Source organism: Paraburkholderia sartisoli (assembly GCF_900107685.1).
GTDB lineage: Bacteria > Pseudomonadota > Gammaproteobacteria > Burkholderiales > Burkholderiaceae > Paraburkholderia > Paraburkholderia sartisoli.
This window is the reverse complement of the sequence record NZ_FNRQ01000001.1, coordinates 1,376,197-1,433,867: the sequence shown is the minus strand read 5'-3', so window position 1 is coordinate 1,433,867 and position 57,671 is coordinate 1,376,197. Positions and strand designations below refer to the sequence as shown.

Annotated in this window: 54 protein-coding genes (2 of these 54 only partly in view); 15 read left to right on the top strand and 39 right to left on the bottom strand. The window is 63.8% G+C overall.

Annotation, left to right across the window (positions count from 1 at the left end; all coding sequences use genetic code 11):
• The 4 genes from tilS to cysS form a co-directional block, all read right to left on the bottom strand.
• Positions 1–597, bottom strand: partial view of a tRNA lysidine(34) synthetase TilS gene (gene tilS, locus BLV45_RS06500; RefSeq protein ID WP_090530529.1) — the start only. The gene continues 831 nt to the left of window position 1, outside the view; the window shows 597 of its 1,428 coding nt (coding positions 1–597); its start codon is at positions 595–597; its stop codon lies beyond the left edge, outside the window.
• 40 nt (positions 598–637) lie between these two features.
• Complete coding sequence (locus BLV45_RS06495; protein WP_090530526.1) at positions 638–1,609, bottom strand: acetyl-CoA carboxylase carboxyltransferase subunit alpha; 972 nt, start codon at positions 1,607–1,609, stop codon at positions 638–640.
• A 111-nt stretch (positions 1,610–1,720) separates the two neighbouring features.
• Entirely contained in the window at positions 1,721–2,746 is a 1,026-nt protein-coding gene (locus BLV45_RS06490) for an endonuclease III domain-containing protein (RefSeq protein WP_090530523.1), read from the bottom strand.
• A 47-nt stretch (positions 2,747–2,793) separates the two neighbouring features.
• A complete protein-coding gene (gene cysS / locus BLV45_RS06485) occupies positions 2,794–4,191 on the bottom strand; it encodes a cysteine--tRNA ligase (RefSeq protein ID WP_090530520.1) in 1,398 nt (465 codons plus the stop codon).
• Positions 4,192–4,451: 260 nt separating this feature from the next.
• Between cysS and BLV45_RS06480 the strand changes: the two genes are divergently transcribed.
• From BLV45_RS06480 to BLV45_RS06465, 4 genes are all read left to right on the top strand, one after another.
• Positions 4,452–5,195, top strand: a complete 744-nt coding sequence (locus tag BLV45_RS06480) for a tetratricopeptide repeat protein (RefSeq protein WP_176954077.1) — start codon at positions 4,452–4,454, stop codon at positions 5,193–5,195.
• Between the two features lie 43 nt (positions 5,196–5,238).
• Positions 5,239–5,826, top strand: coding sequence for a peptidylprolyl isomerase (locus tag BLV45_RS06475; RefSeq protein WP_090530514.1), 588 nt, complete (start codon positions 5,239–5,241; stop codon positions 5,824–5,826).
• Between the two features lie 113 nt (positions 5,827–5,939).
• On the top strand, positions 5,940–6,434 hold the full coding sequence (locus tag BLV45_RS06470; RefSeq protein ID WP_090530511.1) for a peptidylprolyl isomerase: 495 nt from the start codon (positions 5,940–5,942) through the stop codon (positions 6,432–6,434).
• An 81-nt stretch (positions 6,435–6,515) separates the two neighbouring features.
• Positions 6,516–7,325 (top strand): UDP-2,3-diacylglucosamine diphosphatase, encoded by an 810-nt coding sequence (locus BLV45_RS06465; protein WP_090530508.1) that lies wholly within the window; start codon positions 6,516–6,518, stop codon positions 7,323–7,325.
• A 70-nt stretch (positions 7,326–7,395) separates the two neighbouring features.
• Here BLV45_RS06465 and cysE read toward each other — a convergent pair whose 3' ends face one another.
• Positions 7,396–8,187, bottom strand: coding sequence for a serine O-acetyltransferase (gene cysE / locus BLV45_RS06460; RefSeq protein WP_090530505.1), 792 nt, complete (start codon positions 8,185–8,187; stop codon positions 7,396–7,398).
• 259 nt (positions 8,188–8,446) lie between these two features.
• A complete protein-coding gene (locus tag BLV45_RS06455) occupies positions 8,447–9,295 on the bottom strand; it encodes an RNA methyltransferase (RefSeq protein ID WP_090530502.1) in 849 nt (282 codons plus the stop codon).
• Positions 9,296–9,581: 286 nt separating this feature from the next.
• On the opposite strand from BLV45_RS06455, the gene BLV45_RS06450 reads away from it, so the two are divergent.
• The 4 genes from BLV45_RS06450 (at position 9,582) to BLV45_RS06435 (ending at position 15,865) form a co-directional block, all read left to right on the top strand.
• Entirely contained in the window at positions 9,582–10,385 is an 804-nt protein-coding gene (locus BLV45_RS06450; protein WP_090530500.1) for an inositol monophosphatase family protein, read from the top strand.
• A 112-nt stretch (positions 10,386–10,497) separates the two neighbouring features.
• Positions 10,498–11,796: a lysophospholipid transporter LplT gene (gene lplT / locus BLV45_RS06445; protein ID WP_090530497.1), complete on the top strand. Its 1,299-nt coding sequence runs from the start codon at positions 10,498–10,500 to the stop codon at positions 11,794–11,796.
• Positions 11,797–11,919: 123 nt separating this feature from the next.
• Positions 11,920–14,589, top strand: a complete 2,670-nt coding sequence (gene mutS / locus BLV45_RS06440) for a DNA mismatch repair protein MutS (RefSeq protein ID WP_090531227.1) — start codon at positions 11,920–11,922, stop codon at positions 14,587–14,589.
• On the top strand, positions 14,576–15,865 hold the full coding sequence (locus tag BLV45_RS06435) for a hypothetical protein (RefSeq protein WP_245753126.1): 1,290 nt from the start codon (positions 14,576–14,578) through the stop codon (positions 15,863–15,865). The genes mutS and BLV45_RS06435 overlap by 14 nt, the downstream gene beginning before the upstream one ends.
• On the opposite strand, the gene BLV45_RS06430 is transcribed toward BLV45_RS06435, so the two are convergent.
• Positions 15,845–16,390: an FKBP-type peptidyl-prolyl cis-trans isomerase gene (locus BLV45_RS06430; protein WP_090530494.1), complete on the bottom strand. Its 546-nt coding sequence runs from the start codon at positions 16,388–16,390 to the stop codon at positions 15,845–15,847. The genes BLV45_RS06435 and BLV45_RS06430 overlap by 21 nt on opposite strands.
• Positions 16,391–16,422: 32 nt before the next feature.
• Here BLV45_RS06430 and BLV45_RS06425 point away from each other — a divergent pair, with 32 nt between their 5' ends.
• A complete protein-coding gene (locus tag BLV45_RS06425; RefSeq protein WP_090530491.1) occupies positions 16,423–17,652 on the top strand; it encodes a cupin domain-containing protein in 1,230 nt (409 codons plus the stop codon).
• Positions 17,653–17,881: 229 nt separating this feature from the next.
• Positions 17,882–18,151 (top strand): hypothetical protein, encoded by a 270-nt coding sequence (locus BLV45_RS28190; RefSeq protein ID WP_090530488.1) that lies wholly within the window; start codon positions 17,882–17,884, stop codon positions 18,149–18,151.
• A gap of 199 nt (positions 18,152–18,350) precedes the next feature.
• On the opposite strand, the gene BLV45_RS06410 is transcribed toward BLV45_RS28190, so the two are convergent.
• From BLV45_RS06410 to BLV45_RS06400, 3 genes are all read right to left on the bottom strand, one after another.
• Complete coding sequence (locus BLV45_RS06410) at positions 18,351–20,615, bottom strand: ATP-dependent DNA helicase (RefSeq protein ID WP_090530485.1); 2,265 nt, start codon at positions 20,613–20,615, stop codon at positions 18,351–18,353.
• A gap of 63 nt (positions 20,616–20,678) precedes the next feature.
• Complete coding sequence (locus BLV45_RS06405) at positions 20,679–20,897, bottom strand: DUF465 domain-containing protein (RefSeq protein WP_090530482.1); 219 nt, start codon at positions 20,895–20,897, stop codon at positions 20,679–20,681.
• An 80-nt stretch (positions 20,898–20,977) separates the two neighbouring features.
• Positions 20,978–21,871, bottom strand: a complete 894-nt coding sequence (locus tag BLV45_RS06400) for a hypothetical protein (protein ID WP_090530479.1) — start codon at positions 21,869–21,871, stop codon at positions 20,978–20,980.
• Positions 21,872–22,150: 279 nt separating this feature from the next.
• Here BLV45_RS06400 and BLV45_RS06395 point away from each other — a divergent pair, with 279 nt between their 5' ends.
• On the top strand, positions 22,151–24,499 hold the full coding sequence (locus BLV45_RS06395; RefSeq protein WP_090530477.1) for a Tex family protein: 2,349 nt from the start codon (positions 22,151–22,153) through the stop codon (positions 24,497–24,499).
• Positions 24,500–24,623: 124 nt separating this feature from the next.
• Here BLV45_RS06395 and BLV45_RS06390 read toward each other — a convergent pair whose 3' ends face one another.
• From BLV45_RS06390 to ndk, 17 genes are all read right to left on the bottom strand, one after another.
• A complete protein-coding gene (locus BLV45_RS06390; protein ID WP_090530476.1) occupies positions 24,624–26,510 on the bottom strand; it encodes a potassium transporter Kup in 1,887 nt (628 codons plus the stop codon).
• Between the two features lie 299 nt (positions 26,511–26,809).
• Positions 26,810–27,397 (bottom strand): phosphoribosyltransferase, encoded by a 588-nt coding sequence (locus BLV45_RS06385; RefSeq protein ID WP_090530473.1) that lies wholly within the window; start codon positions 27,395–27,397, stop codon positions 26,810–26,812.
• A 3-nt stretch (positions 27,398–27,400) separates the two neighbouring features.
• Positions 27,401–28,747, bottom strand: coding sequence for an adenylosuccinate synthase (locus BLV45_RS06380; RefSeq protein ID WP_090530470.1), 1,347 nt, complete (start codon positions 28,745–28,747; stop codon positions 27,401–27,403).
• 146 nt (positions 28,748–28,893) lie between these two features.
• Positions 28,894–30,045, bottom strand: coding sequence for an ATP phosphoribosyltransferase regulatory subunit (locus BLV45_RS06375; RefSeq protein ID WP_090530467.1), 1,152 nt, complete (start codon positions 30,043–30,045; stop codon positions 28,894–28,896).
• A 204-nt stretch (positions 30,046–30,249) separates the two neighbouring features.
• Positions 30,250–30,441: a DUF2065 domain-containing protein gene (locus BLV45_RS06370; protein ID WP_090531217.1), complete on the bottom strand. Its 192-nt coding sequence runs from the start codon at positions 30,439–30,441 to the stop codon at positions 30,250–30,252.
• Positions 30,442–30,487: 46 nt separating this feature from the next.
• Positions 30,488–31,396: a protease modulator HflC gene (hflC, locus tag BLV45_RS06365; protein ID WP_090530465.1), complete on the bottom strand. Its 909-nt coding sequence runs from the start codon at positions 31,394–31,396 to the stop codon at positions 30,488–30,490.
• 11 nt (positions 31,397–31,407) lie between these two features.
• Complete coding sequence (gene hflK / locus BLV45_RS06360) at positions 31,408–32,811, bottom strand: FtsH protease activity modulator HflK (protein ID WP_090530462.1); 1,404 nt, start codon at positions 32,809–32,811, stop codon at positions 31,408–31,410.
• A 49-nt stretch (positions 32,812–32,860) separates the two neighbouring features.
• Complete coding sequence (gene hflX / locus BLV45_RS06355) at positions 32,861–34,048, bottom strand: GTPase HflX (protein ID WP_090530459.1); 1,188 nt, start codon at positions 34,046–34,048, stop codon at positions 32,861–32,863.
• Positions 34,049–34,106: 58 nt separating this feature from the next.
• Positions 34,107–34,343: an RNA chaperone Hfq gene (gene hfq, locus BLV45_RS06350; RefSeq protein ID WP_006051315.1), complete on the bottom strand. Its 237-nt coding sequence runs from the start codon at positions 34,341–34,343 to the stop codon at positions 34,107–34,109.
• A gap of 150 nt (positions 34,344–34,493) precedes the next feature.
• The gene (gene der, locus BLV45_RS06345) at positions 34,494–35,831 is read right to left on the bottom strand and encodes a ribosome biogenesis GTPase Der (RefSeq protein WP_090530456.1); all 1,338 of its coding nucleotides are present in this window, start codon (positions 35,829–35,831) and stop codon (positions 34,494–34,496) included.
• Positions 35,832–36,300: 469 nt separating this feature from the next.
• Complete coding sequence (bamB, locus tag BLV45_RS06340; RefSeq protein WP_090530451.1) at positions 36,301–37,446, bottom strand: outer membrane protein assembly factor BamB; 1,146 nt, start codon at positions 37,444–37,446, stop codon at positions 36,301–36,303.
• Between the two features lie 63 nt (positions 37,447–37,509).
• On the bottom strand, positions 37,510–38,139 hold the full coding sequence (locus tag BLV45_RS06335; RefSeq protein ID WP_090530449.1) for a tetratricopeptide repeat protein: 630 nt from the start codon (positions 38,137–38,139) through the stop codon (positions 37,510–37,512).
• A 72-nt stretch (positions 38,140–38,211) separates the two neighbouring features.
• Entirely contained in the window at positions 38,212–39,561 is a 1,350-nt protein-coding gene (gene hisS, locus BLV45_RS06330) for a histidine--tRNA ligase (RefSeq protein WP_090530446.1), read from the bottom strand.
• A gap of 33 nt (positions 39,562–39,594) precedes the next feature.
• Positions 39,595–40,911, bottom strand: a complete 1,317-nt coding sequence (gene ispG, locus BLV45_RS06325) for a flavodoxin-dependent (E)-4-hydroxy-3-methylbut-2-enyl-diphosphate synthase (protein WP_090530443.1) — start codon at positions 40,909–40,911, stop codon at positions 39,595–39,597.
• 83 nt (positions 40,912–40,994) lie between these two features.
• Positions 40,995–42,065: a helix-turn-helix domain-containing protein gene (locus BLV45_RS06320; RefSeq protein ID WP_090530440.1), complete on the bottom strand. Its 1,071-nt coding sequence runs from the start codon at positions 42,063–42,065 to the stop codon at positions 40,995–40,997.
• Positions 42,066–42,249: 184 nt separating this feature from the next.
• Positions 42,250–43,401 (bottom strand): 23S rRNA (adenine(2503)-C(2))-methyltransferase RlmN, encoded by a 1,152-nt coding sequence (rlmN, locus tag BLV45_RS06315; RefSeq protein WP_090530438.1) that lies wholly within the window; start codon positions 43,399–43,401, stop codon positions 42,250–42,252.
• 120 nt (positions 43,402–43,521) lie between these two features.
• Positions 43,522–43,947, bottom strand: a complete 426-nt coding sequence (ndk, locus tag BLV45_RS06310) for a nucleoside-diphosphate kinase (protein ID WP_090530435.1) — start codon at positions 43,945–43,947, stop codon at positions 43,522–43,524.
• 265 nt (positions 43,948–44,212) lie between these two features.
• Here ndk and BLV45_RS06305 point away from each other — a divergent pair, with 265 nt between their 5' ends.
• On the top strand, positions 44,213–44,908 hold the full coding sequence (locus BLV45_RS06305; protein WP_090530432.1) for a Bax inhibitor-1/YccA family protein: 696 nt from the start codon (positions 44,213–44,215) through the stop codon (positions 44,906–44,908).
• 183 nt (positions 44,909–45,091) lie between these two features.
• On the opposite strand, the gene BLV45_RS06300 is transcribed toward BLV45_RS06305, so the two are convergent.
• The 10 genes from BLV45_RS06300 to BLV45_RS06255 form a co-directional block, all read right to left on the bottom strand.
• The gene (locus BLV45_RS06300) at positions 45,092–45,865 is read right to left on the bottom strand and encodes an MBL fold metallo-hydrolase (RefSeq protein WP_090530429.1); all 774 of its coding nucleotides are present in this window, start codon (positions 45,863–45,865) and stop codon (positions 45,092–45,094) included.
• 7 nt (positions 45,866–45,872) lie between these two features.
• On the bottom strand, positions 45,873–47,012 hold the full coding sequence (gene bamC / locus BLV45_RS06295) for an outer membrane protein assembly factor BamC (RefSeq protein WP_090530426.1): 1,140 nt from the start codon (positions 47,010–47,012) through the stop codon (positions 45,873–45,875).
• A gap of 100 nt (positions 47,013–47,112) precedes the next feature.
• Positions 47,113–48,018 (bottom strand): 4-hydroxy-tetrahydrodipicolinate synthase, encoded by a 906-nt coding sequence (gene dapA / locus BLV45_RS06290; RefSeq protein ID WP_090530423.1) that lies wholly within the window; start codon positions 48,016–48,018, stop codon positions 47,113–47,115.
• A gap of 42 nt (positions 48,019–48,060) precedes the next feature.
• Positions 48,061–48,672, bottom strand: coding sequence for a class I SAM-dependent methyltransferase (locus tag BLV45_RS06285; protein ID WP_090530418.1), 612 nt, complete (start codon positions 48,670–48,672; stop codon positions 48,061–48,063).
• 21 nt (positions 48,673–48,693) lie between these two features.
• The gene (locus BLV45_RS06280; RefSeq protein WP_090530414.1) at positions 48,694–49,896 is read right to left on the bottom strand and encodes a tryptophan--tRNA ligase; all 1,203 of its coding nucleotides are present in this window, start codon (positions 49,894–49,896) and stop codon (positions 48,694–48,696) included.
• A gap of 7 nt (positions 49,897–49,903) precedes the next feature.
• Positions 49,904–50,566 (bottom strand): site-2 protease family protein, encoded by a 663-nt coding sequence (locus BLV45_RS06275; RefSeq protein WP_090530411.1) that lies wholly within the window; start codon positions 50,564–50,566, stop codon positions 49,904–49,906.
• A 53-nt stretch (positions 50,567–50,619) separates the two neighbouring features.
• Positions 50,620–51,255 (bottom strand): L-threonylcarbamoyladenylate synthase, encoded by a 636-nt coding sequence (locus tag BLV45_RS06270; protein ID WP_090530408.1) that lies wholly within the window; start codon positions 51,253–51,255, stop codon positions 50,620–50,622.
• 80 nt (positions 51,256–51,335) lie between these two features.
• Entirely contained in the window at positions 51,336–52,166 is an 831-nt protein-coding gene (locus tag BLV45_RS06265; protein ID WP_090531215.1) for a 3',5'-nucleoside bisphosphate phosphatase, read from the bottom strand.
• A 90-nt stretch (positions 52,167–52,256) separates the two neighbouring features.
• Positions 52,257–53,141 carry an alpha/beta fold hydrolase gene (locus BLV45_RS06260; protein WP_090530405.1) on the bottom strand — a complete coding sequence of 295 codons (885 nt, stop codon included), beginning with the start codon at positions 53,139–53,141 and terminating at the stop codon, positions 52,257–52,259.
• Between the two features lie 214 nt (positions 53,142–53,355).
• Entirely contained in the window at positions 53,356–54,291 is a 936-nt protein-coding gene (locus tag BLV45_RS06255) for a ferritin-like domain-containing protein (RefSeq protein WP_090530403.1), read from the bottom strand.
• 210 nt (positions 54,292–54,501) lie between these two features.
• Between BLV45_RS06255 and BLV45_RS06250 the strand changes: the two genes are divergently transcribed.
• From BLV45_RS06250 to BLV45_RS06240, 3 genes are all read left to right on the top strand, one after another.
• Positions 54,502–55,026: a gamma carbonic anhydrase family protein gene (locus BLV45_RS06250; RefSeq protein ID WP_090530400.1), complete on the top strand. Its 525-nt coding sequence runs from the start codon at positions 54,502–54,504 to the stop codon at positions 55,024–55,026.
• Positions 55,027–55,090: 64 nt separating this feature from the next.
• Complete coding sequence (gene hslO / locus BLV45_RS06245) at positions 55,091–56,041, top strand: Hsp33 family molecular chaperone HslO (protein WP_090530397.1); 951 nt, start codon at positions 55,091–55,093, stop codon at positions 56,039–56,041.
• 167 nt (positions 56,042–56,208) lie between these two features.
• Positions 56,209–56,577 carry a hypothetical protein gene (locus BLV45_RS06240; RefSeq protein WP_090530394.1) on the top strand — a complete coding sequence of 123 codons (369 nt, stop codon included), beginning with the start codon at positions 56,209–56,211 and terminating at the stop codon, positions 56,575–56,577.
• 170 nt (positions 56,578–56,747) lie between these two features.
• Here the strand turns inward: BLV45_RS06240 and ftsB are convergent, their stop codons facing one another.
• Positions 56,748–57,191, bottom strand: coding sequence for a cell division protein FtsB (ftsB, locus tag BLV45_RS06235; RefSeq protein ID WP_090530391.1), 444 nt, complete (start codon positions 57,189–57,191; stop codon positions 56,748–56,750).
• A 120-nt stretch (positions 57,192–57,311) separates the two neighbouring features.
• Positions 57,312–57,671: the end of a phosphopyruvate hydratase gene (gene eno / locus BLV45_RS06230; protein WP_090530388.1), read on the bottom strand. 924 nt of this gene lie beyond the right edge of the window; the window shows 360 of its 1,284 coding nt (coding positions 925–1,284); its start codon lies off the right edge, out of view; it ends in the stop codon at positions 57,312–57,314.

Sequence of the window (57,671 nt, the reverse complement as noted above, 5' to 3'; positions counted from 1 at the left end):
GTCCGCGTTCGATTCGTCGTCGATCCAGCTCAGGTCGCGCGCATGCGCATACTGTTCCAGTTGCGCGCGCAGCACGTGCAGCAAAGGCCTCATCCGCACGATCCGCGCGCCCGGCGCGAGCCGCCCGGGCGCCATCGCGGCGAGGCCGGCAAGCCCTGCCCCGCGCAGCAATTGCAGCAGCACCGTTTCGGCCTGATCGTCCGCATGCTGCGCGAGCCACATCGCCGATACACCGTGCCCCGCGCACATCGCGTCGAGCGCGCGGTAGCGCGCGTCGCGCGCCGCGGCCTCGATGCTCACGCCGGTTTCGCGCGGCACGTCGACATGCCGCGCCTCGAACGTCACGCCCCGTTCGCGCGCGAACGCGTCGCAATGCGCGAGCCATTCGTCGGCGTGCGGGCTCAGGCCATGATGGATATGCAACGCCACGCAACGCGCCGCGCCGCCGGTGCGCACCGCCGCGTCGAGCAGCGACGTCGAGTCGAGCCCGCCGCTAAACGCGATGGCGACGCGCGCGCCGGCAGGCAGCGCGGCAAACGCCGCGCCGACCGCATCGAGAACGAGGCGGTCGGCGGGATTTTCAGTGGGAGGAGTCACGGCGAAAAGGCGCGATGCGCCCTCGAGAACGGACGCCGGCTTATGCGCCCGGCGTCGTTTCCTTGAACTTGCCGTATGCCATCAGGCGTTCGAAACGGCGTTGCTTCAGGTCCTGAATGCTCATGCCCTGGAACTGGCGCAGCGAATCGGCCAGCGCACGGCGCAGCATGGCTGCCATGCCCTTCGGATCGCGATGCGCGCCGCCGAGCGGCTCGTTGACGATCTTGTCGATGAGGCCCAGCGCCTTCAGACGATGCGCGGTCAGGCCGAGTGCCTCGGCGGCTTCCGGTGCCTTCGCGGCGCTCTTCCACAGAATCGACGCACAACCTTCGGGCGAGATCACCGAATAGGTCGAGAACTGCAGCATCAGCACGCTGTCACCGACGGCGATCGCGAGCGCGCCGCCCGAACCGCCCTCGCCGATGATCGTCGCGATGATCGGCGTCTTCAGCTCGGCCATCACGTACAGGTTGCGGCCGATCGCTTCCGACTGGCCGCGCTCTTCCGCGCCGATGCCCGGGTAGGCGCCCGGTGTGTCGATGAACGTGAAAATGGGCAGGCCGAATTTCTCGGCGAGGCGCATGAAACGCTCGGCCTTGCGATAGCCTTCCGGGCGCGGCATGCCGAAGTTGCGCAGCGCGCGCTCCTTCGTGTCGCGGCCCTTCTGGTGGCCGATCACCATGCACGGCTGGCCGTTGAAACGCGCGAGGCCGCCGACGATCGACAGGTCGTCCGCATAGTTGCGGTCGCCATGAAGCTCGTGGAAATCGGTGAACAGTTCGCTCACGTAGTCGAACGTATACGGACGCTGCGGATGACGCGCGATCTGCGAAACCTGCCACGGACTCAGGTTCGCGTAGAGGTCTTTGGTGAGTTGCTGGCTCTTCTTCGACAGCCGCTCGATCTCTTCCGAAATATCGACGGCCGAATCGTCCTGCACGAAGCGCAATTCTTCGATCTTCGCTTCGAGTTCAGCGATCGGCTGTTCGAAATCCAGAAACGTGGTCTTCATTGGTTGTAATCCTTGGACTTACCGGCAGCGCGTATTCTAACCGCGCCCAGCCATGTCAAAACCGCGTCTAAACTATCATTTCGAGATATTGATAGTCACACGTTGAATCGCTTAATAGTCAACCGGCAACGGGTCGAGACTACGCCACATATACCAGGTGGCCACGGTGCGCCACGGCTCCCAGTTCGCCGCGACCTCGCGCGCCTCGCTGCGCGTGACGGGCTCGCCGCTGAAGTAGTTCACGCTGATCGCGCGGATCAGGCCGAGGTCGTCGAGCGGCAGGACGTCCGGACGCGACAGGTTGAAGATGAGGAACATCTCCGCCGTCCACCGGCCGATGCCGCGAATCTGCGTGAGCTCGGCGATCACCGCCTCGTCTTCCATCGACTCCCACTTGCCGACGTGCAGCGCGCCCGACACAAAGTGTTGCGCGAGATCAAGCACGTATTCCGACTTGCGCTTCGAGAGTCCGCATGCCATCAGCTTCGCCTGCCCCAGCTTGATGAACTGCTGCGGCACGAGCTTTGGACACGCCGTTTCGACGCGTTGCCACACGGCCTGTGCGGCCGCGACGGAAATCTGCTGGCCGACGACCGAGCGCGCGAGCGTCACGAACGGATCGCCGCGGCTCAGCAGATGCACGGGGCCGAACTTCGGGATCAGCTTCTTGAGAATGCGGTCGCGCTTGACGAGATCGGCGCAGGCCTTGTCCCAGTATGGCGGACGCGTCACCTCGGGCGTGAGCCCGCCGGTCTGCACCGGCACGGCGACTTCGCTCGACGTCGATGCTCGGGTTTTGCGCACGACTTCGCCATCATGCAGCGTGTCGCGTGCGAGTTCCTGTACGCCGTCAACGCGTTCCGCCGGCAACGCGCCGTTGCCTTTCGCCTGCGGCTTGCGCACGGGTTTCGCCAGCTTGCGCGGCGCATGCGACGCGCCGTTGAGCGCGCGCTTGCCCGCCACTTTCGTGGCGAGTCCGGCAGACGCTTTCGCGACTGCCGTTGCGCCGTTGCCCGCTGTCGAAGCGGCCTTCAGCGAGGGGCTTGCGTTACTGCGTGCGCGCGTCGTTTTCACCGCGGCTGTCGCGCCTGTCTGAGACGCGGCCCGTTTAGCCGGCGTCTTCGTGGCCGTTGCCATCCTGCCTCCTGCCTGGCGAGTCGATCAGAGGGATGTTCGGGGTGCGCTCACACGCGGCGCCACTCGGTCAACCCGCCCGGTTTGTCTTCAAGTGCAATACCGGCCTCGAGCAACTCCGCCCGGATCCGGTCTGCTTCGGCATAATCTTTCGCCTGCTTGGCGGCGACACGTGCCGCGATCCTTGCTTCGATCGCGGCGGCATCGAGTGTGCCCCCGTTCGCGCTGCCCGCGGCCTGCTGCAAAAAGACGCGTGGCTCGCGGCCGAGGAGACCCAGCAGACGTCCGAGCGCACGCAATTGTCGTGCGAGCGCTGCATCGCGCGTACGGTTCACTTCGCTCGCCAGTTCGAACAGCACCGACACCGCAACAGGCGTATTGAAGTCGTCGTTCATCGCGGCCTGGAAACGTTGCGCGTGCGCTTCGTTCCAGTCGAGTGCCGCATCATCCGCCGTGACGTCCTTCAGCGCAGTGTAAAGACGCGTGAGCGCACTGCGCGCGTCGTCGATGTGCGTATCGCTGTAGTTCAGCGGCGAGCGGTAATGCGCGCGCGCGATGAAAAAGCGTACGACTTCAGCATCGTATCGCGCAAGCACTTCGCGAATCGTGAAGAAGTTGCCGAGCGACTTCGACATCTTCTCATTGTCGATCTGCACGTAGCCGTTGTGCATCCAGTAATTGACAAACGTTTGCCCCGACGCACCCTCGCTCTGCGCCAGTTCGTTTTCATGGTGCGGAAACTGCAGGTCCTGGCCGCCGCCGTGAATGTCGAAGTGCTCGCCGAGCAGGCTGCAACTCATCGCCGAGCATTCAATATGCCAGCCGGGACGCCCACGCCCGTATTTCGAATCCCAGCCGGTGTCGGCGGGTTCTTCCGGCTTCGACTGCTTCCACAATACGAAGTCGAGCGGGTCCTGTTTCGCATCGTTCGCCGCGACGCGTTCGCCCGCGCGCAGGTCCTCGATCGACTTGCCCGAAAGCTTTCCGTAGTTCGCGAACCTGCGCACGGCATAGTTCACGTCGCCGTCGCTCGCCTGATATGCATAGCCATTTGCTTCGAGCGTCTCGATCATGCCGAGCATCTGCGGAATGAAGTCGGTGGCACGCGGCTCGATATCGGGCCGCGCGATGCCGAGCGCGTCCGCGTCTTCATGCAGCGCGGCGATAAAGCGGTCGGTCAGCGACTTGATTGTCTCGCCATTTTCGACGGCGCGTCGAATGATCTTGTCATCGATATCCGTGATGTTGCGCACATACGTGACCTGATAGCCCAGTGTACGCAGCCAGCGCTGAACGATATCGAACACCACCATCACGCGCGCATGACCGACGTGGCAGTAGTCGTACACGGTCATCCCGCAGACATACATCCGCACGACGCCCGCTTCACGTGGCACGAAAGATTGCTTGTCACGCGCGAGCGTGTTGTAGATGCGCAGAGATTCCATAGAGACGATGCGTGGGCCGAAAGAAATCCGCATTGTGTTACGTGCATGCTGCACCCGGCGCTTCAAAACCCGATTTTAAAACCCGATTTCAAAACCTGGCTTCACAACCTGGACGGGTACGACAGGGACAGCAGGCAAACGAAGCTGACAGCAAACCGGGGCATTTCGTGCTGCGGTCAGGCTGCATTCAAGGCGGAGACGACCACGAGTGGCGAAAAGACAGTCTGTGGTTCAACGGAACGCGCAGACCTTTTGTTAGAATGGGTCGGAGTATAACACCCAGACCTGAGCCTATGAAACCTTCCAGCGGCCGCGCGCGACGCGCTGCGACCCTCGCCGCGACTGCCTTTTGCGGCGTCGCCTTCATGGTATTGACGGGTCCCGCGGCACACGCGCAGGCGAAAGCCGTCGTGGACGGCACACCGCAAATCGACGCGGCGATCGCGCAAAAAGACTGGCGCGATGCGCTCAAGCAGCTCGACGCGCGCATCGCGTCGAATCCGCGTGATGCGCAGGCGCAGTTCAAGCGCGCCACAGTGCTCGCGCGCCTGAATCGCGACGACGACGCCATCACCGCCTTCACCGCGCTTACGCAGATGTATCCGGAGCTGCCCGAGCCCTACAACAACCTCGCCGCGCTGTACGCGAAGGAAGGCCGCTATCCGGAAGCCCGCGCCGCGCTCGAAACCGCGACCCGCGTCAATCCGGATTATGGTCTCGCGTACGAAAACCTCGGCGACCTGTATCTGCGGCTTGCCGCCGAATCGTACAAGCGCGCGGAGAGCATCGGCCACGCGAGCGGCACGACGCAGCAGCGCCTCGCCGATATCCAGAAGATCGTCTCGCCGCCGCCAGGTGGCAAGAAGCCCGCGCGCAAAAGCGCGGCATCAGTCGACGACTACACCGCGCGCGCCGTCAACAACGTGACTGAAAGCCCGTCCTTCCAGTTCGGCGGCCCGAGCGGCTCGCTCGCGGTGCCGCCTTACATGGCGCCGTCGCAGTAGGTCCGCTTTTCGTCATCCCGATTTTTTCACTCCGAGGATTTACATGAAATGGTTGATGCTGGCGCTCGGTAGCGCCGCCCTGATCGCGAACGCACCCGCCTTTGCACAAACGGGTTCACCGGCGCAGGCCGCGCATCCGTCCGTCCTCCTCAAGACATCGGAAGGCGACATTCGCGTCGAACTGTTCCCCGAGAAGGCGCCGAAGACCGTCGCGAATTTCCTCGATTACGTGAAGTCCGGCCAGTACAACGGCACGATTTTCCATCGTGTGATTCCGGGCTTCATGATCCAGGGCGGCGGCTACACGACGAGCTTCGTCGAAAAGCCCACGCGCGCACCGATTCCGCTCGAAAGCCGCAACGGCCTGAAAAATGCAGCCGGCACGCTGGCGATGGCGCGCACGAGCGATCCGAATTCGGCGACGGCGCAGTTCTTCATCAACACGGTGGATAACGCCGGCCTCGACTATCCGAATCCGGACGGCAACGGCTACGCCGTGTTCGGCAAGGTCACGTCGGGCATGGACGTCGTGAAGAAGATCGAAGCCGAACCGACCACCACGCGCGGCCCGATGTCCGACGTGCCGCAAAAGCAGATCGTGATCCAGTCGGCGACCGTCGTCAGCAAGTAAGCGGATAGCAATGCGTCCGGAACGCCGGAACGCACCCGCGGGAACACCTCCGCGCGGACCGGCGACAGGCGCCGTCCGCGCCCTTCAACCCCTGTCAGTCAAAGGATCCCATCATGGTCGAACTGCACACGAACCACGGCATCATCAAACTCGAACTGGACGCCGAAAAAGCGCCGAAGTCGGTTGAAAACTTTCTCAACTACGTGAAGGCTGGTCATTACGACAACACGGTGTTCCACCGCGTGATCGACGGCTTCATGATCCAGGGCGGCGGTTTCGAGCCGGGCATGAAGCAGAAGCCGACCGAAGCGCCGGTCACGAACGAAGCGAACAATGGCCTGAAGAACGTCAAGGGCTCGGTGGCGATGGCGCGCACGAACGATCCGCATTCGGCAACGGCCCAGTTCTTCATCAACGTGAACGACAACGACTTCCTGAACCACTCGTCGCCGACGCCGCAGGGCTGGGGTTACGCCGTGTTCGGCAAGGTAGTCGAGGGTCTGGACGTGCTCGACGCCATCCGCAAGGTGAAAACGGGCTCGAAGGGCTTTCACCAGGACGTGCCGGTCGACGACGTGATCATCGAAAAGGCCGTGATCGCCGACTGATCGCGGCATCGCGCGAGATAAGAGAGGCGGTGTTGCATGCCGCCTCTTCCGGTTTAACGCAGGACATCACGAGCACCTTCAATGCTGCAAGAAACGCCGCTGCGAAGCGTCGCTGCGGGCGTGCCTGGCGAGGGCACGCGCCCGCACGCCGCACGCCCGTTTTTTTTCATCTCCGATCTTCACTTGAGCGAGGCGATTCCGCGCACGGTCGCCGCGTTCGAGCATTTCATCCGCGTGACGGCCGCTCAGGCGGATTCAGTTTTCATTCTCGGCGACCTGTTCGAGTACTGGATCGGCGACGACATGCTCGTCGCGCCCGATGGCGATCCGTTCGTCGCCCGCATGGCGGCGCTGATGCACACGCTGACCGAGCGCGGCATCGCGCTCTACATCATGCATGGCAACCGCGACTTCCTGCTCGGCAAGCGCTTCATGAAAGCGGCCGGCGCGATCTGGCTGCCCGATCCGTTTGTCATCACCGCGTTCGGCACGCGCATCGCGCTCGCGCATGGCGACCGTCTCTGTACGGCCGATCGCGGCTATCAGGTGTTTCGCCGCTTCGCGCGCAACCGGGCGGTGCAGGCGCTGTTTCTCGCGTGGCCGTTCAGGTGGCGCAGGAAGCTCGCGGAACGGATGCGCTCGGCGAGCGAGGAAGGCCGCTCGCGACCCGTCTCGCCGAAATACGACGTGACGCCGAAAGCGGTCGCGGCGCTGTTTCGCAAATCCGGGACGAAGACGATCATTCACGGCCACACGCACCGGCCCGCGACGCACGTCGAACCCGGCGGCACGCGCTGGGTTCTGCCCGACTGGGAACTCGATCACGGCACGCGACGCGGCGGCTATCTGCGCATCGATGCCGGCGGCTTCAAGGTGCTGCCGCTGGATTGACAGGCCCGGACACCATGGTCGGGCCGGGGGCGCCACGCGCGCGTAATCGCGCACGCAGCGTGAGCTGCGATCAACTCTGCTCGACTTTTCCTTCGATCGCCGCCGACAGCCGGCGCAGATCCAGCAACGCCGCATCCGCGCCGTTCAGCGCCTCGAGCGTCGTGCCGAGCCGCTCCAGCGCGGCGACGATTTCGTCGATGCGCTGCGTCTGCGTTGCCGCGTGATCGATCAGCCCGTGAATCGCGAGCGACACGGGATCGTCCGCATTCGGCGTGATGCCATACGCGCAAAAGCCGCTTCGGGAGACTGCCGGTTTCGCTTCGCTCGCCTTCGCCGCCGTACTGGCCGCGGGCACGATCACGCGCGCCGGATTGCCGACCGCGGTGCCGCCCGCCGGCACCGGCTTCACGACGACCGCGTTCGAGCCGATCTTCGCTTCCGCGCCAACCGTGAAACCGCCGAGCACCTTCGCACCCGCGCCGACAATCACGCCGCGTCCGAGCGTCGGATGCCGCTTCGCGCCGCGCTCGAGCGACGTGCCGCCAAGCGTCACGCCCTGATAGATCGTGCAGTCGTCGCCGATTTCGGCGGTCTCGCCAATCACCACGCCCATGCCGTGATCGATGAACACGCGCCGGCCAACCGTCGCGCCCGGATGGATTTCGATACCGGTCAGAAAGCGTGCGAGCTGCGAGACAAAGCGCGCGAGCCAGCGGCGCTTCGCGCGCCAGCACGCATGCGCGACGCGGTGCAGCACGAGCGCATGGAAGCCCGGATAACACGTGAGCACTTCCCAGGCGCTGCGAGCGGCGGGATCGCGCTCGCGGATCGTGGCGATGTCTTCGCGAAGTCTTTTGAACATGGCAATCAGGCTGACGTGGGGTGAGGCTTCGTTGCCGCTGGCGGCTTTGCCAGACACGGATAACGGCGTTGCGGCAACGGGCACCGGACGGACGGCCGTGAATCCAGCCGCGCCGCTTTGCTTATGACGTTTTCAGCGATTGTAGGGGGATTGCGCGAACGCTGCTGGAAGCCCGCGCTGGCGACAAGGTCGTCGCCGCGGGCGGCCCCGTGTTCCGCGGCCGCTCACCTGGCACGCCGCAAGGCCGGCCGCGCCCGGATTACTTTCCGGACGGCTTGACCTTCAGCAGAATGTGCTTGGCGATGCCGCGCACGATGTTGACCTCTTCGCGCTCGAGGCCTGAACGGGCGAAGAGCCGTCGCAGGCGCGACATCAGCTTCTTCGGATTGACGGGATCGAGAAAGTCCAGCGCGATCAACGCGTTTTCCAGATGCACGTACATGCGCTCGATTTCGTCGCTGGCCGCGCGCGGCGACGCGTCCGGATCGACGCTGCCCGTGGCGCCGCTATCGGCGGTTTCCAGATAGGCGATGCGCAACTCGTACGACAGCACCTGGATCGCCTGCGCGAGATTGAGCGAGCTGTACGCGGGGTTGGCCGGAATATGCGCGAGCACGCTGCAACGCTCGACGTCCTCGTTCGAGAGGCCCGTGCGCTCGTTGCCGAACACCAGCGCGATCTCGCCCTGCGCCGCGTGGCCGCGCGCCTGCGCCGCGGCGGCGCGCGGCGAGAGCTGGGGCGGGCCGTATTCGCGGGCGCGCGCCGTCAGCGCGATCGACCACTGGACGCCGTTCAGCGCGTCGCCCAGCGACGGTACGACGTGGGCGCACGCCAGCACGTCGTCGGCGCCGCTCGCCATCGCGACCGCCTCCGGGTCGCTCTGCACGTTCGCGACGCGCGGCGCGACGAGCACCAGCCGCGAAAAACCCATCGTCTTGACCGCGCGCGCCGCCGCGCCGACGTTGCCGGGATGGCTCGGCTCGACGAGCACGAAGCGCGTCGACGTAAAGCCACCGCGCACGGGGCCGGCGCTGTCGCCGGGCGCGGCCGGCGCAGCGGATGAATCATGGGAAGAAGACGGGTGCTGAAATTCGGTCACGGATGGCATTCGACTGACTGGGGAACCCCTATGGTAGCGCCATCCACCCCCGTGCGAGCCGGCTTTCGGGCGGTCCTGGCGCGCGCCGCTGCCGGAAGCGGCCGGACTCGGGTAAAATCACGCAATTCGCGTCGTCGCTGAACGTTTTGAACGTTTCAGGGGCGTGCGCCCCGCTCTTCTTCAATTCGTCTCCGTCGACGGAACGCGTGTTCGATCACTTCAACGCGAACGTTCCGGTTGTTTACCGCTATTACCGGACTGCCGCCGCGGCTGTCCGGCACAAGGATCCCGGCTCATGCATCCCATGCTGAACATCGCTGTCAAGGCCGCTCGTCGCGGCGGGCAGATCATCAACCGCGCGTCGCTCGATCTGGATCTCATCCAGGTCAGCAAGAAGCAGCACAACGATTTCGTCACGGAGGTCGACAAGGCGTCGGAAGCCGCGATCATCGATACGCTGAAGACCGCCTACCCCGATCACGCGATCCTCGCCGAGGAATCCGGCAAGTCCGACAACGAGTCGGAATTCCAGTGGATCATCGACCCGCTCGACGGCACCACGAACTTCATCCACGGTTTCCAGTATTACTGCGTGTCGATCGCGCTCGCGCACAAGGGCATCGTGACGCAGGCCGTCGTCTATGATCCGACCCGCAACGACCTCTTCACCGCGTCGCGCGGCCGTGGCGCGTACCTGAACGACCGCCGCATCCGCGTCGGCCGTCGCGACCGTCTGGCAGACGGCCTGATCGGCACGGGCTTTCCGTTCCGCGAAAAGGACGGTCTCGATGCGTACAGCCGCCTGTTCTCCGAGATGACGAGTGCATGCGCAGGCCTGCGCCGCCCGGGCGCGGCCGCGCTCGATCTGGCGAACGTCGCGGCGGGCCGCCTCGACGGCTTCTTCGAGCAGGGCATCAACGCATGGGACGTGGCGGCGGGCAGCCTGCTGATCACGGAATCGGGCGGCCTCGTGGGCAACTACACGGGCGATTCGGAATTCCTGCACCTTGGCGAAATCGTCGCGGGCAATCCGAAGATGTACGCGCAGATGGTGCCGATCCTCAGCAAGTACAGCCGCACGAAGCAGCAAGCGGCTTGATGCACGAACAAAAAAGCGGCCTCGGCCGCTTTTTTGTTATGGCGTCGGCGCGGGTTTGATGGCAGCTTCGAATCCCGCTCGACGCGCCCTGTCGCGCACTCCGGTCCGCTTCATGAAAAAAGGCTTCTACACGATCATTGCGGCACAGTTTGTGTCGTCGCTGGCGGACAACGCGTTGCTGATCGCGGCGATCGCGCTCCTGACCGTCATCCAGTCGCCGGCGTGGGTCACGCCGCTGCTGCAGATCTTCTTCACGATCTCCTACGTGCTGCTCGCGCCCTTCGTCGGCGCGTTCGCCGACGCGCTGCAAAAGCGCCACGTGATGTTCGTCTCGAACGCGCTGAAGGCAACGGGTTGCCTGATGATGATCGCGGGCGTGCATCCGATGATCGCGTATGGCGTGGTCGGCTTTGGCGCCGCGGCGTATTCACCGGCCAAATACGGCATCCTGACCGAACTGCTCCCCGCCGAAAAACTCGTCGCCGCGAACGCGTGGCTGGAATCGGCGACCGTGCTCTCGACAATCGTCGGCACGATGGTGGGCGGCGCACTCATCAGCACGCTCGCGACGAAGTTCGTCGCGCGGGCGCATCTGCCGATGATCCACACCGCCGCCGGTCTCGCGATGCTCGTCGTGATGCTCACCTACGCGGCGGCCGCGGCGATCAACGTCGCCATCCCCGACACCGGCGCCCGCTATCCGAACCGCCTCGCCGAGCCGGGAAAACTGGTCGGCGACTTCGCGAACAGCTTCAACGTGCTATGGGGCGACAAGGTCGCGCAGATCGCGCTCTGGGTCACGACGCTGATGTGGGGCGGCGCCGTCACGCTGCAACTGCTCGTGCTCAGGTGGGCTGACGTGAACCTCGGCCTGTCGCTGTCGAAAGCGGCGGTCATGCAGGGCGTCACCGGCCTCGGGATCGCGGTGGGCGCCGCGGCCGCGGCCGCGTGGATACCGCTGCGCGGATCGCTGCGCGTGCTGCCGGTCGGCATCGTGACGGGCGCGGTGGCGATCGCGATGGCGTTCTACAGCAAAGGGCTCTTCCCGGCGGGCACGGGCATCAGGATCGGCCCGCTGGTCGCGCCGGTGTATATCGTGCTCGCCTATCCGCTGATGATTCTGCTGGGCGGGCTGTCCGGGTTTTTCATCGTGCCGATGAACGCTATCCTGCAGCATCGCGGCGCGACGCTGCTGAGCGCGGGACACTCGATCGCCGTGCAGAACTTCAACCAGAACCTGGCCGTTCTGCTGATGCTCGGCGCGTACGCCTTGATGCTGACGGCGAGGGTGCCGGTGCAGTGGATCATCGTCGTGTTCGGCACGTTCATTACGTTCATGATGTGGCTCGCCAGACGGCGCAGCCTGATGAACGCACGCAAGGTCGACATGCGGGCGCTGATCGAAGAGTAAGAAGCTTAACGAAGCGTAATGCCTCGAGCAAACCCCGCCTGGGCGCGCTGGCCATCCGGCCAGGTTCACAGGCGACGCAGGCGGGTTAAACTCACGCCCTGAACACCAATGCACGACATCAGGATGGGCACTCCAATCGCAACACCCAACGAAACCGTCGCACAGCACACGCCGATGATGCAGCAGTATCTGCGCATCAAAAGCGAACATCCGGGCACGCTCGTGTTCTACCGGATGGGCGACTTCTACGAGCTCTTTTTCGAAGACGCGGAGAAAGCCGCGCGCCTGCTCGATCTGACGCTCACGCAGCGCGGCGCATCCGCGGGTAACCCGATCAGGATGGCCGGCGTGCCGCATCATGCCGTCGAGCAGTACCTGGCGAAGCTCGTGAAGCTCGGCGAATCGGTGGCGATCTGCGAACAGATCGGCGATCCGGCCACGTCGAAAGGGCCTGTCGAGCGCAAGGTGATGCGCGTCGTCACGCCCGGCACGCTGACCGACGCAGCGCTGCTGTCGGACAAGAGCGACGTGTACCTGCTCGCGATGAGCGTCGGCCACAACCGGCGCGGTGTGGCGACCACGGTCGGGCTCGCGTGGCTGAATCTGGCGAGCGGTGCGTTGCGGCTCGCCGAGGTGGTGCCCGGTCAGGTCGCCGCCGCGCTGGAGCGGATCCGCCCTGCCGAGATTCTCGTCTCCGACACGGCCTCCGACACGAACCACGATTCGCTCACAACGGGCACCGGTGCTGTCACGCGCGTGCCGGCATGGCACTTCGATGTGGTTTCCGGCACGCAGCGTCTGTGCGACCAGTTGAACGTGGCGAGTCTCGACGGCTTCGGCGCGCAGGCGCTCGCGAGCGCCTGCGGCGCGGCCGGCGCGCTGCTGCTTTACGCGGCGGCAACGCAAGGGCAGCAACTGCGCCACGTCCGCAGCCTGAAAGTCGAATCGGAGTCGGAATATATCGGTCTCGATCCGGCAACCCGGCGCAATCTGGAACTGACCGAGACACTGCGCGGCACCGAGTCGCCCACGCTGTGTTCGCTGCTCGACACGTGCTGCACGACGATGGGCAGCCGGCTGCTGCGCCACTGGCTGCATCATCCGCCGCGCGACGCCGCGATTGCTGAGGCCCGTCAGCAGGCCATCGGTGCGCTGCTCGACGCGCCCGCAACCGCGAGTCTCGACGCGCTGCGTACGGCACTGCGGCAGATTTCCGATATCGAACGCATTACGGGCCGCCTTGCGCTGCTGTCGGCGCGTCCGCGCGATCTGTCGAGCCTGCGCGACACGTTCATCGCCCTGCCCGCGCTGCGCACGCAGATCGCGCCGCTCGCGGGCGCATCGGATTCGCTCGCGCGTATCGACCTGTCGCTCGCGCCGCCCATGGATTGCGTCGAACTGCTGACGCGCGCGATCGCGCCCGAACCGGCTGCGATGGTGCGCGACGGCGGCGTGATTGCACGCGGCTACGATGCCGATCTGGACGAACTGCGCGACATCTCGGAGAACTGCGGCCAGTTCCTGATCGATCTCGAAACGCGCGAACGCGCGCGCACCGGCATCCCGAATCTGCGTGTGGAGTACAACAAGGTTCACGGCTTCTATATCGAGGTCACGCGCGGCCAGACGGACAAGGTGCCCGACGACTACCGCCGCCGCCAGACGCTGAAAAACGCCGAGCGCTACATCACCCCGGAACTGAAAACGTTCGAAGACAAGGCGCTGTCCGCGCAGGAACGCGCGCTCGCGCGCGAGAAGTCGCTCTATGACGCGCTGCTGCAAGCGCTGCTGCCATTCATCGCGGATTGCCAGCGCGTGGCCTCCGCGCTCGCGGAGCTCGACCTGCTCGCCGCATTCGCGGAACGCGCGCGCGCGCTCGACTGGGTCGCGCCGGCGTTCTCCGGCAGCGCCGGCATCGAGATCGAGCAAGGGCGCCATCCGGTGGTGGAAGCGCAGGTCGAGCAGTTCATCGCGAACGACTGCACGCTGTCGCACGAACGCAAGCTGCTGCTGATCACCGGCCCGAACATGGGCGGTAAATCGACGTTCATGCGCCAGACAGCGCTGATCGCGCTCCTGGCGTACGTCGGCAGTTATGTGCCGGCGCGCCGCGCGCGGTTCGGCCCGATCGACCGCATCTTCACGCGCATCGGCGCGGCCGACGACCTTGCAGGCGGCCGCTCGACGTTCATGGTCGAGATGACCGAAGCCGCAGCCATCCTGAACGACGCGACGCCGCAGAGCCTCGTGCTGATGGACGAGATCGGCCGCGGCACGTCGACCTTCGACGGCCTCGCGCTCGCCTGGGCAATCGCCCGGCATCTGCTCGCGCACAATGGCTGCCATACGCTGTTCGCAACGCACTACTTCGAACTCACACAGTTGCCTGCCGAATTCCCGCAGGCGGCGAACGTCCATCTTTCTGCGGTCGAGCATGGGCACGGCATCGTGTTCCTGCACGCCGTCGAGGAAGGTCCCGCGAACCAGAGTTACGGCTTGCAGGTCGCGCAACTGGCGGGCGTGCCATCGGCCGTGATCCGCGCGGCTCGCCGGCATCTTGCGCATCTCGAGCAGCAATCAGTCGCACAGGACACACCGCAACTCGATCTCTTCGCGGCACCGCTGCAACTGGAAGACACGAATGATGAACCGGAGGCCGGGCAAGTGCCGCAACACCACGCGGCCATCGAAAAACTGCGTGCGGTCGACGTGGACGGACTGAGTGCGCGCGACGCCCTGCAGTTGCTCTACGAACTGCAAGACCTGGCCAGCGCGCCAGATGCGGGCCATTGACCCTACGTGGTCCCTGTCATGCACGCGCGACATCCGCGCGGCACTCGCCGTTGCGCTGGCATGCGGCGTGATCTGTGCGCAGCCAGCGGCTGCGCACACGGCCGGTTCGCGCTACACGTTCGCGGTCGTCAGCAGCACGCTCGAAAGCCCTCGTGATGAGGCGCCGACGCAGCGCCTGCTCGATACCATTGGCCGCGACAGCAACGTCTCGTTCATCGTCTACGACGGCAATCTGAAAGGCGCGAAAGAAGCCTGCGACGACGCGCTGTACGAGCGACGCCAGATGCTGCTCGAAGCGGCGCGTCCGGCGCTCATCTTCGTGGCCGGCGAGCATGACTGGGCCGACTGCGGTACCGCGCGGGCGGGCGGCTACGATCCGGTCGAACGGCTGGACCGGCTGCGGCAGACCGTATTCGCCGACGCGTCGTCGATGGGCCAGAACCCGATTCCGCTCACGCGTGAAAGCGAAGTGTCGCGATTTCATCCCTATCGGGAAAACGTGCGCTGGCAGGTGAAAGATACGGTGTTTCTCGCGTTGAACGTGCCGTCGCCGAACAACCACTATCTGAATGCGGGCGGCCGGAACGGCGAATTCGAAGATCGTGTGGTGGCGAACGCGTTCTGGCTCGAACACGCGGCCGAATTCGCGAAGCGCCGCGACGCGCGCGCGATCGTCGTGTTCATTCAGGGCGATCCGGATCCGGAACGTTATGAGCGCCCTGAACGCTTCGCGTGGCTGCACTTCGCGCGCAACCGTCGTCGCGACGGCTATCTGGAACTCAAGCGCAGCCTCGTCAAACTGGCGCAGACTTTTCGCGGCCCGGTTCTCGTCGTTCATCACGATGACCAGAACCTGCCCGCCGGATTCCAGTTCGATCAACCGTTGCGCAACGACAAAGGCGTGGAGGTGACGAATCTCACCGGCGTCGCCTTTGCGCCGCGAGACCGGTTGAATCAGTGGATCGAGATCGATGCGGATACGGCGCGAAGGCCGCCGTTCCGGGTAAGCGTGCGGGACGTGCCGAAGAATGTGCCGATGATGCCCACGGTGCCGTCGAACAATACGCACGAGGATCTCGCGCCGTCGATGCCGGAAATACCGTCGCTGCCGCCCGCGTCCGACCTGTCGCCCGACATGCTCATACCGGCTCCCGGCAGCGGTGGTAACACGGGCAGTGGAAACACGGGCAGCGGCGCGGGCAACTCCACGGGCAACCCGGACATGCCGCCCGTCTTCCCCGACACGCCGGCCAGTTCAGTGCAGCGTGGGCCCTGATTTGCTGTCGTCGTCTTCTTCGTCATCGTCCTCGTCGAGGACTTCGAGACCGTCGGCGCCGTGCGCGTGCTCGTGCTGGATTTCGTCTTCGGTCGCTTCGCGCACTTCCTTGACCGTCAGTGCAAAACGCAGCGCCATGCCGGCCAGCGGATGGTTGCCGTCGAGCACGACCTTGTCTCCCGCGACGTCCGTCACGGTGTAGATCAGCGAATCGAGATCTTCGTCGCCTTCATCCGGCGTGCCTTCGAACTGCATGCCGACTTCGAGCGGCTCGGGGAAACGCTCGCGCGGCTCGATCTTCACGAGATCGGGATCGTACTCGCCGAACGCGTCTGCCGGCTCCAGCTGAACCTGGGTTTCATAGCCCGTTTCCTGGCTATCGAGCGCTTCCTCGATCTTGGGGAACGTGCCATCATAGCCGCCGTGCAGATAGACCATCGGCTCGTCGCTTTCTTCAATCAGATTGCCCTGCGCATCCGACAGCTTGTAAGCGACCGACACGACGGTGTTCTTTGCGATTTTCATTCGATTCTCCAGAATACAACTCACATTATACGATGCCCAAGCGGCCCCTTGACCACCCGCCAGGCACGGCTGCGGCCCGGAATCGTTTGCCCTTCCAGCCGCCTCTGCCCGATACGCCGACAGCGCTTCTCGGCAACCTCACGCCAGCGCAATTCATGCGCCGTTACTGGCAGAAAAAGCCGCTGCTGATCCGCAACGCCATTCCAGATATCGCGCCGCCACTCGCGCGCGATGCGCTCTTCGAGCTCGCCGGTCAGGACGATGTCGAATCCCGCCTGATCACGCACTTTCGCAACAGGTGGCAACTCGAACACGGCCCGTTCGCGCCCGATGAACTGCCGCCCGTCAAACAGCGCGCGTGGACGCTGCTGGTTCAGGGCGTCGATCTGCACGACGACTACGCCCGGGCCCTGCTCGACCGGTTCCGCTTCGTGCCGGACGCGCGTCTGGACGACCTGATGATCTCGTACGCAACCGATGGCGGTGGCGTCGGCGCGCATTTCGATTCCTACGACGTCTTTCTGCTGCAGGTGCATGGCAAGCGTCGCTGGCGATTCGGCGCGCAGCGCGATCTGTCGCTTCGCGAGGACTTGCCGTTGAAGGTGTTACGGCACTTCGAGCCTGAAGAGGAATGGGTGCTGGAGCCCGGCGACATGCTGTATCTGCCGCCGCACATCGCGCACGACGGCATCGCGGAAGGCGAATGCATGACCTGCTCGATCGGCTTTCGGGCGCCGTCCACACAGGAACTGACGGGCCAGTTTCTCTACCATCTGGCCGAGCGCGGCGACACCGGCGACGGCGCCCGCGAGCTTTATCGCGACCCGGACCAACCCGCCGTGAATCATCCGGCGCAACTCCCCGCGGCGCTCGTCGAACGGGTTGGCTCGATACTTGCGAAGGTGTCCTGGAACACGCGTGACATCTCGACGTTCCTCGGCACCTATTTGAGCGAACCGAAACCGAGTGTCGTATTCGATCCACCCGCACGGCCATTGACAGAGACGCGTTTTATCGAGCGCGCATCAAAAAATGGCATCCGCCTGGATCGCAAATCGATCCTGTTGTATGACGCCCGCTTTTATTTCCTGAATGGGGAAGAAAACAGGCTTGCAGGTGTAAAAAAGTGGCTGGTTGAACTCGCCGACAGCCGTTTCATGAGTGCGAAACGCTTTGTAACACTCTCTGACGATTCGTCGGTGACAGCACTGCTACACGAGTGGTATTGTGCGGGCTGGATACAGGTAGGCGAGCTTGCCTAGGTCCGCCTATGTGTAATACCGTACCGATAAAATTTGTATGAGAAAGACAACGTATTGACCCCGGATTTATCGACGGTCGATACGAAAGTGCATATAATTTCCGCCCAAGCCGTAGGGAAGATTCACGCTCATGAAGTGCGTCTCCACCAGCGGCCCAGGTTGGTGTTGGAGCACATTACCGGTAATATTTTGCGCTGTTGCTTACCTTTAACCATAAAAGGACGTGATCATGAAGAAATCCCTCCTCGTAGCATCCCTGCTGGCAGCTATGGCACTGGCTGCGTGCAACAAGAGCAGCGATCAGGCAGCTGCCCCGGCTAGCGACGCTGCTGCTGCATCGGCTCCGGCTGCTGCTGCATCGGACGCAGGCGCCGCTGCTTCGGACGCTGCTGCTGCTGCGAGCGACGCTGCTGCTTCGGCTTCGACGGCTGCGTCGGATGCAGGCGCTGCTGCTTCGGACGCTGCTGCTGCCGCTCCGGCTTCGGGCGCAAGCCAGTAAGCTGTAGCAAAGGGCTCGTCCCTGGGCACATACCGCGTCGGGAGGTCTACCCGACAACCCGCGCGGTAAAACAAAACGCCACGGATTCACATCCGTGGCGTTTTGTTTTGGGGACCGGCTTTTGCAGTCCGATGTTGTGTACACGTCGAACTGCAAAAGCACGCGGCCCGAACGCGCGCTTTATCTCATGCGTTGCGCATCAGCTGGAAGATGAAACCGCTTCCGGGAAAAACTCACGCACGACTTCGATTTCCCGCGTGCGCCTGAACGGCGGCAGGCTTTGCCAGATACGCCGGCCGTACGGTTTGTCGACGAGACGCGTATCGCAGATCATCAGCACGCCGCGATCCGTTTCCGCGCGGATCAGGCGCCCCGCACCCTGCTTCAGCGTGATGACCGCCTGCGGCAACTGGTGAACCACAAACGGGCTCAGGCCTTTCTTTGTCAGCGCGTCGAGTCGCGCCGACAGCACCGGATCGTCCGGCGGCGCGAACGGCAGCTTGTCGATCACCACGAGCGACAGCGCGTCGCCCCGCACGTCCACGCCTTCCCAGAAGCTCTGGCTGCCCACGAGAATCGCATTGCCATACGCGCGAAAGCGCTCCAGCAATTCAGTGCGGCTCGCGTCGCCCTGTACCAGCAACGGATAATTCCAGCCACGTGATTCGATCGTGTCACGCAGCTTCGTCGCGATGCGATCAACCGCGCGCAACGTCGTGCAGAGCATGAACACGCCGCCGCCCGACGCCTCGATGGCCGGCAGCGCCGCGTCGAAAACCGCATCGGTGAAAGCCGGCGACGATGGCTGCGGCAGATTGCGCGGCACGTACAGCAGGCCTTGCGTGGCGTAGTCGAACGGGCTTGGCAGCGTCATCGAACGGCGCGCGTTCAGCCCCATCTGCGCGGCGTAGTGCGTGAAGTCGCCGCGAACCGACAACGTCGCCGACGTGAAGATCCACGCGCGCGGCACGCCGGCGCGCTGTTTCGCGAAAATCGGCGCGACCGACAACGGCGTTTCGTGCAGTTGAACCGTGTGTGAGAACACCTCGACCCAGCGTACTTTCTCGTTCGAATCGGTTGCGTCTTTCGACTTGTCGTCGCTGGCCGCGTCGCGCCCGGCGTCGGTTGGCGGAGTCGTCCAGCCAGCGAGAATGCCCTGCAGTTCGCGCGCGCGACGCAGACAGGCGCCGATCGATTCGGCCCGTTCCGCATGACCCGCGAGCGCGCTCGCGAGCACGTCGAGTTCGGTCTCCAGCGTTTCGAGCGCGGCAAAAAGCGGATGATCGCCGGGCAACTGGCCGATCGACATGCGCACCGAGTCTTCCCTGAACGCGAGGCGCACGTCGCGCGCCGCGCGTTCGAGCACGCCGCCGAGCTTCACCCATTCGACGGCGTCGCGCGCATGTCCGAGGCCTTCCGCCACCGAGTCGCGGGCCAGTTCGAGGAACTGCGCGGTCGACAACGTCTCGCCGAAGAATAGCGTCGCGGTTTCGGGCAACTGGTGCGCTTCGTCGAAGATGACCGTGTTGGCTGTCGGCAGCAGTTCGGCCATGCCGGTATCGCGCAACATGATGTCGGCGAAAAACAGATGGTGGTTCACGACGACGATATCGGCCTGCTGCGCCTCGCGGCGCGCCTGCATCACGAAACAGTCCTTGTAGTGCGGACACTCCTGCCCGAGGCAGTTTTCGCGCGTCGAGGTCACCATCGACCACACCTGCGCCGTTTCCGGCACGCTCGCGAGCTCGGCCTTGTCGCCGGTGCGCGTGATCTTCGCGAACCGGATGATGTCCTGCAGATACGACGTTTCCTGACGCGACGGCAGGCGCCCGCTGTCGGCGGTTCGCTGCAGGTAGTAGTGGCAGAGATAGTTCACGCGGCCCTTCAGCATCGCGACCGACACCGGCACCGCGAGCGCGTCGCGCACGGTGGGAATGTCGCGCTGGAACAGCTGGTCCTGCAGATGCTTCGTGCCGGTCGAGACGATGACCTTGCCACCCCACAGCATCGCCGGCACGAGGTACGCGTAGGTCTTGCCGGTGCCCGTGCCCGCCTCGACGATCAGCGTGTTCTCGCCGCCGTCGGACGCGTTCGCGGCATCCTGTGGTTGCGCCGCTTCCGCGGACGCCGCCGTGCCGGTCGTACCGCCCGTCGGCGCCGCGCCCTGCAGACGCCGTGCGGGACGCTGCTGCGCCTCGAACATCGCCGGCTCGGGGAGCGCCTTGCCGGACGCTTCCATCGCGGCCGCGACAGCGCGCGCCATTTCGATCTGCGAGGCGCGCGAACGATAGCCGTCGATCTGCCGCGCGAGCAGCCCGTCGGCGGCGAAGATGTCGTCGAGCTGGGTGACCCGCTTCGGGTTCAGCGTGGCCGCGAGCGCACCCGCTGCGTCGCGTTTGTCGCGCGGCGCGACGTCGTCGTCGCCTGACGGCTGACGGGGAGGCGAAACAGACGGTGAATTCAAGGCAAGCGATTCCTGCAAAGTCCGGTGCGCGCGGGGCGACCCGGCGCCTGCCAGGTCGCGCACTCAGGCGCGCGCGTCCGGTTCGAGCTGCAACTGCAGCAAGATGATGGTGTCCTTGACCTTGAGCTTGCGCTTTTTCAGGCGTTTTATCTCGAGGTCGTCGATGCCGGGGTCGTCTGACACCTTGTCGATCAGGCGATCAAGACCACTGTGCTCCGATTCCAGTTGCAGAATGCGGTCGCGAAGGGTATTCGCGTTGATGACGTGCTGATGATCGCGCATGCTCGCCTTCTCCTCCGAAGTGGCGAGGGCTGCCTCGTGCAGCCGTTCCCGCCTGAGGTTGCTGTCCGGCCAAAAACGCGTTACTGATTCTGTTGCTGCTGCTGTTGTTGCAACTGCTTCTGCTTCAACTCTTCCTGCTGTTGCTGCTGGGCCCTTTGCTGGGCTTTTTCGGCGGCCTGCTTCTGGCGCGCCTCGACGTCGGCCTTGTGCTGCGCGGCGTCGATCTGCTTCTGATTGTAGTGCTGCGCGTTCTCGACCCGCTGCTGCGCCTTCTGGGCGCCCTGCTGACGTGCCTCGTCGAGCTTGCGCTGATAGTCGGACTGCTTCGTATCGTAAGCCTTCTGGTTCGCCGCCGCATCCGAAGCGCTGATACCGCGCTGCGCCTGATCGACTGCGTGCTGTTGCTGCTTCGCCTGGAACGCCTTCTCGTTCGCCGCACGTTGCGGCGCTTCGGCGTCACGCTGTGCCTGATCCACCGCGTGCTGGCGCTGCTTGTCCTCGAACGCCTGGGCGTTACGGGCATCGTCGGCGGCGCGCTGCGGCGCTTCCGCTTCGTCGCGGGCGCGCTTGATCGCGGCCTCCTCGTCGCGCTTGCGCGCGCGCTCGACACGCTGTTCGTCGTCCAGTGCAAGCTGCTGCTTGCGGATGTCCGCCGCGACTTCGCGCATTGCGTCGCGTGCCTTGCCGATACAGTGATTCACGAAGAACGTGCTATAGCAGTTGTGCTGCGCGACTGCATACCTGTAGTTGTTCTCGTCGGTGCGCGTGTTGAGCGCTTTCTGGCGTGCGTCGAAATCGTTGCTGGTGGCGTCCGGCGATCCGGCCTGCGTGCCCGGGACAGCAGACGCGGCGGATGCGGCAGCCGGCAATAGAGGCGCATTCTGTGCCTGCGCCGGCACGGCGAAGATCAGCGATACCGCTGCGACGCATGCACCGAACGCCCCCGACAGGGCGGTTATCCGCGCGGCCAGCATCGAAGGCCGGCTTGAACCCGGACGCGCCTCCGCGGACAAACCGGAAAACGGGTCGACCGATGCGCGGACACGCGGGTCACGAGGCACAGCGAACGGGAAACGAGAGGTCGGCAACGTCGTAGATGGGCAACGGAACATGCCCGAAATTCTAACATCCCGCGCCTGAGCGCTCCGGCATTTATGGCAAAATGCCCCGCGTCAGCAACCGGTCGCCGTGGGTTCGCCCGACGCGGCATCTCAGGCGGCCCTGATCGAAACCCGCAGGAACACGCATACCTTATGACGGAAACCGTAGCACTCAAGATCGTACAGCGCATCGCCACCGAACTCGCCGTCCAGCCCCGCCAGGTCGCGGCCGCGGTGCAACTTCTCGATGAAGGATCGACTGTTCCGTTTATCGCTCGTTACCGGAAGGAAGTGACTGGCAATCTCGACGATACGCAGCTGCGTAACCTCGAAGAACGGCTCCTGTACCTGCGCGAGCTCGAAGAGCGGCGCGCGACGATCATCGCCAGCATCGACGAACAGGACAAGCTCACCGACGAGCTGCGCACCGCGCTCGAAGCCGCCGACAGCAAGCAGGTTCTCGAAGACCTGTACCTCCCCTACAAGCCGAAGCGCCGCACGCGTGCGCAGATCGCCCGCGAAGCCGGCCTCCAGCCGCTCGCCGACGCGCTGCTCGCCGACCCGGCGCTCGATCCGCAAACCGAAGCGGCCGCCTTTGTCGACGCCGAAAAGGGCGTCGCGGACGTGAAGGCCGCGCTCGACGGCGCGCGTGACATTCTCTCCGAGCAGTTCGGCGAAACCGCGGAAGTGCTCGGCAAGCTGCGCGACTATCTGTTCAACCAGGGCGTGGTATCGTCGAAGGTCGTCGAGGGCAAGGAGAACGCGGAAGAAGAAAAATTCCGCGACTACTACGACTATTCTGAAACGATCCGCACGGTGCCGTCGCATCGCGCGCTCGCCCTCTTCCGCGGCCGCAACGCGGGCGTGCTGATGATCAAGCTCGGTCTGGGCGCGGAACTCGACGCACAGGTACCGCATCCGGGCGAAGCGATGATCGCGCGCCATTTCGGCATCGCGAACCAGAACCGCGCCGCCGACAAATGGCTCTCCGACGTGTGCCGCTGGTGCTGGCGCGTGAAGGTGCAGCCGCACATCGAAAACGAGCTGCTGACAAACCTGCGCGACGAAGCCGAGCATGAGGCGATCCGCGTGTTCGCACGCAACCTGAAAGATCTGCTGCTGGCCGCACCGGCTGGACCGAAGGCTGTGATCGGCCTCGATCCGGGTCTGCGCACCGGCGTGAAGGTCGCCGTGGTCGACCGTACCGGCAAGGTGCTCGCCACCGACACGATCTACCCGCACGAGCCGCGCCGCGACTGGGACGGCTCGCTCGCGAAACTCGCCCGCATCTGCAAGGAGACGCAGGCCGAGCTGATCAGCATTGGCAACGGCACGGCGTCGCGTGAAACGGACAAGCTCGCGAGCGAACTGATCTCGCGCCATCCGGAGTTCAAGCTGCAGAAGATTGTTGTGTCCGAAGCCGGCGCATCCGTGTATTCGGCGTCCGAACTCGCGGCGAAGGAATTCCCCGCCATGGACGTGTCGCTGCGCGGCGCGGTATCGATCGCGCGACGTCTGCAGGATCCGCTCGCCGAACTCGTGAAGATCGAGCCGAAGGCGATCGGCGTCGGCCAGTATCAGCACGACGTGAACCAGCGCGAACTCGCGCGTTCGCTCGATGCCGTGGTCGAGGATTGCGTGAACGCGGTGGGTGTCGATGCGAACACGGCATCGGTTGCGCTGCTCGCACGCGTGTCGGGCCTGAACGCGACGCTTGCGCGCAACATCGTCGACTATCGCGATGCGAACGGTCCGTTCCCGTCGCGCGAACATCTTCGCAAGGTGCCGCGTCTTGGCGACAAGACGTTCGAGCAAGCCGCGGGCTTCCTGCGCATCAACGGTGGTGAGAATCCGCTCGACCGCTCGTCCGTTCACCCGGAAGCGTATCCGCTCGTCGAACGCATGCTCGCGAAGATCAGCAAGCACGTCGGCGAGGTGCTTGGTAACCGCGAGGCGCTCTCGGGCCTGTCACCGACGGAATTCGTCGACGACCGCTTTGGTCTGCCAACCGTGCGCGACATTCTCTCCGAGCTCGAAAAGCCGGGCCGCGATCCGCGCCCGGAGTTCAAGACGGCGACGTTCCGCGACGGCGTCGAGAAGGTTTCCGATCTCGTGCCGGGCATGGTGCTCGAAGGCGTCGTGACGAACGTCGCGGCGTTCGGCGCGTTCATCGATATTGGCGTGCATCAGGACGGGCTCGTCCACGTATCGGCGATGTCGACGAAGTTCATCAAGGACCCGCACGAAGTCGTCAAGGCCGGCCAGGTCGTGAAGGTGAAGGTGCAGGAAGTCGACGTGAAGCGCCAGCGCATCTCGCTCACGATGCGCCTCGACGACGACTTCGCGGCCAGCTCCGCACCGCGAAGCGGCGGCCAGCAGGATCGCGGCACGGGCCGGCCGGGCGGCGGTGGAGCAGGCGGCGGGCGCGGACAGCAACAACGCTCGCGCGACGCGGAGCCCGCTGGCGCGATGGCGGCGGCGTTCGCCAAGCTGAAGCGTTAAAGCCTGACGGGCAAGCGTGCGGCGCTGACACGGGCCGCACGCCTGCCCGCGTCATCTCAGCTGCATCCGCATCAGACACAAAAAAGCCCACATACGTGGGCTTTTTTTGTTCATCGCGCGACGTTCAGATCTCGATCTTCGTCCCCAGTTCGACGACGCGATTCGCCGGAATGCTGAAGAAATCGGTCGGCTTGGCGGCGTTCTGATGCATCCACGCGAACACGCGTTCGCGCCACACCGACATACCGGGCAACTGCGTTGGCACAACCGTTTCACGGGCGAGGAAGAACGACGTGTCCATCATTTCAAACGTCATGTCGTGCGTGCGGCCGACGTCGAGGAGCACGGCCTTCACGTCCGGTGTTTCGTTGAAGCCGTACGCTGCCTTCACGAGATACAGGCCACCTTCAAGATCCTTCACGGTCACGCGCTCTTCGTCGTTGACATACGGAATGTCACGCGTGACGAACGTCAGGAAAATCGTGCGTTCGTGCAGCACCTTGTTGTGCTTCAGGTTGTGCAGCAGGCTCACGGGCACGAGCGTGTCGCTGCCGGTCAGATAGATCGCGGTGCCCGACACGCGATGCGGCGGATGCGCGAGCAGCCCCTGCAGGAACGGCATCAGCGGAATACCGTCGGCGGCCGTGCGTTCCTTGACGATCATGCGGCCCTTGAACCACGTCATCAGCAGGAAGAACAGCAGCGCGCCGATGCCGAGCGGCAGCCAGCCGCCCTCCTCGACCTTCAGCAGATTCGCGCCGAAGAAGCCGAGATCGATCGTCATGAACGCCGCGATGATGAGCGCCACCAGCAGCTTGTTCCAGTTCCACACCTTCACCATCACGACGCACGCGAGCACGGTCGTGATGACCATCGTCGCGGTCACGGCAATACCGTATGCCGCCGCGAGGTTATCCGAGCTCTTGAAACTGATCACGATGCACAGGATGATGAAGAGCAGCATCCAGTTCACGACCGGCACGTAGATCTGCCCGATCGCCAGTTCCGACGTGTGCAGGATCTTCATGCGCGGCACGTAACCCAGCTGGATCGCCTGGCTCGTCAGCGAATAGGCGCCCGAAATCACCGCCTGCGAGGCGATCACCGTCGCAACCGTCGACAGGACCACGAGCGGCAGGAGCGCCCAGTCGGGTGCGAGCAGGAAGAACGGATTCTCGATCGCTTTCGGATCGTGCATCAGCAGCGCGCCCTGCCCGAAGTAGTTCAGCACGAGCGAAGGCATCACGAGCGCATACCAGGCCACCCGGATCGGCTTCGCGCCGAAGTGACCCATGTCGGCATAGAGCGCTTCGGCACCCGTCAGCACGAGCACGACCGAGCCGAGCACGACATACGCCTGCAGCACGTGCGCCGACATGAACGAAAACGCGTAATACGGATTGAGCGCGGCAATGATGCCCGGCGACTGCACGATGTGCGTCAGGCCGAGCGCCGCGATCGTCAGGAACCACAACACCATGATCGGGCCGAACAGGCGTCCGACGAGCGCGGTGCCATGCCGCTGGATCCAGAACAGCAGAATGAGAATGACGATGGTGAACGGCATCACGAGATGCGACAGCTTCGGCGCCGCGATCTGCAACCCTTCGACCGCCGACATCACCGAGATGGCCGGCGTGATCACCGCGTCGCCGTAGAACATGCACGCGCCGAAGATGCCGAGCATCATCAGCATGCCGGCCGCCTTGCCCGATTGATCGAACGACCTTAACGAGAGCGCCATCAGGGCCAGCACGCCGCCCTCGCCGTTATTGTCGGCGCGCATCACGAACAGCACGTACTTGACGCCGACGACGATCACGATCGCCCAGAACAGCAGTGAGATGACGCCGAGAATGGATGCGTCGGTGAGCGGAATCCCGTGCGACGGAGAGAACGCTTCCTTCAGCGAATACAACGGGCTCGTGCCGATGTCGCCGAAGACCACACCGATCGCAGCGATAGCGAGAGAAGGCAGCGGCTGCCTGCGCCCGTGGTTGGTATTTGTCATAAACGCGGAAAATCCGTTCCTGATCGGAAAAGCGAGCGCTATTCTAAACTGGCCGTCGTGACCGACCGGCCGGCATGTTGCGGATACACCACGAGGACCGTCCGCGCAGTGTAGCATCGCCCTAAAGGCGCGTCTGTCCTCGCTGAAACACTATCCGGCACGTGCGCTGAACGACTGGCCAGGCGTTGCGGCCGCCCTGATTGCGCAGCCAGTCGTGCAGCGGACACGTCAAAAAAAACGGAGCCCTCCCAGGCTCCGTTTCGATGCGACACACCATGTAGTGATCGCCTGTACTGTCATCACACTTTCGACGCTGTGTCCTGCGCGGTGCCGCGCTTGATCCACGCGCCGAGATTATGCGGACGAACCGTGTCCCATTCCTCGAACGGCTGATGGATCCACGGATTCGTGGGCAGGTACTGCACGTGATAATCGGGCGTCACTTTCGAGCAGCCCTTGTACCACAGCACGGCCGAGCGCACCGCCGTGATGGCCGGATAACGCTCCTTCAGATGCTGCTGCACGCGTGCGAGCGTCACGCCGGAATCGACCAGATCGTCGACGAGCAGCACGTTGCCCGACAGTTCGCCGCGCGTCATCGTGATGTACTGCGCGATGTCGAGTTCGCCCTGCTCGGTGCCGGCTGCCTCGCGATACGAACTCGTGGCGAGAATCGCCAGCGGCAGATCGTAAATACGCGACAGCTGATCGCCGACGCGCAGACCGCCGCGCGCAAGGCACAGGATCTTGTCGAACTTCCAGCCGGACTCATGCACCGCGAGCGCCAGCAATTCGATCAGACGGTGGTACTCGTCCCAGCCGACCCAAAGATTCTTTTCGTCATTGCGCGGATCTTTCATCGCAATCATGGGCACACCCTGCGTCATGACTTAAACCTTGAACGGATGACGAAGGAGAATGGTTTCGTCACGGTCCGGACCCGTGGAGACCATGTCAATCGGCACGCCGGCCACTTCCTGCACGCGCGTGAGGTACGCGCGCGCCTTTGCGGGCAGCCTGTTCCAGTCGGTGATGCCGATGGTGCTTTCCTTCCAGCCGTCAAACGTCTCGTACACCGGTTCGCAACGCGCGACTTCCGACGCACCGCGCGGCAGGATATCGGCGTCCTTGCCGTCGAGCTTGTAGCCGACGCACAGCTTGACTTCGTCGACACCGTCGAGCACGTCGAGCTTCGTGATGCACAGGCCCGACACGCCGTTGATCTGGATCGAGCGACGCAGCGCGGCAGCATCGAGCCAGCCCGTGCGGCGCGGACGTCCCGTGACCGAGCCGAATTCCTTGCCAACCGTGGCGAGCGTGAGGCCGATCTGCTCCTGACGGCTCGCGTTATCCGCGTCGTACAGTTCGCTCGGGAACGGGCCCGAACCGACGCGCGTGCAATACGCCTTCGTGATGCCGAGGATGTAGTTCAGCTTTTGCGGACCAACGCCCGCGCCTGCCGTGGCCGCACCGGCCACGCAGTTGCTCGACGTGACGAACGGATAGGTGCCGTGATCGATGTCGAGCAGCGTGCCTTGCGCGCCTTCGAACAGCAGATTGTGGCCGGCGTGATTTTCGTCGTACAGACGCCGCGACACGTCGGTGACCATCGGCTTCAGACGGTCTGCGTAGCCCAGCATCATGTCGAGCGTCTGCTGGAAGTCGACGGCCGGTGCGCGGAGGTACTGCGTCAGCACGAAGTTGTGGAAGTCGAGGTTTTCGCGCAGGCGTTCAGCGAACGCTTCCGGCTCGAACAGGTCCTGCACGCGCAGGCCACGGCGTGCGACCTTGTCTTCGTAGGCCGGGCCGATACCGCGCCCCGTCGTGCCGATCTTGCCCGCGCCGCGATGCGCTTCGCGCGCCTGGTCGATGGCGATGTGATACGGGAGGATCAGGGTGGTGGCTTCGGAAATGAACAGACGCTTTTGAACATCCACGCCCGCGGCTTCGAGTTCGCCGATTTCCTTGAACAGCGCTTCCGGCGACAACACGACGCCATTGCCGATGTAGCACGCGACGCCGGGATGCATGATGCCCGACGGAATCAGACGCAAGATGGTTTTCTTGCCGCCGATGATGAGCGTGTGGCCGGCATTGTGACCGCCCTGGAAGCGGACGACGCCCTGGGCGTGGTCCGTCAGCCAGTCGACGATCTTGCCCTTGCCCTCATCACCCCACTGGGTTCCCACGACGACGACGTTACGCCCGGGGTTCACATTCACTGCGCTGGCAGACATGTTGTTTCGTAAGCTGGTTAAAAACGTATTCTACCGATATTCGCGGAAGGTTCCGGATTTTTTCCGTTTCCGCTCAACGGCATGGACGTTATTCTGGGTATCTTGAACAAGGCGCGGCGGCACGCCACGCCCGGCTTTTCCGGCGCTCAGGAACGGGGTTCGACGACCCACGCACCGTTGCGTTCGACCAGTACGCGGTCGCACGCGAATTCATCGAGATCATGATCGTGGCCCGGCAGCGCCTGGATCACGACTTCGCCGGCGTCGCGTAACGCGACGACGCTCGCACGCAGCGCCTCGTCGTGCTGCCACGGCGCGAGGATCGCGCTGCTGCGCGCCTCGACGGGCGAAATTCGCGCGACTTCACGCAGATCGAGCGAGAAGCCGGTTGCGGGCCGCGCACGACCGTACGCTTCACCGACCTTGTCGTAACGTCCGCCGCGCGCCACCGCGTTCGGCACGCCGTCGACGTACGCCGAGAACATCACGCTGCTGTGGTACGCATAGCCGCGCAGGTCGGCCAGATCGATCATCACTTCGGCACCGTCGACCTGCGCCGCGAGGAACGCGAGGTCATCGAGCGCACGCGCGATTTCCGGTGTGGCCGGCAGGCGCGCGCGGGCTTCGGCGAGCACCGAGGCGTCGCCGTAGAGCGTCGGCAGGACGCGCAGCGCGTCGCGTGTCGCGGGGGTCAGGTCCGCGGTCAGTTCGTCCAGACGCGGCACGTCCTTGCCGGCGAGCGCGTCGTAGAGCGCCTCGCCCAGCGCAACGGCTTTCGGTTCGTTCGCGATCAGCGCGGAGAGCACGCCCGCATGGCACAGATCGAGCCGCACTTTGGCGAGACCCGCAAGACGCAGCGCGTCGAGCATCAGTTGCTGGATCTCGAGATCGGCTTCGAGGCCAGCATGACCGTAGATTTCGGCGCCGATCTGGATCTGCTCACGCGTTGCGTAGAGTCCGCGCGGACGCGTGTGCAGCACGTTGCCCGCGTAGCACAGGCGCGTCACGCCCTGACGGTTCAACAGATGGGCGTCGATACGCGCGACCTGCGGCGTGATGTCGGCGCGCAGGCCGAGCGTGCGGCCCGACATCTGGTCGACGAGCTTGAACGTGCGCAGGTTCAGGTCGCTGCCGCCGCTCGTCAGCAGCGACTCGAGATATTCGAGCATCGGCGGCATGACCATTTCGTAGCCATAGGCGCGAAAACGATCCAGCAACCGGCGACGCAACTCTTCGATCTTGCGGGCCTCCGACGGCAACACGTCGGCAATATTCTCGGGAAGTAACCAGGTCGACATCGATACAGTCCTACGACGTTGAACACGGACGCGCGGGCGCGCCGGTATGTGACGGGTGAATGGCGAAAAGCGTGTCCGGTGCAGCCTCAGCGCTGCTGCTCACGGGCCATGGCGTGCGGTTTTGCACCTTGCCCGCGTTCGCGGCGCGCCCGGCTGGCGAACCAGCCGCGCACCGGTTTCGTTCACGATGCGCTCACGAGGCGTTCATGTTGCGATCAGCAGCAGAACCAGCCCGAGCACCATCACGATCAGGCCACCGATGCGCACCTGATGCACAGGCCGCTCCGCGATTCTACGAAACGTGTCGCGCCAGGCGGTCGGAAACACAAAGGGAAACATCCCCTCGATGATCAGCATCAGGGCGATCGCGAGCAATAACGAGCCGGCTATATCCATTCGAATGACGGCGCCGCGCGGCACAAGGCGCGCGACGCTCCGGTAATCAGCGTTTGCGGGCGGGCGCGGCAGCGGCGGCGTCCGGCGACGTGCCGCCTGTCGGGCTGCGCATGAAGCGGAAGAAGTCGCTGCCTGAATCGACCACGATCACGTCGTTCGGCTTGAAGCTGTTCCGGTACGCCTGCATGCTCTGGTAAAACTCATAGAACTGCGGGTCGCGGCCAAAGGCTTCAGCAGCAATCGACGCCGCGTTGCCATCGCCCTCGCCCTTGATCTTCTGCGCGTCCCGGTAAGCGTCCGCGACGATGCTCTGTTGCTGCAAGCCCGCATCCGCCCGGATCTTGTCGGCTTCGGTCGCACCCTGCGCGCGCACGTCGCTCGCAACCTGCTCACGCGCCGCGGACATGCGCTTGTAGACGGCGTCGGTCATGGCCGCCGGAAAATCGATGCGCGTCAGCTGCAGGTCGATCACGTCGATGCCAAGCGGCGCCGTGGCCTTCTGCATCGCCGTACGCGCCTCGCTCGCGATGTCCTGCTGCTTTGCCAGCGCATCGGCAAGCGTGACCTTTGCGAAGACGCCGCCAAGCGCGTCGCGCGACATCGTCGCGAGACGTTCAGGCAACGCCTGCGCGTCACCCTTCGTATCGGCGAAGAGCTTCAGCGGATCGGTCACGCGATAGCGAATCACGGGGTTCACGAGAATGTCGATCTTGTCGGACGTGACATAGCGATCGGCGTCCGGTGCGTCGACGGACTGGATGCGCGTATCGACGAGCGTCGCGGTCTGCAGCGGCGGCGGCAATTTCACATGCATGCCCGGGCCGACGAGCGTGGGTGCCGCGTCGCCACGCGCCGACACGACAGCCACATGACGCTGGTCGACCACATAGACCATCGACGACGCGGCAAACAGCACGATCACAACAGCAATGACGAGCGCAATGATTCGGTTCATGTTCGCGCTCCTTATTGCAGTTCTTCGTCGCGATCGCGACTACGGAACGAATCACGCGAACGGAACGCGTCACTGGCCGCGGCCGCCTGGCTTGCGCCGCTGGCCGGCACGGCCGCCGCGCCCGAGGCGGGCTGCGACGCAGCGGTAGTTGCGGCGGTGCCGTTCGCGCCCTGCGGCGTTGCCGCGGACGCGCCCGAACCGGCCTGCGCATCGTTCGCGGCGGCGGCGGTCCGTTGACGGGTCTGTTCGACGAGCTTGTCGAGCGGCAGATACAGCACGTTGTTCGCCGACTTGCTGTCGACGAACACCTTCGTCGTATTCGAGTAGATGTGCTGCATGGTATCCAGGTACATGCGCTCGCGGATCACGGCGGGCGCTTTCGAGTATTGCGCGTAGACCTGGTTGAAGCGCTCGACATCGCCTTGCGCCTGAGCCACGACACGGTCACTGTATGCATGCGCATCGTCGAGCATGCGGGCGGCGTCGGCCTGCGCACGCGGCAACAGGTCGTTCGCATAGGCCTGCGCGGCAGCCTTCGCATGCTCGCGATCCTGCTGAGCCTTCGCGGCATCGTCGAAGGCGGGCTGGACCTGCTCGGGCGGCGTCACGCCCTGAATCGTCACGCCGGTGACGGCAAGACCCGTGTGGAATTCGTCGAGCGAACGCTGGATGGAATCGGTGAGCTGCAGACGGACTGCTTCGCGATCCTGACCGAGGATGCTGTCCGTACTGCGAGCCCCGACGATTTCGCGTACCGCGGCCTGCGCGCTCTGCGTCACGGTCTGATCGGGATCGACGCTGCGGAACAGATAGTCGGTCGGCTTGCGGATCTGGTATTGCACCGAGAAGCGCACGTCGACGATATCGCCGTCGTGCGTCAGCATCGATGCGTCTTTCACATTGGGCGCGCGCACGACGTTGTTGCGACCGATCTCGACCGAGCGCACCTGGGCGACGTTGACCATTTCGTGCGAATCGAACGGATACGGCAGACGCCAGTGGACGCCCTGGCCGGCCGTCAGACGATACTGGCCGAACTGCGACACGACGGCGACCTGGCCATCCTGCACGACGAACACGCCGCTGCCCAGCCAGATCGCGATGAACACGCCGATGACGATGCCCACGCCAATGCGCGTGCCGCGGCCGTTGTCGGGCCGGCGCTCGCCGCTGCCTGAACCGTTGCCCGAGCCGTTGCCCTTGCGGCCGAACACGCGCGACAGGCGCCGGTTGAAATCACGCCACATCTCGTCGAGATCAGGCGGGCTTTCGCCATTCTTGCCGTTTTGCGGTCGCTTCGGATCGTTCGGACGTTGCTTGTCGCCATTGCCATCGCCCCGGCCCCAGCGCGGATCGTTCATCGAGAAAATGGCGCGCACGCGCAGCCATGTACTCCGCTCGTTGTAATCGTTCACCTGTGTTCGTTCACCAGAGTAGACAGCCGGTCAATGCAATTGGAACGGGTCAGTGCCCGAGTTCTGGGACCTTGCGGTCGTCGGTTGGTGCCGCTGGCCGGTCTTCTTCCGGCAATGGACGTTCCCGGTCGGAAAGATATTCGGCGGTCGCGATTTCGGCGATGGCAGCGCGCAGTGTGTCCAGCCCCTGCCCGGTGCGCGCGCTCAAAAAGACGCGCGAAATATTACCATACTCATCCCTTTCGACCGTGTCGCCGCGGGCCGCCAGCTCAGGCACGGCGTCGATCTTGTTGAAGACCAGCACCTGCCGGATCGCGTCCGCGCCGATTTCATGAAGCACGACATTCACCTGGTCGATCTGGTCGAGCCGCACGGCGCTCGACGCATCGACGACATGCAGCAGCAGATCGGCGTGAACGGTTTCCTCGAGCGTCGCGCGGAAAGCGGCCACCAGCTGGTGAGGCAGTTCGCGGATGAAGCCGACCGTATCGGACACCACCACCTGACCGACTTCGTCGCCGAGATACACCCGGCGCGACGTGGTATCGAGCGTGGCGAACAGCTGGTCGGCTGCGTAGGCCTGCGCCTTCGTCAGCGCGTTGAAGAGCGTGGACTTGCCCGCGTTCGTATAGCCCACGAGCGACACCGACATCGTGCGGTTGCGCTCGCGCTGCCGGCGCTGCGTGCCATGCTGGCGGCGCAGCTTCTCGAGCCGCGACTTGAGCGCCTTGATGCGCTCGCCAATCAGGCGACGGTCGGTTTCGAGCTGCGTTTCACCCGGACCGCGCAGGCCAATACCGCCCTTCTGACGCTCGAGGTGGGTCCATGCGCGGATCAGCCGCGTGGCGAGATACTGCAGTTGCGCGAGCTCGACCTGCAGCTTGCCTTCGTGGCTGCGGGCGCGTTGCGCGAAGATGTCGAGGATCAGGCTCGTCCGGTCGATCACGCGCCTGTTAAGCGCCTGCTCCAGATTACGCTGCTGCGCGGGGGCCAGTGCGTGATTGAAGATGACGATTTCGATGTCGTTCGCCTCACACGCAAGACGCAGTTCCTCGGCCTTGCCGCTGCCGACGAACATCTTCGCGTCAGGGGCGGACCGGCGTCCGGTGAGGGTGACTACAGGATTCGCGCCCGCGCTTTGCGCGAGCAGGCTGAGTTCTTCGAGACTGGCTTCGAAATCGATCTTTCCGAAGTCGATACCGACAAGCGCTGCGTGGGTCAAATTGGAGGGTATCAAAATGAAGCGGCCGGGAGAGATCGCCGACTGGCGATGTCATGCCGGCCGCGACGAAGGGTTAGGACTGTTCAGAATCCGGGTGGAAATTCACCGGACGGGCCGGCACGACTGTCGAGATTGCGTGCTTGTAGACCATCTGGGTAACCGTATTCCGGAGCAACACGACGTACTGGTCGAACGATTCGATGTTCCCTTGAAGCTTGATGCCGTTGACCAGATAGATCGAGACCGGCACGTGCTCTTTGCGCAGTGCGTTCAAAAACGGGTCTTGTAACAATTGCCCTTTGTTGCTCATAGCAAACTCCGTATTTTTTTGCAGGTTGACTAAATTGACGGCGAAGAAAAAGAAATTCGCCGTCAACCGCTACACTATAGCCGATTTTTGTTTTTGCGCGAGCGGCCTGGCCATCCGGCCAAACCCAACACACACGCGGGTTTCAGCGTTTCAGCCTTTGTCCGCGTAAGGGTTCGTCGACGAACGGAACTCTATGCGCAATGGAGTCCCGGTCAGCCCAAAAGTTTCCCGGAAGCGGTTTTCAAGGTAGCGCTTATAGGTTTCGGTAATCGCGTCGAGCGCGTTGCCATGAATCACGATGATCGGCGGGTTCTGTCCACCCTGATGCGCGTAGCGCAACTTCGGACGCACCGGCCCACGACGTCGCGGCTGCTGGAACTCGACCGCGTCGATCAGCGCGCGGGTCAGCTTCGGCGTCGGCAGCTTCGCCATGGCGGCGGCGTAGGCATCGTCGACCGATCGCATCAGCTGGCCGATACCCGTTTTTTCCGCTGCCGAAATGAAGTGGAATTTGGCGAAGTCGAGAAATTTTAGCTTGCGCTCCAGATCCGCTTTCGTGCGCTCGCGCACGTGCGAATCGAGACCGTCCCATTTGTTCACGCCGACCACCAGCGCCCGCCCCTGTTCGACGACGAAACCGGCGATGTGCGCGTCCTGCTCCGAAATATCCTGGCGCGCGTCGAGCAGCAGGATCACGACGTTCGCGTCCGAGATCGACTGCAGCGTCTTCACCACCGAGAATTTCTCGATCGCCTCGAACACCTTGCCGCGCCGGCGCAGGCCCGCCGTGTCGATCAGCGTGTAGTTCTTGCCCTGGCGCTCGAAGTCGACGTAGATCGAATCGCGCGTGGTGCCGGGCATGTCGAACGCGATCACGCGGTCTTCGCCGACCAGCGTGTTGATGAGCGTCGACTTGCCAACGTTCGGGCGTCCGACGATCGCGATCTTGATGCCGCGCGCGTCCTTGTCTTCGTCCTCCTCTTCCGGATGACCCGCGTACGCGACGCCGAGCGCCTCGTTGATCATTTCCGTCACGCCGTCGCCGTGCGCCGCGGAAATCGCGCGCGGGTCGCCGAGGCCGAGTTCGTAGAAGTCAGCGGCCACCGCGCTGTACTTCATGCCTTCGGCCTTGTTGACGACGAGGAAAACCGGCCGGCCGGTCTTGCGCAGATAGTCGGAAATCGACTTGTCCTGCGGCGCGAGGCCATTGCGGCCGTCGACGATAAACACGACGACGTCCGACTCCTCCACCGCCTGGCGCGTCTGGCGCGCCATTTCGTGCAGGATGCCGTCCTTCGCGACCGGCTCGAAGCCGCCCGTGTCGACGACCAGATAGGGCCGCTCGCCCGTGCGCCCCTCGCCGTAGTGACGGTCGCGCGTGAGCCCTGGCAGATCGGCGACGAGCGCGTCACGCGAGCGCGTGAGACGGTTGAACAGCGTGGATTTCCCCACATTGGGGCGCCCGACGAGGGCAATAACGGGTTTCATCAGATGTTGTTCACGGTGAAACGCAAGGTCGAGAAACTCGACGGGCCGTGCGGCGATGCCACATGACTGCCCGCAGGCTGCGTTTGACAAAAATTATCACGAAATCGGTCACACCCGGGATGCGAACCATCGGTGCATCTCCCGGCCGACGAAGAACTGGCTGGCTGGCGCGGCCTTCATACGACGTGCGCAGGCACTGCGTGCGGCATGCGTGAGGCCTCGGGCGTCTGCGGATCCAGCGTTGCGGACTGCGCCTGAACCGGGCGTCGCGTTTCGCGACAGGCGTACACCCACCGCGCCACCCGGATACTGCTTTTTACTGGGCCGCCGGACCAGCCGGGCCGGCAGCCTGTATCTCCATTTCCCACATGGGCGCGGCGCATGAGGCTACGCCAGAAATACGTGCGGCCGGCAAAGCCGGCCAGCACGTCGATCAGATCGAACGAAGCTGCGTGTGTGATCAGTGCGATCAGCGCGGACGGAAACCGTACAGGTCGCCGTCATGCGTCTGCACGACGAGTGTGTCGCCAGCGAGGACCGGGGCGGCGGTAATCGCGCTGCCATCGGTCTTCATGCGGGCAACGAACGAACCGTCGTCACGCGACAGGAAGTGAACGTAGCCCTGGAAATCGCCCACAACGGCTGCGTGCCCCAGCAGGAACGGCACGCCGACGTCGCGGCTCTTCAGCTTGTCGTTGGTCCACAGCGGACGGCCGGTTACGGCGTCGAACGCATGCATGACCGCCCAGTCGTCACCCGCGACCACGACGGTGTCATCTTCCGCGACACCGCTCGTGCTCGAGAATTTATGCTCCCACACGGCGCGGCCCGAATTCGCGTCGAAACAGCCAATCTGGCCCTGGAACGTCACCGCGCAGGTTTGCGCGCCAACGAGCGCCGGCGCACCGGTCACGTCGTTGATACGCTCGACTTCCGTCACGCCCTTCGGATACGACACCGGCGTCTGCCAGAACGCGTCGCCCGTCTGCAGGTTGATCGCGGCGAACCCGCCACCCGGGAAGCCGGCCAGCACGGCCTGATCGCCCGCGAACGTCATACCCGACGACACCCGCAGGTTGAGCGGCACCGCGCGATTGCGGTAATTCCATTTCTGCTCGCCCGTCTGCGCGTTGAAGGCCGTGATCTGGCCGTCCACGGTGCGAACGATAACGAGGCCATTGCCAACGAGCGGCGGCGAAATGATTTCGCCCGGCGCGATGCCCTTCCACAATAGCTTGCCGTCCGGGCCGAGCACGAAGACACCGCCCTTCAGCGCGCCGACGGCGGTCAGATTGCCATCACTGCCGACACCCGCGGAAAGATCGTCGTCGACCTTCGTACGCCAGATGTCCTTGCCGGTTTGCGCGTCGATCTTCGCGACCGAGCCGTTCGCACCTGCCGCATACACCGCGTTCCCGACGGCGACCGGCGCGAACAGGTAGCGGCCGGCCTTGCCGACGCTCGACTTCCACGTCTGCTGCACGTCGAGCACGGGCTTGAACTCGGTGAGCGGCGTCGGCACGCGGCGCTCGTCTTTCGTGGATGAGCAAGCCGCCATCGTAAGGACGGTCATCGCACAGGCAACGGGCACAGCGTAACGTTTCAGCAGATTCATCGGTGGACGAAGCATTAATTGAGGATTTATCAAATGGAGCCAGTTGATCACGCGACGCGCCGGTCAGCCGCCGAGCGCGTCCAGCTTGAACTGGATCAACTGACGCGTCGACGTGTCGTTCTTCGACAGCGTGTCGAGCGCAAGCTTGTAGGCTGCGCGTGCATCGTCGCGCTTGCCCTCGGCCGCGAGCAGGTCGCCACGGCCGTCCGCCACGACGCCCTTGAACGCGTCGGACTGCGGCTCGGCCAGCAACGCGAGCCCTGCATCATAGGCCTTCTCGTCGAGCAGCAGCGAAGCGAGGCGCAATTTCGCGATCTGCTTGAACTCGTCGTCCTTCGCGTGATCGACGGCCCATTGCAACTGGGCCTTCGCTGCCGGTTCGTCGCCCGCGGTGTAGAACGCCTTCGCCGCGCCGAGTGCGGTCATCTGCGCGTAGGCGGTGCCGCTGAACTTGTCTTCCATGTCGGCCGCGACGCGGGTGATCCTCGCCTTGTCGCCCGAAGCGAGCGACTGCTGGACCTGGTCGTACAGCACAGCCGCTTCGGCCGCCTGACGACGTTGCCAGAAATGCCAGCCGTTCCAGGCCGCTGCGGCGGCGAGCACGACCAGCACGATCCACGTGGTTGCATTACCCCACTGCGACCACCATGCCTTTACGCTTTCAATCGATTCTTGTTCGTCGTGGTAACTCATCGCGAGGCGATTCCTTCTTCCTTGATACTTTGTCTTTGTCGTACTTCACGCTGCGTTCAGCACACCGCGCGATCAGTCGTCGCCGTCATCGCCTTCGTCGGCGGATGCAACCATCGCATTGATTAGAAATTCGGTCAAGTCTTCGGCCGGCACGTTCTGCTGTTCGCTTTTTGCGCCTTCGGAACCGGTTTTGCGCAGCGGTTTCACGCCGACCGTGCCGTTCGCGATCTCATCTTCACCCAGGATCACCGCGAAGGCCGCACCGCTTGCATCAGCACGTTTCATCTGCGACTTGAAGCTGGCCGACTGGCCATCCGGGCTGCAATGCAGGATCACGTCGAGACCCGTATCGCGCAACCGCTCGCCGATGATAAACGCCTGTTCGCGTGCCGCGTCGCCCTGATGCACGAGGTACACGTCGCAGCCTTCGTCCTCGGGTACGAGCTTCTCTTCCTTCAGCAATTCGAGAATGCGCTCGATGCCCATGGCCCAGCCGCACGCAGCCGTCGGCTTGCCGCCCAGCTGCTCGATCAGCGGGTCGTAGCGACCGCCGGCCGCCACGGTGCCCTGTGCGCCGAGTTTATCGGTCACCCACTCGAACACCGTCAGATTGTAGTAATCGAGACCCCGTACAAGACGCGGATTGATCTTGAACGGGATATTGTTCGCTTTCAGAATGCGCTGAAGCCCTTCGAAATGCGTACGCGATTCGTCGCCAAGAAAATCGATCAGCTTCGGCGCGTTCTGCGCGACGTCCTGCAGCGCCGGATTTTTCGTGTCGAGCACGCGCAGCGGGTTCGTGTAGAGACGGCGCTTCGCCTCTTCGTCGAGCACGTCCATGTGCTTCTCGAGATACGCGATGAGTTCGACGCGATGCGCGGCGCGCTCGTCAGCGAGACCCAGCGAGTTGATTTCGAGCTTGATGCCCATCAACCCGAGATCGTCCCAGAGACGCTGGCACATCATGATGATTTCCGCGTCCGTATCCGGACCCGCGAAACCGAGTGCCTCGACGCCGACCTGATGGAACTGGCGATAACGCCCGCGCTGCGGACGCTCGTGACGGAACATCGGGCCGATATACCACAGGCGCTTCGGGCCGTCGTACAACATGTTGTGCTCGATCGACGCGCGCACGACCGCCGCCGTGTTTTCCGGGCGCATCGTCAGGTTTTCGCCGTTCAGCGCGTCGGTGAAGCTGTACATCTCTTTTTCGACGATGTCGGTGACTTCACCGATACCGCGCGTGAACAGCTGTGTGTGCTCGATGATCGGCGTGCGGATATTCTGGTATCCATACGAACGCAACATCGACTTCACGGTCGATTCAAAAAATTCCCACAACCCGGCATCCTGCGGAAGGATGTCGTTCATGCCCTTCACGCCGGAGAGCTTCTCGAGTTTCTTCTTCTGTTCAGTCATCTGTGTTCTATCTGACGATCCTGGTTGAGCGATCTAGTTGGCGACTTCGGCACGGCCGTAAGTGCGCTCGACGTAGTCGCTCACGATTTGCTGGAATTCTTCCGCGATGCGCTCGCCGCGCAGCGTCTTGACCTTTTCGCCGTCGATGAACACCGGTGCCGCAGGGTTCTCGCCAGAGCCCGGCAGGCTGATGCCGATGTTCGCCTGCTTCGACTCGCCCGGACCGTTCACGATGCAGCCCATCACGGCGACGTGCATCTTCTCGACGCCAGGATACGTATCGCGCCACATCGGCATCTGCGTGCGCAGATACGTCTGGATCTGCGACGCGAGTTCCTGGAACAGCGTGCTGGTGGTACGGCCGCAACCCGGGCACGCGATCACCATCGGCGTGAACGAACGCAGGCCCATCGTCTGCAGGATTTCCTGACCGACGATCACCTCACCGGTACGCGACGCGCCCGGTTCCGGCGTCAGCGAAATGCGGATCGTGTCGCCGATGCCCTGCTGCAGCAGCACGGACAACGCGGCCGTCGAAGCAACGATACCCTTCGAACCCATGCCGGCTTCCGTCAAGCCGAGGTGCAGCGCGAATTCACAACGGCGCGCGAGCTCACGATACACGGCGATCAGATCCTGCACGCCGCTGACCTTGCACGACAGAATGATCTTGTTGCGGCTCAGGCCGAGCTCGACCGCGCGCTCCGCCGAACCGATCGCGGACTGGATCAGCGCTTCGTACATGACGCTCTGTGCTTCCCACGGCGTGGAACGCGTCGCGTTTTCGTCCATCATCTTCGCGAGCAGGTCCTGATCGAGGCTGCCCCAGTTGACGCCGATACGCACCGGCTTGTCGTACTGGATCGCGGCTTCGATCATCTGCGCGAACTGCGTGTCGCGCTTCGCGCCGTGGCCGACATTACCCGGATTGATCCGGTACTTCGACAGCGACTCGGCGCATGCCGGATAGTCGCGCAACAGCAGGTGACCGTTGTAGTGAAAATCGCCGACGAGCGGCACCGTCACGCCCATCCGGTCGAGTTGCTCACGCACTGCCGGGACGGCTGCGGCCGCTTCCGGCGTGTTCACCGTGATACGCACGAGCTCGGAACCGGCCTGCGCGAGTTCCTTGATCTGGATCGCCGTGCCGATCGCATCCGCGGTGTCGGTGTTGGTCATCGACTGCACACGCACGGGCGAATCGCCACCGATCGTGACGATCTGGCCGCCCCAGCGCACGTCTACCGCATGCGACGAACGGCGCGGCGCCTGGCCGCCAAAAACCGGATCGGTTGAAACAATCTTGCTGCTGGAAGGGGATTGAGCTTCGGAGTGCATCGAAAGACCCATTTACACCGCAGGCGCCGCGCGCAAAACGCGCCGCCAGAATTGAAAAAGCGTCGCGGCTAACCTGCCGCGACGCGTACCCTGTTTCAAGGCAACGCGAAACGAGCCACGTTGCCCTTTGCTGACGCGTACTTGCCCGGATCGACCGCCTGGCCATCGAGCGACATCGAATCCAGTCCCGCCTTGTTGCCCACCGTAACCTTGAACGGCGGCTCGCCAGCAATTTCCTTCGATTCACCCGCGTGGACGAGGCCAGAGAATACTTCCTTGCCGTCCTTCTGCCGCACGCTGAACCAGCTGTCCTGTGTCACCTTGATACCCACCGTCGCCTGGCCTTCCGCTGGCGCTGCCGCTTCCGCCGCGGACGCCTGCCGCGGCGCGCTCGCCACCGGCGCAACGGCGGCTGGCTGTGCCGCCTGGGCGCCCGGGGGCGCCGGCGAAACACTGGTCGCGAGCGGCGCCGGCATCGGCGTCGCCTGAGATGCGCTACTGTCCGTCGCAACCTGGGCGCCCGATGCAGGTGCCGCCTCCTCACCCGCCACTGTTGCTGAAGCAGCGTCCTGATCCTGCGCGACGGCGCCAGATGCGCCGGTCGCACTACCCGCTGCGCCATTCGCGTCGGCCTTCAGCCGCGCGAGCCACGCCGACGAGTCGCCGCCATTCGTGTGCCACATCGCGAGCGCAATGACTGCAACGATCACCGCGGCCACGCCCCACAGCCACGAACGCGATTTCGCCGCGCTGTTGCCGAGGGAAAGCGATACGCGGCCTCGCGGCAAATCGCGGCCCGACGAAGCCGGCATCGACAGATCCGGTTCCGGCACGCCCCTGACGCGACGCAGCGCCTGACTGAACGGCGCGGGATCGGTGCCGAGCATTTTCGCGTAGCTGCGCACCACGCCGAGCGCGAACGTCGTGTCCGGCAACTGGCTGACATCGCCGCTTTCGAGTGCGCGCAGTTTGGCCGGCGAGACCTTCAGGCGCGAGGACACGTCCTCGATCGACCAGCCCTTCAACTCGCGCAACTGGGTCAGCCGCGCCCCGACTGCCGCAAGCGATTCCAGCGCGGGCTGCGCCACCGCCGGTGCGACGGCCGGTGCTGGACGGCCGGCGTTCGTCTCATTGTCATGCGGCTGCGGGTGCTGCGGCTCACTCATCCCAAATCCTTTCGCGTCGATTCTTTTTTCACTCTTACGATCCGTCCCCACCTTTCAGGCATCGGTTCGGATTCGCAGACCGTTTATAACAAAATGTGCGGCGTTCTGCGCCGCTTCCGATCGATTTTGCAAACTTTCTTTTCAATTCACCCGACGTCTCGAAGTCACAAGGACTCCGCCATGCTCAAATCGCGCGAACTTCGATGATTTTCGCCGCCTTCCCGGTGCGTTCGGCAAGACGCGTGCGGTCCTTGACCGCACCCGCCAGCTGACCGCAGGCAGCATCGATATCGTCGCCACGAGTCTTGCGCACCGTGGTGACGACACCTGCATCCATCAGCACCTGCGCAAACCGTTTGATCTGCTCCTGCTTCGAGCGCAGAAGCCCCGATTCCGGAAACGGGTTGAACGGAATCAGATTGAACTTGCACGGCACGTCACGCGTGACGGCCAGCAGTTCGCGTGCATGCTGTTCAGTGTCGTTCACACCGTCGAGCATGCAGTATTCAAATGTAATGAAATCGCGCGGCGCGACCTTCAGATAACGCTGGCAGGCAGCCATCAACTCACGCAACGGATACTTCCTGTTCAGCGGCACCAGTTCGTCGCGCAACGCGTCGTTCGGCGCGTGCAGCGAGACCGCGAGTGCAACGGGCAGATCCGCGCCCAGGCGGTCCATCATCGGCACCACACCCGACGTGGACAGCGTGACGCGGCGGCGCGACAGGCCATACGCATTGTCGTCGAGCATCAGGCGCATGGCCGGCACGACGGCATCGTAATTGAGCAGCGGCTCGCCCATGCCCATCATCACGACGTTCGTGACGACCCGCTCGCCCTTGCCTTCACCGCCCACCGCCCGTCCGCCGGCCGAGCCGAGCGACGCGCGCAGCGCAAATTCGGCCATGCGCAACTGGCCGATGATTTCGCCGGTGGTGAGATTGCGGGAAAAACCCTGTTTGCCAGTGGAGCAGAAACGGCAGTTGACCGCACATCCCGCCTGCGACGACACGCAGAGCGTTCCGCGCGTCTCTTCCGGAATGAAGACTGTTTCGACTGCGTTGCCGTTACCGACGTCGATCAGCCACTTGCGTGTGCCGTCGGTGGAAATATGATCGCTTGTGATCTCGGGCATCGAAATCTCAGCGCGCCCCTTCAGCTTTTCGCGGAGGGACTTTGCGAGATCGGTCATGCCATCGAAATCGGCGGCGTTGTACTGGTGAATCCAGCGCTGCAACTGCTTGGCGCGAAACGGCTTTTCGCCGAGGCTGTCGCAATATGCAACGAGCCCCTGTGCGTCGAGATCGAGAAGGTTGACGGTTGAACTGCTCGCCATGTCGAATCCTGCCATATCAGTGCAAACCTGCGTTCATGCAACAAGCCACATGAACGCCCGTACCGTTCGCGCCCGTTCCTGCTGCTTCTACCTTACTACCTGGACAGCCGCTTACGCGGATTAACGCGAGTAAACGTTGACTGCCGGGAAGAAGAATGCGATTTCGACGGCGGCTGTTTCGGCTGCGTCCGAACCGTGGACTGCGTTCGCGTCGATGCTGTCCGCGAAATCAGCGCGGATCGTGCCCTTTTCGGCCTTCTTCGGGTCCGTCGCGCCCATCAGGTCGCGATGCTTAAGAATGGCGTTTTCGCCTTCCAGAACCTGAACCACCACCGGACCCGAGATCATGAAGTCGACGAGGTCCTTGAAGAACGGACGTGCGGCATGTACAGCGTAGAACTTCTCGGCATCAGCGCGCGACAGGTGGACCATGCGCGAAGCGGCGATCTTGAGGCCAGCGTTTTCGAAACGGCTGTAGATCTGACCGATCACGTTCTTTGCCACTGCGTCGGGCTTGATAATCGACAGGGTGCGTTCGAGCGCCATAAAAACTCCAGAAAATTAAGAGGTTACAGATTCAAATGAATCGTCTATTGTAGCATGTTCCGTTATATGATTGCGATTGAACCCTTACAACACCGTAAGACTCTAACAAAGTGTCCGGCACCTCACCATCCGCCGTCTGGCCAGCTATTGAAACTCGCCGGTCTCGGGGTAATCTTAAGGGTGTACGGACCAGCGGCGGGTGCCGCCACGGCCAGCCGGGCTGTACAACCACTGCGCAACACTGCGTCTGACGCAAGGAGAAACCATGAATTCGCCCTACAATTTCGGCCGCACCGGTACGATCAGCACGGTCGAAACCCGCAACCGCGTACTCCGGAACACCTACTGGCTGCTCGCGCTGTCGATGATTCCGACGGTCCTCGGCGCGTGGGTGGGTGTCGCGACCGGTTTTTCGCTGTTTGCCGCCACCAGTCCGGCCATGAGCCTGCTGGCATTCTTCGCCATCGCGTTTGGCTTCATGTTCGCGATCGAAAAAACCAAGAACAGCAGCACCGGCGTCTTCGTGCTGCTCGGCTTCACGTTCTTCATGGGCCTGATGCTGTCGCGGCTCCTGAGCTTCATCCTCGGGTTCTCGAACGGTCCGTCGCTGATCATGCTCGCGTTTGGTGGCACCGGTGTGATCTTCGCCACGATGGCGACGGTGGCTACCGTCAGCAAGCGCGATTTTTCGGGTCTCGGCAAATGGCTCTTCATGGGCGTGATCGTGCTGCTGCTCGCGATGGTCGCGAACATGTTCCTGCACCTGCCTGCGCTGATGCTCACGGTCTCCGTGCTCGCGATCGCGATTTTCTCGGCTTACATGCTGTTTGACGTCCAGCGCGTCGTGAACGGTGGTGAAACGAACTACATCTCGGCCACGCTCGCGATCTATCTGGACCTCTACAACGTCTTCGTCAACCTGCTCGCGCTGCTTGGCATCTTCGGCGGCAACCGGAACTAATCCGACCAAAAGTACGGCCGGTGGTGGCGGGTTGATTACCCATCCCGGTCACGGCAACCAGCATCGATTGCAGTAAAAACCGTAGCTGGCAGCCAGACAGAAACAAAAACGCCCATGACATCCGTCATGGGCGTTTTTGTTTCTGCGTGCCTTATCGACCTCCAGCTGCACCCCGTATGAAACTCACAGAGCCAGCCAGTCGAATCCGTCATCCTGCGAGGCGATGATCACGTCTGTCGTCGCGGCGCCGAGCACCGCCGCCATCGCAGCCTGGGCCAGTTCCGGAGAATTGTTCTGCTGGCTCAGATGGGCGGCAACAAGATGCCGCAATTTCGTCCGGTCGAGGGAAGCCAGGATTTCAGCCGCCGCATCGTTGTTCAGGTGCCCATGATTGCCACCGATGCGCGCTTTCAGCGACTGCGGGTAGCGACTCGCCGCCAGCATCTGTGCGTCATGGTTGCATTCCAGCACGAGCGCATCACAGCCGCTCAGCACGGCGCTGATGTGTGGCGTCGAAGTGCCGACGTCGGTCAGCACGCCAAGCCGGCTCGCGCCATCTGAGAAAACGAACTGCAGCGGTTCGCGGGCGTCGTGGGGCACCGTGTACGGCAACGCACCGAGATCGCCGATTGCAACGCCTTCGTCACCCCACAACACGTGCAGGTCGACGTCGGCTTCGTCGGCGCCGACCGCGCGGGCCGTGCCCCAGCTCATGTACAGCGGAATCGACCCCTTGCGGGCCAGCGTCAGCGCGCTGCCAATGTGATCGCCATGTTCGTGCGTGATCAGGATCGCATCGAGACTGTCGATGCCGAAGCCAAGGCGCGCGAGGCGCCGTTCGACTTCTTTCGCTGAAAAGCCGCAGTCGAGCAGGACACGCGTGGTCGTCGTTCCGCATTGAGCTTCGACGAGCAGCGCGTTGCCCTCGCTGCCGCTTCCCAGACTGGCGAACCGCACGGTTCGCCTAGTTCAGCTGTGCATGCAGCAGCGACACAATGTGCTGCGCGTCCGACGACGTATCCACCTGGCCGTTCGCGTCGAGCACTGCGACCTGCGTCATCGCATCGCCCTTCGAGCGCACGTTCACGAGGAATTCCTGGGCGGGCTTCTTCGTGCTGCTGCCGCTATAGAACAGTTTGCCGAAGAGACCTTCCTTCTTCAGTTCCTGCATCGAATCGGCGTAGCGGACGTAATAAATGCCCTTCTCGCGGTCGCGGTTGTCGACGGTGAAATTCGTGCGATCGAGTGCGAGACCCACCCGCAGCCATGCGCGGTCGAACGATTCCGGCAGATCGAGCGTTGCGCTGCCCGCGCTCGTCTCGACCTTCACCGGCGCCGTCGACGGGCGTGCGTCCGTCAGCAGCTGTTTGGCCTGCGCATCGGTCAGACCGAACTTCTCCATCAGCTTCGCGAGGAACAGCGCTTCGAGCGTCGGGTTGCGCGGACGCTCTTCCCAGCGCGACGACGTCTTGTCCTGACCCGTCAGCATTTCTTCCATCTGGCTGTGCGTGATCGAGATATCCGTCGTGTCGGCACCGCCACGCGAAACCAGCGTGCGGAAACGGTCACGTGTGCCCGACGAGTACGCGAAATCGACCACCTTGCCGATCGTGCGGCGGAACCAGTCGTCCGGAATGTTCGCGCGGTTCTCGGCCCAGTCGGTCGACATGATGCCGGTGGAGGGTGCGTCGGTTGTCAGCGAGAAACCGTTGTCCTGCCAGAACGCCTGCAGCTGCGGCCAGAGCTGCTCGGGCGAGCGGCCGTCGACCACGAGCCAGCGGCGGTCGCCGTCACGCTCGATGTGCATGCCGAGCGGATCCTGCGCGTTCGGCACGCCTTCCGTCCGGTTGCCGGCCGGCGTCACCGCGCGTTCCGGCGCGCCGCCCAGCGCGGCATCGACCGGCGGCGCCACATAGCGCTGGTCGACCTGGGCGGTCGACAGGTCGCTCGGCACGGCGAGCGGCGGCGCGCTGCCCGCGACCTTGTAGTTCACCTTGTCGGACGAAAACCAGTCGTTCAGCGTGTCGCAGCCGGCGAGCGTAACAAGGGCAAGCGCCAGCGCCGCCATGCGGGTTGCGTGGAGGGAAAGTGCAGAACGTTTCATGAAGTCCTTCGTGATGCTGGAACGCGTTGCCTGGTTCGATGCCGGGAACGTGGGCGATTTGACGTCGGTTAATGGAATGGCCGGTGACGCTGGACGGATTTCAGCCCAGCAGACCCGACTCGCGCAGCGCGGCACGCACGATATCGTGGTAGCGCGCGTCGAGCGGTGTCAACGGCAGACGGATGCCGCCCTGAACGCGGCCGAGTTGCTGCAGCGCCCACTTCGCTGGAATCGGATTCGATTCGATGAAGAGGTTCTTGTGCAACGAAAGCAGTTTCAGATGGATTTCACGCGCGGTTTTCGCATCGGCGGCAAGCGCGGCGCGGCACAGTTCAGCCATCAGACGCGGTGCGACGTTGGCCGTCACGGAAATGTTGCCGTGCCCGCCAAGCAGCATCAACGCGATCGCGGTCGGATCGTCGCCGCTGTAAATGCCGAAATGCGCCGGCGCTGCCTTGATCAGATGCGCGGCGCGATCAATGCTGCCGGTCGCTTCCTTCACGCCCACGATGCCCGGCACCTGCGCAAGGCGCAGGATCGTCTCGTTCGACATGTCCGCCACCGTGCGCCCCGGCACGTTGTACAGGATCACCGGCAGGTCGACGGTTTCCGCGATCTTCGCGAAGTGGCGATAGATCCCTTCCTGCGTCGGCTTGTTGTAATACGGCACGACCTGCAGCGAGGCATCCGCGCCGACTTTCTTCGCCCGCTCGGTCAGTTCGATCGCTTCGGTGGTCGAGTTGCCGCCCGAGCCCGCAATCACGGGGATGCGTCCGGCGACGTGCTCGACCGCGGTCTTGACCATCAGCACGTGCTCTTCGACCGACAGCGTGGCCGACTCGCCGCTCGTGCCGACGACGACGAGGCCGTTCGTGCCCTCTTCGATATGCCAGTCGATCAGTTTGCGGAACGCGGGCAGGTCGAGGCTGCCGTCTTCGAGCATCGGGGTGATGATTGCGGGAATGCTGCCGCGAATCTGAATGCCGTCTTGATTGCCGTTAGTCATGAAATGCCATGAATTAGATCAGTAAACCGCGATTGTAGCGGATTAGCCAGCCAGATCGTAACGCGGCGGGGGCGGAGCCGCTCCCCCGTCGACGGGCCGATCCGCCTCCAGAATCGCGCAGATCCGCTGGACCCAGGCAGGACGCGGCTGCGCGAGAAAACCATCCTGATAGGCGACCACGCGCAGGCGGCCGCGCACGGCCTCGAGCAACTCGCCCGGTTCCAGCAGAAACGCCGGCCGCGAAGGCTTGCCGACCGTCTCGTTTCCCCGCGCGAACGTCTCGTAAATCAGCACGCCTGCCGGCGCGAGCGCGTCCAGAAGTCGTGGAAAGAGCGGCCGGTACAGATAGTTCGTGACGACGACCGCGGCAAACGTCGACTCAGCCGGAAGCGGCCACGGGCCGTCTTCGATGTCGGCGACGAGCGTGCTGACCCGCGGCACGTCGTGCAGCGTCGCGAGCGCGTCCGCGTCGCGGTCGAGCGCGGTGACCGGATGGCCCCGCGCGGCAAGCCAGCGCGCGTGCCGCCCGGCGCCCGACGCGACGTCGAGCACCGCGCCGCCGGGCGTCACGAGATGCGCCCAGCGACGCACCCAGCGTGACGGTTCGGCCAGCGTGGCATGCGGTGAAAGCGCCGGGGCACCGTGATCATCCATATGCAAGCTCGCTACCGGCTATCAGTTGTACGACAGACCCATTGCCTCGCGCACATCGCGCATGGTCTCGGTCGCGAAACGGCGCGCCTTGTCGCAGCCATCGGCGACGATTGCACGCAGCAGCGACGGATCGTCCATGTACTTCTGCGCGCGCTCGAGCATCGGTTGCTGTTCACGCAGGATGCCTTCGATCACCGGCTGCTTGCATTCGAGACAGCCGATGCCCGCCGAGCGGCAGCCCTTCTGCACCCATGCATGCGTCGTTTCGTCGGTGTAGACCTGATGCAGTCGCCATACCGGGCACTTGTCCGGGTCGCCCGGATCGGTGCGCCGCACGCGCGCGGGGTCGGTCGGCATCGTACGGACTTTCTTCGTGATCGTCGCGGCGTCCTCACGCAGGCCGATCGTGTTGCCGTACGACTTCGACATTTTCTGTCCATCGAGACCCGGCATGCGCGACGCCTCGGTCAGCATGGCCTGCGGTTCGACGAGAATGATCTTGCGCGAGCCTTCGAGGTAGCCGAAAAGACGCTCGCGATCGTTCATCGACAGGCTCTGCGACTCCTGCAACATCGCACGCGCCTGTTCGAGCGCTTCGTCGTCGCCTTCCTGCTGATACGCGACGCGCAGTTCGTGATACAGCTTCGCGCGCTTGCCGCCGAGTTTCTTCGCGGCTTCGTTGGCCTTTTCCTCGAAGCCCGGCTCGCGGCCGTACAGATAGTTGAAGCGGCGCGCGATTTCGCGCGTCATTTCGACGTGCGGCACCTGATCTTCGCCGACGGGCACGAGCGAGCCGCGATACAGCAGGATGTCGGCTGCCATCAGAACCGGATACCCGAGAAAGCCGTAAGTGGACAGATCCTTGTCCTTCAGCTTCTCCATCTGCTCCTTGTAGGTCGGCACGCGTTCGAGCCAGCCCAGCGGCGTGCTCATGCCGAGCAGCAGCGCCAGTTCCGCGTGTTCCGGCACCTTGCTCTGGATGAAGAGCGTGGCCTGCGCCGGATCGATCCCCGAGGCGAGCCAGTCGGTCAGCACTTCCCAGACGTTCTTTTCGATGACCTCGGGCGTTTCGTAGTGCGTGGTCAGCGCGTGCCAGTCGACGACACAGAAGAAGCACGGGTATTCGGACTGCAGCCGCACCCAGTTTTTCAGCACGCCGTGATAGTGGCCGAGGTGCAGCGACCCGGTGGGCCGCATGCCGGAGAAGATACGGTCTGGGAACATGGTTATATTAGAGAAGCGAAACGAGTGGAGTCAGGATAGCCGTCACAGCGTCGTAACCGAGATTGACGAGCGGTCGCAGCCAGAATGTCGTCAGGGTACCCGTCATCACGAGTGCCATCACAATGAAAAAACCATACGGCTCGATACGCGAGAGCGCGATCGACTGGCGCGGCGGCAGCAACGCGGTCAGCACGCGACCACCGTCGAGCGGCGGCAGCGGGAACAGGTTCAGCACGCCGAGCACCAGATTGATGCCGACACCCGCGCCCGCCATGCGCGTGAAAAACGGTTCCTCGACATGCATGGCGGCGAGCGACACGCCGATCACGCCCCAGACGAGCGCCTGCACGAAGTTGCACATCGGCCCGGCAAGCGCCACCCACAGGCTGCCCCAGCGCGGATTGCGCAGGTTGCCGAACGCGACCGGCACGGGCTTCGCATAGCCGAACACGAACGCACCGCTCGTCACGAAATACAGCAGCAGCGGAATCGCGATGGTGCCGAGCGGATCGATGTGGCGCATCGGATTGAAGGAAACGCGGCCGAGCACGTACGCCGTGTTGTCGCCGAGCAGGCGCGCAACGTAGCCATGCGCGGCCTCGTGCAACGTGATGGCGAAAACCACCGGCAACGCGTACACGACAATGGTCTGTATCAGGGAAGAATCCATAGCTCGCTATTGTATCAATGCGGGGAGCCGCGACCGGCGGCTTTCGTTACGGGTCAGGCGGGCTGTTCCAGGCCAAACGGCTGAAGGCTGCCGCGGCCCGGACGAACGAGCACGGGCTCGGCACCGGTCAGATCGATCACCGTCGACGGCTCGCACGCACACGCGCCGCCGTCGATCACGAGGTCGATCTGTTTTTCGAGGCGCGCGCGGATCTCCTCGGGATCGTTCAGCGGCTCGGTTTCGCCCGGCATGATCAGCGTCGAACCGAGGAGCGGCTGGCCAAGCTCCTCGAGAATCGCGAGCGTGATGGCGTGATCGGGCACACGCAGACCGATCGTCTTGCGCGACGGATGCGACAGACGGCGCGGCACCTCCTTGGTCGCCTGCAGCACGAACACATACGGACCCGGCGTCACCGACTTGATCAACCGGTACTGCCGGTTATCGACCATCGCGAAGTTGGCGAGCTCCGACAGGTCGCGCACCAGCAGCGACAGAAGCTGCTTCTCGTCGAGACCGCGAATGCGGCGGATGCGCTCGACGGCGTCCTTGTCGTCGAGACGGCACGCGAGTGCGTAGCTCGAATCGGTCGGCAACGCGACGACGCCGCCGTCGTTGATGATCTGCACGGCCTGCTTGACGAGACGCAGCTGCGGATTGTCGGGATGAAGCCGAAAGAATTGGGACATGGTGAATGATCAGGATGACTGGATGTCGCGCTTTCAGCGCGCAACAGACTGCGCGCGCCGCGCGACGCCACAACAGCGCGTCACAGCCAGCGTTCCCAGACGGGCGTGAGATCGGCAGGAAGCGGCGGCAGACTGCCGAGATCGACGCGGCCCTCGCCGGCCGCATGAAAATCCGAACCGCGCGACGCCTCGAAACCAAAACGGCGCGCGACGTCGGCGTATTCGCGATACTGGTCCGGCGTATGACTGCCGGTGACGACTTCGATCGCCTTGCCGCCGAGATCGATGAATTCGCCAAAGAACGCGTCGAATTCGACCGGCGTGTACGCGTAGCGCCCCGGATGGGCGACCACCGCCTCGCCACCGGCGGTCTTGATCCACTGCACGGCATCGGACAGCTTCGACCAGCGATGCGACACGTAACCCGGCTTGCCGTCGCCCAGATAACGCGTGAACACGTCCTGGGTGGATTCCGCGTAGCCGCTTTCCACCATGTAGCGCGCGAAATGGGTGCGCGAGATCATGTCAGGATTCGAGACATAGCGAAGCGCGCCCGCGTACGCGTCCGGGATACCGAGCGTGGCGAGCTGTTCGCCGATGGCCACGGCCCGCGCCGCGCGGCCGTTGCGCGTGCGCGCGAGGCCTTCGACGAGCGTCGTGTTTTCCGGATCGACGTTCAGGCCGACGATATGGACTGTCCGCGACGCCCAGGTGACCGAAATTTCGACGCCGCCCAGGTAACGCATGCCAAGCGCCGTCGCCGCCGCACGCGCTTCCGCCTGACCGCCCACTTCGTCGTGGTCGGTCAGCGCCCACAGCGTCACGCCGCCCGCATGCGCGCGGCGCGCGACCTCGGCCGGCGCGAACTGGCCGTCGGAAACCGTGGAATGGCAGTGCAGATCGGCGTTCATCATTGTCTTATAAAGATTCAGCAACCATTTTACTGCAATGCGGTAGTCCGTCGCACCAATCCTCCGGCCGCCGACGTTATGCGCAAAAATTTATGCGCAAAATGCCTCGATCAGTGCGGCGACCTGCTCCGGCTGGTCGTGATGCACCATGTGACCGGCATCGTCGATGATCTTCTCGCGCCAGTCCGGAAACGCCTGGAAGCGCGCCTTGAACTCGCTGAGCGGGGTTTCGCCGGCAATGGACGCGAGCGTCGGCGAGCCTGCCGCCTCGACGTGCAGCACCTTCGCCCGCACGTTGCGCCAGACGGCCATCACTTCGTCGAGGCGATACAGCAGCGGACCGCGCATCTTGTGCGCCGGGTCGGCGAGCAGCGTGAAACGGCCGTCCTCACCCTGTTTCGACCAGTGCCGCGCCAGAAAACGCGCCCGCTGCGGATCGAGACGCGCATTCGTGCGGATCAGCCGCGCCGCGACTTCGTCGAGCGACGCGTAGCTTTTCAGCGTCGGCGGCTCTTTCAGCTCGTCGAGCCAGGTTTTCAGCCGGCGCGGCCATTGCTCCGCGCGCGATGCGCCGAGCCCGAAGCCTTCGAGATCCACCACGCGGCGCACGCGCTCCGGCCGCGCGCCGGCATAGAGACAAACGACGTTCGCACCCATGCTGTGCCCGACCAGATTGACCTCGCCGGACGGCGCGTAATGGTCGAGCAGCGCGTCGAGGTCCGACACGTATTCCTGAAACCAGTAGTTGCCGCCGCCATGCGCCGCCACCGGCCAGTCAGAAAGACCGAAGCCGCGCGCATCGGGTGCGATCACCTGCCACTCGCCGCCCAGCGCGTCGACGACGAACTGGAACGACGCGGCGACGTCCATCCAGCCATGCAACATGAAAAGCGTGGGCGCATCCGGGTTGCCCCAACGTCGCACGTGCAGGCGCACACCACGCACCGGGACGAATTCGGATCGGGAGGTATTCATGGACGATTTCCAAAAAAGAATGATCGTTCGATTATAACGAGATAGTGGGTACACACGGCAGTCTTGCAGTACATCGAAGCGGCGACAAAGACGGGCTTGCATCGCGATGGCAGCGAGTCGATGCGACGCTTTTCACTACCGCGTACGGATACAGCCGATGCCTCGCTGTGCAGTCAATTGCACTACAGCCGTGCCAGGACATGGGAGCAGGCGTTTATGTCATCGAGGCTGGTGGAGTCGGTTTGACATCCGGCGCGTCGGTGCTTTCCTGATGCGCCTCGCCCGCAGCAGGCGCCTGCCCCGCTTCCAGTCCAGCCAGCGCCGCGAGTTCGGCTTCGTCGAAACCGGCGTCACGCCGCGCTTCGAAGTTGAACGGCCCGCGCAGCCGGGGCGCGTGATATTGCGCGGCGAGACGTGTGTAAGTTGGGTGCGGATCAAGCGCCGCCTGATCGCACAGATACCGGAACCAGTGGTTGCCGGTCAGGACGTGGTCGATTTCGTCGCGCAGGATCACGTCGAGAATGGCGGCCGACTCATGGTCGCCCGCCTGCTGCAGGCGCGCGCGAATCGGCGGCGACGCATCCAGCCCGCGCGCCTCCAGCGTGCGCGGCACGAGCGCCATGCGGGCAAGCACGTCGCCCCGGGTTCGCTCGCACATGTCCCACAGGCCATCGTGCGCGGGAAAATCGCCGTAGACGTGGCCAAAATCCGCCAGCCGCGCGCTCAGTAGCGAGAAATGGTGCGCTTCTTCCGACGCCACTTTCAACCAGTCGAGATAAAACACGGCCGGCATTCCGGCAAAGCGCCAGACCGCGTCGAGCGCCAGGTTGATCGCGTTGAACTCGATATGCGCGAGCGCGTGCAGCAACACCGCACGCCCTTGCGGCGACTGCATGCTGCGCCGTCCGAGCCCGCGCGGGCCCACCAGTTCGGGCCGCTCCGGCCGGCCCGGCAAACCAGCCGGTTCATCGAGCGACCGCTCGGGGCTGCAATGCAGAAGGCCTTCGCAGGCACGCGCGTAGAGATCACGGGTCGCCGCGGCTTTCGTTACCGGATCGCGCTCGCGCAGCACGCCGAGGGCCTCGCCGCGCATGCACGCGTCCAGTGGCAACGGCGAAGCGGGCGACGAAGAAGAAACAGCTGGATTCATGAGCAACGCAAGATAAAACGCGTGAAAACATACGGGCCGCACGGCGGCGCACGTGACGAAACGTCGGCAAACCGTCTGACGGGAACGAGACGCGGCGAGGCGCGTCTGGTGCGCAACCGTTTACAATACGCGATTCGACCATGAAGCGCGCCTGTCGCGCTGTCGTCGCGCCCCACGTCCGGGCGCGGCGCCCGATGCAGAGGAGACCCTGTGGCAATCTACAAACTGGGCGATGCGGCCCCGACCATCCACGAGAGCGTGTTCATCGCCGATACGGCGACCATCATCGGCAAGGTCGCCATCGACGAAAACGCGAGCGTCTGGTTCGGCGCCACGATCCGCGGTGACAACGACCCGATTTCGATCGGCGCGGGCAGCAACATTCAGGAAAACGCGGTGCTCCACACCGATCCGGGTTTCCCGATGACGATCGAAAACAACGTCACGGTCGGCCACCAGGTGATGCTGCACGGCTGCACGATCAAGGAAGGTGCGCTGATCGGAATTCAGGCGGTGGTCTTGAATGGAGCGGTCATCGGCCGCAACTGTCTGGTTGGCGCCGGCGCCGTCGTGACCGAGGGCAAGGTCTTTCCCGATAATTCGCTGATTCTGGGCGCACCGGCGAAGGTCGTGCGCGAACTGACGGAAGCGGACATCGCGAACCTGCGACGCGCCGCGCAAAGCTACGTGGAACGCAGGGATTATTTCAAGGCGCAGCTCGTGCGCGTCGGCTGACGGCCGGAGTACACGGCGCGCAGGCGCATTGACAGAACGAGCGCCATTCGACCGAGGAAAAGTTGTGAACGACCAGTTGCAAAAATTCATGTTCAGCGCGGCGCCGGTACGCGGCGAGATCGTTTCGCTGCGAAACACGTGGCGGGAAGTGTTGACGCGTCGCGATTACCCGGCGCCCGTGCGCAACGTGCTCGGCGAAATGATGGCGGCGTGCGCGCTGCTGTCGGCGAACCTGAAATTCGACGGCACGCTCGTCATGCAGATTTTTGGCGACGGCCCGGTCAAGATGCTGGTCGTGCAATGCAGCTCGGATCTGTCGATGCGCGCCACGGCCAAGTTTTCGGGCGAAGTCGCCAGCACGATCAGCGACGACACCTCGCTCACCGAACTGCTGAACGCCAACGGCAACGGCCGCTGCGTGATCACGCTCGACCCGCGCGAAAAGCAGCCTGGCCAGCAGCCGTACCAGAGTATCGTGCCACTCAACGGCGTGGACGGCCCGTTGAACTCGATGGCCGAAGTGCTCGAACATTACATGCACCACTCTGAACAGCTTGATACGCGTCTGTGGCTCGCGGCGGATTCCGAGCGTGCCGTCGGCATGCTGTTGCAGAAACTGCCGGGCGACGGCGGCATCGTGCCGCATCCAGGCGAACTCGATGCGGATACGTGGGAGCGCGTCTGCACGCTCGGCGGCACGCTGTCGAACGACGAACTGCTGAAGGAAGAGCCGGAAACGGTGTTCCGTCGCCTCTTCTGGCAGGAAAACGTTCAGCACTTCGCACCGACGCCGGCGCGCTTCGAATGCAGCTGCTCGCGTGGCAAGGTCGGCGCGATGCTGAAAATGCTCGGTCGCGAGGAAGTGGACAGCGTGCTCGAAGAACGCGGACACGTCGAAATTCACTGCGAATTCTGCAACCAGCGGTACGAATTCGACCCGGTCGACGTGGCGCAACTTTTCCTTGTGAGCGGGCTCTCAGAAGGAGTGACGCCTGCGACAGGTCAACGCCATTAAACGCTACGTCGCGGGTTGTTTGAGCTGGAGCGCGTTGCCCGTTGTTGCTGTTGCGCTCAACACGGGCGGCGTGTGGTGAATGTCGGCATTGCGCCGAACAGGTATCGAACATTGGCGACGCCCCTCCCACGCAACCGGGTCAGGGCGTCTCGCCGATGGAGACTGACATGAAAACCTCGCTGCGTCGTTCCCGTTCCATACCCATTCTTCTGACGCTGTCCGTCGCGACGGGCAGTGCTGCGTTGACGGGCTGCGTCATGGACCCGCCCGGCCCTTCGCCAATTTACAGCCGCCTGCCGGCCGACCAGTCCGGCATTCCGGCGACGGCGCAGCCGTTGACACCTGAAGAACGCGCACGTTACGACGCAATCGACCGGCAGGTGCTCGCGGAGCAAAACCAGTCGATGGCCGCGGAAGCCGCAGCTCAGGCGTGGGCGCGGTATTACACGCCACCGGTCAGCGTCTATGGCAGCTATTACGGCGGTGGCTGGGGACCAGGTTGGGGCACAGGTGTCGGTTTCGGCTGGGGCTGGTGACGTTTGCCCGGCTGATGCGCTTTATGCGCGCGGATCACCACCCATAACCCGGAAAAAAGCCGAAAAAAAAGCCGCCCATCGGGCGGCTTTCTGCATGTGCGAAGCGCTGGCAACGCCTGTTGCCGAACCCTCTTCAAGGCGCTTTCCGCGGCAACGATGCCCGGCGCCGCCTAACCCGCATGCTTCCGCTTTTGATCCGCCTTTGAATCCTTCTTCGCGCCGTGCTTTTTCTCCGGCTTCGCGCGTGGCTCCGGATTCGGCACCACGTGCAACGGCGCCGCCGACACCTCGCCGCGCGTCGACGTCGTGACCGACGACGGATTCGACGTCGGCAGCGGTGCGTTCGGCGAAACGAACTGCACGAACACTTCGCCGTCCTTCACCATGCCCATTTCGTAACGCGCGCGCTCCTCGATGGCGGCCGTGCCGCCCTGCAAATCGTGTACCTCGCCATCGATACGCTCATTGCGCAACTTCGCGTCGGCGTTCTTCTTTTGCTGGAGCGCAAGCTGCTCCTGCAATTCGTGCACGCGCAACCAGCCACCATGTCCCCACCAGAGCGGGTACTGGATCAGCGCCAGCAGGACGATCAAAACGACAGTGACAAGCCGCATGAAGTGAGCACAAATAATACGCGCCGCCCTGCGCTATACGCAGGGCGGCGGGTCGATCCAGAAACGAAGTATGACCAGTTCAAAGGTCGAATTCGCGCTCAGTACACAATCGGCGCGCGGTTAGCGCAGATTGTAAAACGCCGACTTGCCCGGATAGCTGGCGATATCGCCGAGATCTTCCTCGATACGCAGCAGCTGGTTGTACTTCGAGATGCGGTCCGAGCGCGACAGCGAACCCGTCTTGATCTGACCGGCGTTCAGGCCCACCGCGATATCGGCGATCGTCGAGTCTTCGGTTTCGCCCGAACGGTGCGAGATCACCGCCGTGTAGCCAGCGCGCTTCGCCATTTCGATGGCGGCGAACGTTTCTGTCAGCGTGCCGATCTGGTTGATCTTGATCAGGATCGAGTTCGCGATGCCCTTCTCGATGCCTTCCTTCAGGATGCGCGTGTTCGTCACGAACAGATCGTCGCCGACCAG

Bases quoted from the DNA above. Each gene is read 5' to 3' on its own strand.
- BLV45_RS06495 (WP_090530526.1), bottom strand. From the start codon at position 1,609: ATGAAGACCACGTTTCTGGATTTCGAACAGCCGATCGCTGAACTCGAA.
- BLV45_RS06490 (WP_090530523.1), bottom strand. From the start codon at position 2,746: ATGGCAACGGCCACGAAGACGCCGGCTAAACGGGCCGCGTCTCAGACA.
- cysS (WP_090530520.1), bottom strand. From the start codon at position 4,191: ATGGAATCTCTGCGCATCTACAACACGCTCGCGCGTGACAAGCAATCT.
- BLV45_RS06480 (WP_176954077.1), top strand. From the start codon at position 4,452: ATGGGTCGGAGTATAACACCCAGACCTGAGCCTATGAAACCTTCCAGC.
- BLV45_RS06475 (WP_090530514.1), top strand. From the start codon at position 5,239: ATGAAATGGTTGATGCTGGCGCTCGGTAGCGCCGCCCTGATCGCGAAC.
- BLV45_RS06470 (WP_090530511.1), top strand. From the start codon at position 5,940: ATGGTCGAACTGCACACGAACCACGGCATCATCAAACTCGAACTGGAC.
- BLV45_RS06465 (WP_090530508.1), top strand. From the start codon at position 6,516: ATGCTGCAAGAAACGCCGCTGCGAAGCGTCGCTGCGGGCGTGCCTGGC.
- cysE (WP_090530505.1), bottom strand. From the start codon at position 8,187: ATGTTCAAAAGACTTCGCGAAGACATCGCCACGATCCGCGAGCGCGAT.
- BLV45_RS06455 (WP_090530502.1), bottom strand. From the start codon at position 9,295: ATGCCATCCGTGACCGAATTTCAGCACCCGTCTTCTTCCCATGATTCA.
- BLV45_RS06450 (WP_090530500.1), top strand. From the start codon at position 9,582: ATGCATCCCATGCTGAACATCGCTGTCAAGGCCGCTCGTCGCGGCGGG.
- lplT (WP_090530497.1), top strand. From the start codon at position 10,498: ATGAAAAAAGGCTTCTACACGATCATTGCGGCACAGTTTGTGTCGTCG.
- mutS (WP_090531227.1), top strand. From the start codon at position 11,920: ATGGGCACTCCAATCGCAACACCCAACGAAACCGTCGCACAGCACACG.
- BLV45_RS06435 (WP_245753126.1), top strand. From the start codon at position 14,576: ATGCGGGCCATTGACCCTACGTGGTCCCTGTCATGCACGCGCGACATC.
- BLV45_RS06430 (WP_090530494.1), bottom strand. From the start codon at position 16,390: ATGAAAATCGCAAAGAACACCGTCGTGTCGGTCGCTTACAAGCTGTCG.
- BLV45_RS06425 (WP_090530491.1), top strand. From the start codon at position 16,423: ATGCCCAAGCGGCCCCTTGACCACCCGCCAGGCACGGCTGCGGCCCGG.
- BLV45_RS28190 (WP_090530488.1), top strand. From the start codon at position 17,882: ATGAAGAAATCCCTCCTCGTAGCATCCCTGCTGGCAGCTATGGCACTG.
- BLV45_RS06405 (WP_090530482.1), bottom strand. From the start codon at position 20,897: ATGCGCGATCATCAGCACGTCATCAACGCGAATACCCTTCGCGACCGC.
- BLV45_RS06400 (WP_090530479.1), bottom strand. From the start codon at position 21,871: ATGCTGGCCGCGCGGATAACCGCCCTGTCGGGGGCGTTCGGTGCATGC.
- BLV45_RS06395 (WP_090530477.1), top strand. From the start codon at position 22,151: ATGACGGAAACCGTAGCACTCAAGATCGTACAGCGCATCGCCACCGAA.
- BLV45_RS06390 (WP_090530476.1), bottom strand. From the start codon at position 26,510: ATGACAAATACCAACCACGGGCGCAGGCAGCCGCTGCCTTCTCTCGCT.
- BLV45_RS06385 (WP_090530473.1), bottom strand. From the start codon at position 27,397: ATGACGCAGGGTGTGCCCATGATTGCGATGAAAGATCCGCGCAATGAC.
- BLV45_RS06380 (WP_090530470.1), bottom strand. From the start codon at position 28,747: ATGTCTGCCAGCGCAGTGAATGTGAACCCCGGGCGTAACGTCGTCGTC.
- BLV45_RS06375 (WP_090530467.1), bottom strand. From the start codon at position 30,045: ATGTCGACCTGGTTACTTCCCGAGAATATTGCCGACGTGTTGCCGTCG.
- BLV45_RS06370 (WP_090531217.1), bottom strand. From the start codon at position 30,441: ATGGATATAGCCGGCTCGTTATTGCTCGCGATCGCCCTGATGCTGATC.
- hflC (WP_090530465.1), bottom strand. From the start codon at position 31,396: ATGAACCGAATCATTGCGCTCGTCATTGCTGTTGTGATCGTGCTGTTT.
- hfq (WP_006051315.1), bottom strand. From the start codon at position 34,343: ATGAGCAACAAAGGGCAATTGTTACAAGACCCGTTTTTGAACGCACTG.
- der (WP_090530456.1), bottom strand. From the start codon at position 35,831: ATGAAACCCGTTATTGCCCTCGTCGGGCGCCCCAATGTGGGGAAATCC.
- bamB (WP_090530451.1), bottom strand. From the start codon at position 37,446: ATGAATCTGCTGAAACGTTACGCTGTGCCCGTTGCCTGTGCGATGACC.
- BLV45_RS06335 (WP_090530449.1), bottom strand. From the start codon at position 38,139: ATGAGTTACCACGACGAACAAGAATCGATTGAAAGCGTAAAGGCATGG.
- hisS (WP_090530446.1), bottom strand. From the start codon at position 39,561: ATGACTGAACAGAAGAAGAAACTCGAGAAGCTCTCCGGCGTGAAGGGC.
- ispG (WP_090530443.1), bottom strand. From the start codon at position 40,911: ATGGGTCTTTCGATGCACTCCGAAGCTCAATCCCCTTCCAGCAGCAAG.
- BLV45_RS06320 (WP_090530440.1), bottom strand. From the start codon at position 42,065: ATGAGTGAGCCGCAGCACCCGCAGCCGCATGACAATGAGACGAACGCC.
- rlmN (WP_090530438.1), bottom strand. From the start codon at position 43,401: ATGGCGAGCAGTTCAACCGTCAACCTTCTCGATCTCGACGCACAGGGG.
- ndk (WP_090530435.1), bottom strand. From the start codon at position 43,947: ATGGCGCTCGAACGCACCCTGTCGATTATCAAGCCCGACGCAGTGGCA.
- BLV45_RS06305 (WP_090530432.1), top strand. From the start codon at position 44,213: ATGAATTCGCCCTACAATTTCGGCCGCACCGGTACGATCAGCACGGTC.
- bamC (WP_090530426.1), bottom strand. From the start codon at position 47,012: ATGAAACGTTCTGCACTTTCCCTCCACGCAACCCGCATGGCGGCGCTG.
- dapA (WP_090530423.1), bottom strand. From the start codon at position 48,018: ATGACTAACGGCAATCAAGACGGCATTCAGATTCGCGGCAGCATTCCC.
- BLV45_RS06285 (WP_090530418.1), bottom strand. From the start codon at position 48,672: ATGGATGATCACGGTGCCCCGGCGCTTTCACCGCATGCCACGCTGGCC.
- BLV45_RS06280 (WP_090530414.1), bottom strand. From the start codon at position 49,896: ATGTTCCCAGACCGTATCTTCTCCGGCATGCGGCCCACCGGGTCGCTG.
- BLV45_RS06275 (WP_090530411.1), bottom strand. From the start codon at position 50,566: ATGGATTCTTCCCTGATACAGACCATTGTCGTGTACGCGTTGCCGGTG.
- BLV45_RS06270 (WP_090530408.1), bottom strand. From the start codon at position 51,255: ATGTCCCAATTCTTTCGGCTTCATCCCGACAATCCGCAGCTGCGTCTC.
- BLV45_RS06265 (WP_090531215.1), bottom strand. From the start codon at position 52,166: ATGAACGCCGATCTGCACTGCCATTCCACGGTTTCCGACGGCCAGTTC.
- BLV45_RS06260 (WP_090530405.1), bottom strand. From the start codon at position 53,141: ATGAATACCTCCCGATCCGAATTCGTCCCGGTGCGTGGTGTGCGCCTG.
- BLV45_RS06255 (WP_090530403.1), bottom strand. From the start codon at position 54,291: ATGAATCCAGCTGTTTCTTCTTCGTCGCCCGCTTCGCCGTTGCCACTG.
- BLV45_RS06240 (WP_090530394.1), top strand. From the start codon at position 56,209: ATGAAAACCTCGCTGCGTCGTTCCCGTTCCATACCCATTCTTCTGACG.
- ftsB (WP_090530391.1), bottom strand. From the start codon at position 57,191: ATGCGGCTTGTCACTGTCGTTTTGATCGTCCTGCTGGCGCTGATCCAG.